Origin of the sequence: Nocardia higoensis NBRC 100133, from assembly GCF_000308595.1 — a bacterium.
Taxonomy (GTDB): domain Bacteria; phylum Actinomycetota; class Actinomycetes; order Mycobacteriales; family Mycobacteriaceae; genus Nocardia; species Nocardia higoensis.
On the sequence record NZ_BAGA01000185.1, the window covers coordinates 57,417 to 115,087 of the forward strand.

The following is a 57,671-nucleotide window of genomic DNA, read 5'->3' on the forward strand; positions in this document are numbered from 1 at the left end:
GCAGCACTCCCCGGGTGAAATCCCGTGCGACGGTGTGGCACTGGTATCAGCAGTTCGCTGAAAAGGGGGACCTGCGCCCCGCGGACTGGACCACGGTCGGGCAGGTCGAAGACGAGTTCGCCCGGGTGGAGGGTCGTTGGCTCATCGCGCGGCGCGTCGTGACGCCCATCGCGGGAGTGGTCGCCGCGGGCGCTTCACCACCGAGCCTGCCCGACGCCTGATCCACGCGGGTCGGCCGCAACGACTCCAAGGAGCGTGGGGGCCGTCGGCTGCGCGCCGGCGGCCTGTCTCCATCATCGCCGCTCGGCGGCGATATGCTCGGGGGCCGCGTAGGCCCGGAGGAAGGTGTCCACCGCGTTCTCGGCGATCAGGCGCACATCCGCTGCGGGAACATCGCGGGTTCCCATCCGCGACCGCGACTCCGCCGACGCTGTCAGCAGGCCCAGAAGTTGTTCGGCGGCGCGATCCGGATCGCAAGGCCGCAGTTGCCCGTCGAGCACCAATCGAGCCAGCCGATCCGCCATCGCCGGCCCCAATCGGTCCGCGGTGCGGCCGTGCACCACATCGATCAACTCCGGAAACTGTGCCACCTGTGCGTAGGTCAACCAGCGCAAGGCACGCGAGCGGTGCTCACAGCAGATCGACAGTATGTCGCGTGCTACCTCGTTCAATGTTGTCCGCAGGTCGGCGATCGGCGTGCGCAACCGGTCGACCACCGCCAGATTGGCGGCGAACACACTCTCGGCCGTCGCCGCCATCGCTTCACCGAAGACCTGCTGTTTATCCGCGAAGTGGTTGTAGACGGTTTGTTTGGACACCCCCGCTGTCTCCGCGATGTCCTGCACGCTCGCCCGGTCGTATCCCTGGCATGAAAACACCTCGAACGCCGCTTCGAGAATCGCTCGCCGTCTGTCGATCCTGCCCCGTGAGGCCTGTGCGTCACCCACCCCCGAACTGTACCCACCGCGCCATAGTGGCAGACCCGTGAGTCCAGTTGACTGATCGGTGCCGCGCGAGGGCGGTGGCTCTGTCGCTGTGTCTCTGGCGAGAGCAAAGTCGCGTTCGGGGAACGCAGAGGCAGCCCGCGCGCTGTGCCGGTGTCAGACGCCGTGGGTGCCGACGAGCTGGTTCCATCGTGCGCGACTCGGACCCCCGTGTGGTGGTGTGAAGTCCGGGTGCTCGGCGAGCCAGTCGGTGACGCGCTGCCGGATCTCCGGCGCGGCGCAGGCCTCCTCAGGCAGAGCCATCAGGTGGCGCACCCGGGCTCGGGCGCGCATCACCTGCGGATCGTCCAGCGCGCACCATGGGATCGCGGCGCGGATCGCGGCCGCCGCTTCGTTGATTCGGGACCGGCGGGTTCGGGATCGCCCGGACCCAAGGCGTGTCCGAGCCGATGCGCACCGGCCTTGTCGGCTGCGACCTGGTAATCGAACCACAGCCCGAGGGTGTCGGTGATCCACTGGTGGTGTTCGACGACGAGTTCGGCATCGGCCGGTCGATCGGCGCGCGGGCGGCCACCCAGGCCGCGGTGCGCAGTACGAACGGAATGCCCATCCCGAACGTGGGATTGGTGTGCAGGACGCTGTCACCCACGCCGAGTAGTCCGGTGACGATCGGCCCGCCCTGGTCGACCGGGGCGGTGCGGCGGTTGTCGAGCCCGGCCATCACCCGCACCGAGCCGACCGGATCATGCGGCAAGGCAGACCATTCGGCGCGACCGGGAACTCTCTGGTCACCGCCTCGAACACGGCGGCATCGCGCAAAGCCGTGCGGGTCGGATCGCCGGTCGACACCGACAGATAGACCGCGAACATACGGTTGTCGCTGGGAAATACACCGCCGATGGCGAAGGGTGTGGAGCCGCCCGGCGCCGTCGACTCCGGTCGTCGCGGTGCGTCCGGACGCAGTCGATACCACCGGCAGAAAAAGGCGATGCCGGTGCGGTGGCTGTCGACGACAGGGGTGCGGGCGCCGTGGCGAATCAGCCAGCCGGGTATCGGTGACTTACGGCCCGCCGCGTCGATGACCAGTTCGGCGGTGAGCACCCTGTCCGGGCAGTGGACGCCGGTGACGTGCGGGGTGTCCGCGCGTCGGTCGACCGTCAGCCCCGTCGCCTGCGCGCCTCGGCGGAACGTGACTGCGGGCTGAGGATGGAGGGCCTCGCCGAGCGTGCGCTCCAGGACGATGCGCCGCGCCTGGATCGTCACCAGGTCGTCGTCTCCGGGCCGCCGCGGCGGGTGCTGTGGGAAGCGGTCGAACTCGTGTCGCTCCTCAGCGCCCGATCGCAGCATTGCCGCGTACACATCCGGCGCCTCGGCGCGCAGCACCGAACGAATCGAGGGCGAGCAGGCTGTGCGGCTGCGTCGCCTGCGGAACACCGGGCCGACGCCAGTCGAAGAAGTCGGATTCGAGATCCGCACCGGCGCTGCGGCCGTCCTTCTCCAGAACGGCCACCTGATGTCCGCGTCTATCCAGAAACAGTGCGACCGCCGATCCCGCAATCTCGCCGCCCACGACAATGATCCGCGCCATGTCGCAACCCCAATCCGATCGATGCCCGTGGACCTTACGTGTGACAGCCGCGGATGGGCCCGCTATAGCTCACCTCGAGCGAAACGCGGGGGCTGTGCAGGCGATGAATTCGGGGACTGTCGGCCGTCACATCACTCGAACGATCCGGCCGGTCAACCGAGGGCTGGTTCGGCACCGGTGACGCCCGGCGATGGACCTGGTGTTCGTCGTCCTCGGCTCGGTCGGACTGCTCCGCACTACCGCACGCACAGCCGCGGTCACCGAGGTGCGGAAAAGCGATCCGTTCTCAGTACACCGTGAAGGTGGTGACGCTCGCCGCGTGCGGCAGGTCGGTGGTGAGGGTGAATTCCACCCGGCCCGGACCCGGGGCGAGGCGGAGGTTGGCGATCTGGGGCGCGAGCCACCAGAAGGGGAAGCCGTTGCCCGCGCCGAGGAAGGCCGAGCCCGATCCGCTTGCCCCGGTGTCGAGGTTGCGCCAGTGCACCGTGGGGGTGACCGAGCACCAGGGCGCGGGTACGCCGAGCACCTTCAACCAGCCTTTGAGCTGGAGATCGACCACACCGGGGACATCGCCGTCGGGATAGACATTGCCGACGGCCCACACATCACCCGCGCATCCGAGACCGTGGGCGGCCGTGGTGGCCAGGGGGAGTTCGATCGGCAGATAGTTGCTAGCCCAGGCGGGGGAAGCGGCTCCGATCGTCAGTGCGGCCGTGGCGGCCACGACAGCGGACATCCTGCGTAGGTGTGTGGTGTCCATGACCTGGCTATCGGCGTACATCTCCGTTCGTTACCGGGTGGCGCCGCGGCCGAGGATTCCGCCTGCGAGGTTTCACTAAATCTAAATTGTTCCCGAAGGTGGGCTTTGTTGTTCCCGGGGGAGTGCAGCCCCAGACTCGGGAGTGTTGATCGCAGGAGCGGTCCGTTCGTCGGGTGGTGGAAGGGAGCAGAGATGGCCGAGTCGTGTTGTCGCGGCTGCCTGCTCGCGACCGCTTGTCGCCACTGAATTCTTTCCCCGACTTTCCCTGTCAAACCGCTGTGCGCGTGCCGAACAGGCGCGCGCCGCCCCGCGGTGCTCCTGACGATCCGCCGCGTGGCCGGGTGCAGGGGCCACCGCGGGGCTTCGAGGAGTCCGCATGTCAGAACACAGATTCCGGCGGGTCGGCGTACTGCTGGCCACCGCCGCCGTCTTCGCCGCCGCCACCCTGAGCGGGTGCTCGGCCTCGGGCCATCAGGTCGGCGCGGGCGACGACGGCGGTACCCCGGTCGCCGGCGGCACCCTGAAGTTCGCGGTGCTCGACGCACCGGCGAACCTCGACCCGCATTCGGGCAGTTCCTATCCCGAATCGCTCATCACCAGCAATATCTCCGACAAACTGACCTACCAGAACCCGGAGACCGGCGAGATCGAGCCGTGGCTGGCGAAGAGCTGGGACATCAATCCCGAGCTCACCGAGTTCACCTTCCACCTGCGTGACGACGTGACCTTCAGCGACGGCACGAAGTTCACCGCCGACTCGGTGAAGGAGAATTTCGACCTGCTCGGGCGCGGCAACAAGGAACTGGGCATCGTCCCGGTGACCGCGTACTGGGTCGGCTATGTGGACACCACCGTCATCGACCCGGTAACGGCGAAGGTCACTTTCGATCGCCCGAACGCCGGTTTCCTGCAGGCGGTTTCGCTGTACTTCTCCGGCATTCTCGGGCACTCCACCCTGCAACTGCCCAAACTGGAACGCAGCCTGCCGCAGAATCTGGTGACCACGGGACCGTTCACCGTCACCGAGCACGTCTACCAGCAGCGCACGGTGTTGCAGAAGCGCCCGGACTACAACTGGGCGCCCGCCAGTCGCAAGCATCAGGGCGCGGCCTACCTCGACACCGTGGAGATCAGCGTCATCCCCGAGGCGGGTGTGCGCACGGGTGCGCTGCGCGCCGGTGAGGTCGACGCGATCCTGGACGTGAACAACACCGACGAGGCCCCGCTCACCGCCGAGGGCTACCGCCTCGTGCCGCAGCTGATTCCGGGCCGCGACATCTCCCTCGATCTGAAGACGGACCTGTTCCCGACCAACGAACTGGCCGTGCGTCGGGCGATCCTGCTGGGCTGGAACCGTCCGGCGCTGGAGAAGACGGTGCTGACCGACAGCTACGCGCTGTCCAGCTCGGTGGTCTCGCGCCGGGTACCCGGCTGGGTCGACTTCTCCGACAAGCTGGTCCAGAACCGCGAGGAGGCCGAACGCATCCTCGACGAGGCGGGCTGGCGCAAGGGCGAGGACGGCATCCGGGTCAAGGACGGCCGCAGGCTGGCGTTGCGACTGCTCGGCATCAACAACCTGGTCAACAACAAGCCCGCCTACGAGCTGATCCAGCAGGATCTGCGCAAGATCGGCATCGAGATCGAACTCAACGTCCTGCCCATCCCGGACTACCAGGCCGCCGCCACCCAGCAGCAGACCTGGAACATCCAGGTGGCCAACCAGAGTCGCGCCGACATCGCCGTGCTCGAACAGGTCTACTCGCCGCAGTACACGAACATGTCCAAGCTCGCCCCGGAGAACCCGGCCTACCAGCGCGCCATCGACGTGCTCAGCGCCGTGAGCAAGACCCTCGATCCGGCGAAGCGAGCGGCCGCGGCCGAAGAGGCGCAGCGCTTCCTGCTCGAGGAACAGGTGCTCACCGTGCCGGTCTACAACCCGGCCCAGGTGACCGCCGCCGCCCCGCGGGTGCACAACATCGGCTACGAGGCGCAGTCGCGCAACGTCTTCTACGACACCTGGATCGAGCCGAGGTAGCGCCGTGACCCGATATCTTGCGGTACTGCGTTATCTCGGCGCCAAGATCGCCCAGGCCCTGTTCGTGGTGTGGGGCGCTTACACCGTGACCTTCGTGCTGCTGTACGCGCTGCCCTACGACGCCGTCGATGTGCTCTTCGGCCCCGGTGAGGCCGAGATGATGAGCGAAGCGGACAAGGCGCGGGCCAGGGAGTATTACGCGATCAGTGGCGATCTGCTCGGGCAGTACCTGAACCGGCTGGGCCATGCGGCACAGGGCGACTTCGGTGCCTCGACCCGCACCGGGGAACCCGTGTGGCCGCTGGTGCTCTCGGTGCTCCCGCAGACCGCCGCCCTGGCCGGTCTGGCATTGCTGCTCGCACTCGTGCTGGCCTTCACGATCGCTTTCACCGCGGTCTGGACCCGCAGCGAGCGGCTGGCGAACCTGATCGCCTCGCTGCCCGCCGCCGGGGTGTCGGTGCCGGTGTTCCTGGTGGGCCTGGCGCTGTTGCAGGTGTTCTCGATCCAGCTCGGCTGGTTCCCGCCGATCGGCAACGGCGGTTTCGACACCATGATCCTGCCCGCGGTGACCTTGGCGATCCCGGTGTCGGCGCCGATCGCGCAATTGCTGGTGACCAATATGGACGAGGGCCTGCGCTCGGGGTATGTGACCGTCTCGATTGCCAAGGGCTCCACCAGGTTTCGCGTCCTTTCCCGGGAGGTGCTGGTCAATGCGGGGCTGCCCGCGCTGACCATCGCCGGAGTGACCTTCGGAAATCTGCTGGCGGGCACGGTGATCGTCGAGACGGTGTTCTCCCGCTCGGGACTGGGCAGGCTGACCGAGACCGCCGTGCGCACCCAGGACGTGCCGCTGGTGCAGGCCGTGGTGGTCTTCGCCGCGCTGGTGTTCGTGCTCGTGAACCTGGCGGTCGACCTCGTCTATCCGCTGCTGGATCCGCGCCTGCGTGCCCGGTTCGCCACCAACGGCGAGGGTGTCACGAAGAGCGGCTCCGGCGAGGAAGCGCGGGCCGGCGACGAAGGTCACGCCGCCACCAGCGGCGCCGTCCCGGCGGGTGGCGCGGCCCGGACCGACGCCCACCTCGGCTCGAAGGGCCGGGTCGCCGAGAAGGTCCTGGCCGCCACGAAGGGCGAGATCGGAACGACGGGGCGGATCGGCACGACCGAGGAGGTGACGGCATGACGGCCGTCGCGGTTCCCGCCCCTGGTTCGGTGCCTGCGCGAGTCGTCGGTGCGGTGCGCTCCACGGCCCGGGCCGCGGCCGCCGCGCCGAGTCTGGCGGCGGCCTGGCTGATCGTGGCGCTGGTGCTGGCCTGGGCGGTGGTCCCGTCCTGGTTCACCTCGTACGACCCGCTCGAGGGCGACACCGACCAGAGCTTCCTCGGGCCCAGCCTCGCGCACCCCTTCGGCACCGACCGGCTGGGCCGCGATCTGCTCGCCCGTGCGATTCACGGCACCGCGACCACGGTTTCGGCCACCTTGGTCGCGGTCGCGGTCGGCTTCGTGATCGGCGCGCTGATCGGCCTGCTCAGCGGCTTCGCCGGCGGGCGCATCGATTCCGTCGTGATGCGCTTCGTCGACATACTGCTGGCCATCCCCGGTCTGCTGCTGGCGATGACGGTGGTCACGGCGCTGGGCTACGGCACCATGAACATCGCTCTGGCCGTGGGTATTTCCGCGGTCGCCGCCTTCGCGCGAGTCATGCGCTCGGCGGTGCTCAAGGTGACCGAGGCCGACTACGTGGAAGCCGCCTACGGGTCCGGCGCGGGTTTCGGCCGCGTCGTGTTCCGGCACGTGCTGCCCAACTCGCTGTCCTCGGTGCTGTCGCTGGCCGCGCTGGAATGCGGTTCGGCGGTGCTCTCGGTGGCCGCGCTCGGCTTCCTCGGCTACGGCGCGCCGCCGCCGGCGCCGGAGTGGGGCCTGGCCGTCGCCGAAGGCCGCGATTATCTGGCCACCTACCCGTGGATCTCGATCATGCCCGGCCTGCTCATCGCGGTGGTGGTGCTGTCCACCAATCGCATCGGCCGATCGTTGGGAGACAAGTCATGAGTGCACCGGAGATCGTGAAGCCGGCGGACACCGAGCCGCTGCTGCGGATCGCCGATCTCGTCGTCGACTATGCCCCCTCGAGCCGGTCGGCGCCGGTGAGCGCGGTGAACGGGGTCTCGCTGACCGTGCGACCGGGTGAATTCGTCTCCGTCGTGGGCGAATCCGGATCGGGCAAGTCCACCACGGTGCATGCCGCGCTGCGGTTGCTGCCGGGCTATGCGAAAGTGCGGGCCCGGGTGCTCGAACTGCACGGCCGCGATGTCAGCGCCGGGCGCGAGAAGGATCTCACGCCGTTGCGCGGCCCCTTCGTCGGCTTCGTGCCCCAGGACCCGGCGACCTCGCTCAACCCGGTGAAACGGGTCGGGGCACAGGTGTCCGAGGCGATCCGGCTGCACCGGCCCGTCGTCGCCCGGCGGGCGCGCACGATCGCGCTGGACAAGCTCGAGCAGGCCGGCCTGCAGGACCCGGAGCGGGTGTACGCGTGCTACCCGCACGAACTCTCCGGCGGCATGAAACAACGCGTGCTGATCGCCATCGCGCTGGCCAACGATCCCGCGCTGCTGGTGGCCGACGAGCCGACCTCCGCGCTGGACGTGACCGTGCAGAAGCAGATCCTCGACCGGCTCGCGGTGCTGCGCACCGAACTGGGGCTGGGGATTCTGCTGGTGACCCATGATCTCGGGGTGGCCGCGGAGCGTTCGGACCGGCTGATCGTCATGCGCGGCGGCCGGGTGGTCGAGGAGGGCCCGGTGCGCGAAGTGCTGACCGCGCCACGGGACGAATACACCCGCGAACTGATCGCGGCGGCGCCCTCCGCCCACGAAGGCCGCCTCACCGCGAGCGCGAAGGCCTCGGCCGCCCGGGCCGAGGCGACCGTGCCGGGCGGCGGTAGCGCCGCGGGCGGCCCACTGTTGCGGGTGCGGGGAGTCGACGTCACCTACGGTAGCGTCCGCGCTGCCGTCGACGTGGCCTTCACCGTGACCGCCGGCACCACGCACGCCCTGGTCGGTGAGTCGGGAGCAGGCAAATCCACGGTGGCCAGGATCGTCGCGGGTCTCGGTCGCGCCGACTCCGGCGAGCTGATCTTCGACGGCGCCGCCGTGCCGACGGGCGGGCGGCGTGGACGTAGGTCCAAGGAACTGCGCCGTGGGATCCAGTTCGTGCACCAGAACCCGTACTCCGCGCTGGACCCGAGCTACACGGTGGAGCAGATCGTGGCCGAGCCGCTGCGGGCCTTCGGCATCGAACGCGATCGCAGCCGGGTCCGTGACCGGGTGGCCGAACTGCTCGACGCCGTCGCGCTCGACTCCGCTCACCTGCGCCGCAAACCGGCCGAGCTCTCCGGCGGCCAGCGGCAGCGGGTGGCGCTGGCCCGGGCGCTGGCGGCGGGCCCGCGGTTACTCGTCCTCGACGAAGCGGTCTCGGCGCTGGACGTCTCCGTCCAGGCTCAGATCCTGCAACTGCTCGTCGACCTGCAGGCCGCCCAGGGGCTCACCTACCTGTTCATCACCCACGACCTCGGGGTGGTGCGGCTGGTCGCCGACGATGTGACCGTGATGCGGGCCGGACAGGTGGTCGAGACCGGACGCGTGGCCGATATCTTCACCTCACCCGGCCATCGGTACACCCGGGAACTGCTGGACGCAGTTCCCGGTGCGCGTTGTTAACAGCGCGGTTGCCGCTCACCGATAACATGATGCGTTCGATTGACGGCGGTTCTCCGGCGAAATGGAGAAAATGTCCGGAATGTGATGTACGAATTGTTGCGCCGGTCGAACCCATGAGTCGAGTGAATATCACTCTACGCAAATACCGACCCACCTCGCGGTAGGGGTAGTGGACTCGAGGCACGAACGAACTCGAGACGTGGACGACGCGAATCGGTCGGTGCAGATCGGCGGGGGCTTGGAGGTGAACGATGGGCGATCCACGCTTGCGGCTCGGCCCGGCCCCGGCGGCGCAGGAAGATTCCTGGACCGATGCGCCCGCGGCGCAGCCGGTGCCGCTGTCCTCGGGGCAGCGAGCGCTGTGGATCGCGCAGCGACTGAGCCCCGGCGTTCCGATATGCGAGGCGCAATATATCGAATTTCGGGGCGACCTGGATGTCGATTTGCTGCGGCGGGTGTCGATTCGGGCGGGTCGTGAATTCCAGTCGGGGTATCTACGTCTGGTAGAGGTCGAGGGTGAGCCGTTTCAAGTGTTCGACCCCACGCTGGAATCGGAAGGTCCGGTCATCGATATGCGCGATGAACCGGACCCGATGGCAGCGGCCTTGCGATGGATGCGCCAGGAGTACACCGCGCCGCTGGACATGACCCGCGACCGATTGACCGCCTGGACCCTCGTGCAGGTGGGCGATCAGCATTTTCTGTGGTATTCCCGGATTCATCACGTCGCCCTGGACGGCTATGCCGCGATGACGATGGTGAACCGGGTGGCCGCGCTGTACACCGCGGCGGTGCAGGGCCGGACGGCGGACCAGTGCGAGGCCGCTGATCTGCGCACGCTGTACGAGATCGACCGCAGCTATCGGGAGTCGGAGCGGTTCGCCAACGACCAGGCGTATTGGGCCGACAGGCTCGCCGGTGTCCAGGAGATGTCGAACTCGGCCACGGCACCGGCGCCCGCGTCGGCGCACAGCGTGGCCGCGATCGGCGAACTGCCGGCGGGCACGGTGGACGGCATCCAGCGATTCGCGCGAGCGTCGGGCGCGAGCCCGGCCGCGGTGGTGATCGCGGCATACGGTTGTCACCTGGCCCGGATGACCGGCCGTGACCAGGCCATGATCAATGTCCCCGTCTCGGGGCGTACCACCGCGGTGCTCCGGCGGTCCGGGGGAGTGTTCGTCAACGTCGCGCCGATGCCGATCGACATCGACGAGCGCGACACGGCCGCGACGCTGGTGCGACGGGTGCAGTCGGACCTGATCGCCGCGCTGCGGCACCAGCGGTGCGGCCTGTCCGACATCCGCGCCGCCGCGGGGCACAGCGGGCAGCGGCGCTTCGCGGGCCCCATGGTGAACGTCATGTTCTTCTCCCAGGAGATCCGGCTCGGCTCGATCACCGGGGAGTTCCACATCCTCAGCTCCGGGCCGGTCGAAGACCTGCTGATCGACCTCTATCAGACCGGAGACCCGCCGCGGACCGTCCTGCACTTCATGGCCAATCCCGCGCTCTACACCGGCGGTGAACTGACGAGGCAGCACACCGCGTTCGCACAGTTCCTCGATGCGTTCACCGCGGTGTCGCCGGACACCGCACTCGGGCAGGTCCACCCGGAGAGCGTTCGTGCCGGCGCCCGCATCCGGCGCCGCCGGGAAAGCCTCGAGTTCTGGCGCGCCACGCTGGCAGAGCTGCCCGAGGAGTTGTCGCTGCCGGTCGATCGGCCGCGCCGGGGAGCGCGCTCGGATCGGTGGGGCACTCGGGTCTCGCAGCTGCGGGCGGGCCTGGTGGAGGGATTGGAACGGGTCGCGCGCGAATGCCGATGTTCGTTGTTCACGGTGGTTCACGGCGCGTTGGCGGTTCTGCTGGCCCGGTCGAGCGGCAGCGGTGACATCTGGGTCGGCACCCCGGCCACCCGGCACGACGATGCGCCGGTCGATCCTGCGCGGGAGACGCTCGCCGACACCGTGGTGTTGCGGACCGAGGTCGATCTCGCGGAGTCGTTCGCCGATTTCCTGGTGCGGGTCCGGCGCAGCGACCGGGATGCTTTCGATCACGCGGATGTTCCGCTCGACCAGCTGGTGGACCGGTTCGCCCCGCAGCGATCGCGGCATTCGTTGTGCCCGGTGATGGTGGAGTTCCAGAAGTCGTCGCCCGGGGATGCGGAGTCCTCCGGAGCGGATCTGCCGGCGACGGACCTGTCCGGGGACGCGACCGGGTGCGATCTGCGGGTCGTGGTGGCCGAGGGCGGCCGCACGGTGCGGTTCATCTATGCCACGGATCTGTTCGACGTCGCGACAATCGATTCCCTGGCGCGCCGGTGGATCCGGATTCTGGAGTCGGTGGTGGCCGATCCGTCGGTGACGGTGGGGGCGATCGATGTGCTCGACCCCGCCGAGCGGGTCGAACTGTCGACGCGCCGGGGTGGGCCGGGCGAAGCTCCGGTGACCTTGGCCGATCTGTTGAGCTCGGCGGTCGCGCGTGATCCCGAGCGGGTGGCGGTGGTGTCCGGGAACCGGCGGATGAGCTATCGCGAGCTGGACGAGGAGTCGAATCGGCTCGCCCGAGTGCTCGCCGGGCGCGGTATCGGCCCGGAAGATGTAGTGGCCGTGGCGATTCCGCGATCACCGGAGTCGGTCTCGGCGGTCTGGGCGGTGGCGAAATCCGGCGCCGCGTTCCTGCCGGTCGATCCGACACATCCCACCGCGCGAATCGCGCACATGGTGTCGGATTCCCGTGCCGCGATAGGGGTGACGGTGGAGTCCGCGCGTGACCGGCTACCCGATGACGTCGAGTGGTTGACGCTCGGTGCGGGAGCCGATCGCAGCTCCCGGCCGGTCACCGACTCCGAGCGCACCACGGTGTTGCGTCCGCAGCACCCGGCGTACCTGATCTACACCTCCGGCTCCACCGGCGTGCCCAAAGGCGTGACGGTGACACATGCCGGACTCGCGGCGCTGAGCGCCGAACAGCGCGAACGTTACGGCGTGACAGCGGATTCGCGGACGCTGCATCTCGCGTCGCCGAGCTTCGACGCCTCGATCTGGGAACTGCTGCTCGCGGTGGGCGCCTCCGCCACCATGGTGATCGCCCCGCCGGAAACCTATGGTGGTGCGGCGCTGGCCGAGCTGCTGCGCGCCGAGCGGGTCACCCACGCGGTGGCGACCCCCGCCGCGCTGACATCGGTGGATCCGGCCGGGCTCGACAGGCTGGAAGTCGTCGTCGCCGCGGGCGAGGCCTGTTCACCGGATCTGGTGCGCCGCTGGGCATCGGGCGGGCGCCGGTTCTTCGATGCCTACGGTCCGACCGAGGCCACCATCATGACGAACCAGAGCGATTCGTTGGCGCCGGGCGATCTGGTGACGATCGGTGGTCCGATTCGCGGGGTGGCGGAGTGGGTGCTGGATCAGCGGTTGCAGCCGGTGCCGGTGGGGGTGGCGGGGGAGTTGTATGTGGCCGGTGATGTGCTGGCGCGGGGGTATCACGGTCGTCCGGCGCTGACTGCCGAGCGTTTCGTGGCGTGTCCGTGGTTGCCGGGAGCTCGGATGTACCGGACCGGTGATGTGGTCCGGTGGACTGCGCAGGGGACGGTCGAGCATGTGGGTCGGTCGGATTTCCAGGTGAAGATTCGCGGTCAGCGGGTCGAGCTGGGGGAGATCGATGCGCGGCTGGCGGAGCACGAGTCGGTCGCTTTCGCGGTCACGGTCGGCCACCGCGGTGGTTCGGGGTCGGCGTCGTTGGTCTCGTATGTCGTTGCCGCGAGCGGATGTTCGATCGATACGGTGGCGCTGAGCGGGTATCTCTCGGAGCGGTTGCCCTCCTATATGGTGCCCGCCTCGATCATGGTGCTGGATCGTGTGCCGTTGACGCCGGTGGGCAAGCTGGATCGCAAGGCCTTGCCGGAGCCGGTGTTCGCCGATGCGAAGGCGTTCCGTGCGCCGGAGACGCCGATGGAGCGCACGATCGCCGAGGCGTTCGCCGAGGTGTTGGGCGTCGACGCTGTCGGTCTGGATGACTCCTTCTTCGCGCTCGGCGGCGACAGCCTCACCGCGACCAGGGTGGTCGCGCGACTCGGCGCCGCGTTCGACACCGAGATCCCGATGCAGTCGTTCTTCGAGACGCCCACGGTGGCCGCGCTCGCGACCCGCATCGAGCGCCATGCCGGCACCGGTCGGCAACGCCCACCGCTGGTAGCCGGGCCGCGGCCCGAGCTGGTGCCGCTGGCGCCCGCGCAACAACGGATGTGGTTCTTCAACCAGTACGACACCGCTTCCGGGGCATACAACATGCCGATCGCCCTTCGGCTCCGCGGTGAGTTGGACATCGACGCCCTGCGCTCGGCGATGGCCGACGTGCTCGCCCGACACGAGTCCCTGCGCACGCGGTACCCGGACCACGACGGCACGCTGATCCAGGTGATCGAGCCACCCGACCGGGTGGATCACGAGCTGAGCGTCGTGGATGCCAGGTCGGACGAGTTGCTCTCCGCCGTCACCGAATTCGCCGGTGCGGGCTTCGACGTGAGCAGCCGGGCGCCGGTGCGTGCCCGGTTGTTCCGCGCTGCCGACCTCGACGAGCCCGAATACGTGCTGGCCGTCGTGGTCCACCACATCGCCGCGGACGGCTTCTCGATGACCCCCTTGGCCCGCGACGTGATGACCGCCTACAGCGCGAGGATTCGTGGACAGGCCCCCTCGTGGGCACCGCTGCCGATCCAGTACGCCGACTACGCGCTGTGGCAGCGGGCCGCCCTCGGATCACCGGACGACCCGCACTCGCTGAGCGCCGAACAGATCCGGTATTGGACCGAAGCCCTGGACGGAGCTCCGGAGGAGTTGTCCCTGCCTTTCGATCGGCCGCGTCCGGTGGTGCGGTCGAATCGGAGTGGGAGTTGCGCGGCGGTGTCGGATGCGGGCCTGGTGGCAGGCTTGGAGCGGGTCGCGCGCGAGTGCGGTTCGTCGTTGTTCATGGTGGTCCACGGCGCGTTGGCGGTTCTGCTGGCGCGGTTGAGCGACACCGGGGACGTGTCGGTGGGAACGCCGGTCTCGGGTCGCGGTGACGCGGTCCTCGACGGCGTGGTGGGGATGTTCGTCAACACGGTGGTGTTGCGGACCGAGGTCGATTCGGGTGAGTCGTTCGCCGATTTCCTCGGGCGGGTGCGGCGAGTCGATCTGGATGCCTTCGGCCGTGCGGATGTCCCGTTCGAGCAGTTGGTGGATCGCCTGGCGCCGGTGCGGTCGCAGTCCCGGCATCCACTGTTCCAGGTCTTGCTGGTGTTCCAGGATCCGGCGGGTGTCGAGGTGGAGTTGCCCGGCCTGGATGTGTCGGTGCTGGATGTCCCCGAAGGTGTGGCGGGATTCGATCTGCGGGTGGTGGTCTCCGGCGCCCCCGGGGGTGGTCTGTTGTCGCGATTCACCTATGCGCGGGATCTGTTCGACGCCGTGACGGTCGAGGCCGTGGTGGGCCGGTGGGTTCGGATTCTGGAATCGGTGGTGGCCGATCCGTCGGTGGCGCTGGGAGCGATCGATGTGCTCGCCCCGGCGGAGCGGGCGGATCTGCTGACCCGCCGGGGAGCTCCCGGCGAAACTCCCTCGACGCTGGCCGACTTGTTGAGCTCGGCCGCGGCGCGTGATCCGGACGGGATCGCGGTCGTGTCCGGTGACCGGCGGGTGAGCTACCGCGAGCTGGACGAGGACTCGAATCGGCTGGCCCGGCTGCTCGTGGCTCGCGGTGCGGGACCGGAAGATGTGGTTGCGGTGGCGATTCCGCGTTCGCCGGAATCGGTGGCCGCGGTGTGTGCGGTGGCGAAGTCCGGTGCGGCCTTCCTGCCGGTCGATCCGGCCTATCCCGCCGAGCGCATCGCGCACATGCTGGCGGATTCCCGTGCTGTGCTGGGTGTGACAGTGGAGTCGGTCCGTGACCGATTGCCCGAGACCGTCTATTGGCTGACCGCCGAGGAGGCCGGTGCGGAATTCGGCACCGGGCCGGTCACCGATGCCGACCGGATACGCCCGCTGCGCATCGACGACATCGCCTATGTCATCTACACCTCCGGATCGGCCGGGCTCCCGAAAGGTGTCGCGGTCGGCCACCGCGGGCTCCGGAACTGCGCAGCCGAACACCGGGACGCCGAGCACATCGAATCCGCTTCTCGCGTCCTGCATCTGGCGTCGCCGAGCTTCGACGTGTCGGTGGGCGAGTTCCTCTCCGCACTGTGCAACGGCGCCACCCTGGTCATCGCCCCCAGCGATGTCTACGGCGGCGACGAACTCGCTGCCCTGCTCGAGCGCGAGGAAGTCGGCCACGTGTGCATCACGCCTTCGGCGCTGTCCACCATCGACCACACCCGGTGGCCGCTGCCGAATGTGCGGAGTCTGGTGGTGGGTGGCGAGAACTACGGCACCGATCTGATCGAACGCTGGAGCAGCGGGCGTCGGTTCTGCAATTCCTACGGTCCGACTGAGGCCACCATCATGACGAACCAGAGCCATCCGTTGACGCCGGATGATCTGGTGACGATCGGTGGTCCGATTCGCGGGGTGGCGGAGTGGGTGCTGGATCAGCGGTTGCAGCCGGTGCCGGTGGGGGTGGCGGGGGAGTTGTATGTGGCCGGTGATGTGCTGGCGCGGGGGTATCACGGTCGTCCGGCGCTGACTGCCGAGCGTTTCGTGGCGTGTCCGTGGCTGGCGGGAGCTCGGATGTATCGAACCGGGGATATGGCTCGGTGGACCGCGGACGGGGCCGTCGAGTACCTGGGCCGGTCGGATTTCCAGGTGAAGATCCGCGGTCAGCGGGTCGAGCTGGGGGAGATCGATGCGCGGCTGGCGGAGCACGATTCGGTCGCTTTCGCGGTCACGGTCGGCCACCGTGGTGGTTCGGGGTCGGTGTCTCTGGTGTCCTACGTCGTCGCGGAACCGGGTTGTTCGGCCGATCCCCTCGTGCTGAGCGAGTACCTGTCGGCTCGGCTGCCGTCGTCCATGGTGCCCGCGTCGATCATGGTGCTGGATCGTGTGCCGTTGACGCCGGTGGGCAAGCTGGATCGCAAGGCCTTGCCGGAGCCGGTGTTCGCCGATGCGAAGGCGTTCCGTGCGCCGGAGACGCCGATGGAGCGCACGATCGCCGAGGCGTTCGCCGATGTCCTCGGTGTCGAGCAGGTCGGCGCGGACGACTCGTTCTTCGCGCTCGGTGGCGACAGCATCATGTCGATCCAGTTGGTGACCAGGGCCAAAGCCTCCGGTGTGGTGTTCTCGGCGCGGGATGTGTTCGAGTGCAAGACGGTGGCGGGACTGGCTCGGGTCGCTGTGCGTGCCGACAGTTCGCCGTCGGCTTCGCTTCCGGCGGAGTTGCCCGGAGGGGGCGTGGGACCGATCCCGCTGACGCCCGTCCTGCGCGAATTCGTCGAGCGCGCGAACGGGGCGATCGAGCGCAACTCGCAAGCCGTGATGCTGGACCTCCCGGCGGGAACGACCCGGCAAGCACTCGCAGGCACGGTACAGGCGGTGCTCGATCGACACGACATGCTACGGACCCGGCTGCACCGGACGTCCGACGGTGACTGGACGTGGGAGGCGTTGCCGGTCGGGACGATCCGAGCCGACGACGTCGTACGCCGGGTGGCGACGACGCGACATCCGGGCGGTACCGAGTTCCGCGCGTCGGTGGCCGCGGAGATGGAAACGGCCGCCGACCGGCTCGACCCGGAGGCCGGGCTCGTGGTCCAGGCGGTCTGGTTCGATCCGGCGGACGCGGCCGAGCGCGGCCGGATCCTGCTGCTCGTCCATCGCTCGGCGATCGACGAGACCTCCTGGGGAATACTCGTTTCCGACCTCGCGGCCGCGTGGGCCCGAATCGAGTCCGGTGCGCCACCCGCCGCGGCCCCGGCCGGGACATCGATGCGCAGCTGGGCGCACGGACTACTCCGGGCGGCCCAGCTCCCGGAACGGGTGGCCGAGTTCGACATGTGGACGGCGATCGCCCACGGAGACGACCCGGTCATCGGGCGGCGGCGCCTCGACCCCGCGATCGACGTGGCTGCGACCGGCTGCCGGTTCGAGATAGACGTGCCCCCCGCCGACGCCGAGGCGTTGTCGACCGATGTGCCCGCGGCATTCCACGGCGATGTCCGCGACATCCTGCTGACCGCGCTGGCGGTGGCGGTGACGAAGTGGCGGCGTGTGCACACCCCCGACGGCGCGCGCACCGATCTGCTGGTCGGCCTTCGAGGGCACGGCCGCGCGGCAACCGTCGTCCCCGGGGCGGACATCGCCGAGACGGTCGGCTGGTTCTCCACGAGTTTCCCGCTGCGCCTGGACCTTTCCGGGATCGATCTCGACGATGCGGGTGCGGGCGGTCCCGCCCTCGGTGCGGCGGTCAAGTCCGTCAAGGAGCAGTTGCGCGCTGTCCCCGACCACGGGATCGGCTACGGCCTGCTGCGGTACCTCAACGACGACACCGGCCCCGCGCTCGGGAGCACGCCGGAGCCGCAGATTCGTTTCGGCTACACCGACCCGGTGTCCGTGGAACCCGCCGAAGGCGTCGCGGCCGGATGGATGCCGGTGCAGGGCGATCCGGGAGATGCCCGGTGCATCGACATCAGCAACCCCGGCATGCCCCTGCCCGCGGTGCTCGACATCGATGCCCGCGTCGTCGACGCCGGTGGGCCGCCACGGTTGCGTGCGATCTGGTCGTATCCGGCCGGTGTGCTCGACGCCGATGAGGTGCGCGAGATGGCGCGGTCGTGGCGCGAGGTGCTGACCGCGCTGGTGCGCGGTACCCGCCGTCCGGGCCTCGGCGGACGGACGCCCTCGGATCTGGATCTGGTCCGGCTGTCCCAGAACGAGATCGAACGACTCGAGGACCGGTATCCGGCCGCGAGTGACATCTGGCCGCTGACCCCGTTGCAGGAGGGGCTGCTGTTCCACGCGCTGGTGTCCGAGGACTCGGTGGACGCCTATGTGGTGCAGCTGGTCCTCGACCTGCGCGGGCAGGTCGATCCGGATCGGCTGCGTCGCGCCGGACAGACGCTGCTCGAGCGGCATGCGAATCTGCGTGCCGCGTTCGTCACCGATGTCGGCCCCGTGCAGGTGGTCGAGGAGGGTATCGAGGCGCCCTGGTCAAAGGCCGATCTCTCCGGGCTCGGCGAGGACGCACGCGATCGTGAGTGGGAGCTGCTGCTCGCCGCGGACCGTGCCTCGCGGTTCGACCCGGCTCGCGCGCCGCTGCTGCGCTGGATGCTCGTCACCCTGGAGGCCAGCCGGTACCGGCTGGTCCTGACCAACCATCATCTGCTGCTCGACGGCTGGTCGGCGCCGTTGCTGGTGCGGGAACTGCTGACGCTCTACGCCACCGACGGTGACGCCACCGTGCTGCCCGCTGTGCACCCCTATCGCGACTTCTTGCGCTGGATGGTGGAGCAGGACAGGGCGGCTTCGCTGGCGGCCTGGGCCCGCGCGTTCGACGGCGCCGAACAGCCCACCCAGGTGGCGCCGCCCGACCCCCGTCGCCGGTACACCCGGTCGCGTGAGGTGCACGGCGAGCTGACCGAGGACCGGACCGAGGCACTGCAGGAGTTCGCCAGGACCCGTGGAATCACGCTGAATACGGTGATCCAGACGGCATGGGCGACCGTGCTCGCCGCGTTGACCGCCCGCGACGACGTGACCTTCGGTGCCACGGTCTCCGGACGTCCGCCACAGGTCCCCGGCGTCGAAGAGATGATCGGACTGTTCATCGCCACCGTGCCGGTGCGTGTCCGTCTCGATATCACCGAAAGCCTCGGTCAGTTGCTCGACCGCGTCCAGGCCGAGCAGGCCGCGCTGCTCGGCCACCACCACGTGGGCCTGACCGATATCGAGCACGCGGCCGGGCCGGGGACGGTCTTCGACACGATGACCGTGTTCGAGTCCTATCCGGTCGATCGGGAAGCACTGGCCTCGCAGATCGATATCGCGGGTCTGCGGCTGGTCGATGTCACCGGCATCGATGCCGCGCACTACCCACTGGGCGTGGTCGCGCATGTCGACACCCGGCTGCGCCTGCGCATCACCTACCTGCCGGAACTCTTCGACCAGGACACGATGCAGACGATCCTGGGGAAGGTGCTGACCGTCATCGGTGTCGTGGCCGTCCAGCCGGATCTGCCCCTGGCCGCACTGAACCTGCTCTCGCCTGCCGAATACCGGGAACTGACCTCGGTGACAGGGGATCCGGCAGTGCCGGAACGCGTGCTGCCGGACTTGCTGGCGGCGACGGTGGCCGAGGATCCGGAAGCGGTGGCGGTCGCGTGCGAGGAGCGCCGGTGGACCTACGGCGAGCTCGACGCGGAGTCGAATCGGCTGGCGCGAGTGCTGATCGGTCGAGGCGTGGGGCCGGAGACGTGCGTGGCGGTGGGGATGGCCCGGTCGGTCGAGTCGGTTCTGGCGGTATGGGCGGTGACCAAGTCGGGGGCAGCGTTCGTCCCGGTGGACCCGCAGTATCCGGCCGACCGGGTCGGGCACATGCTCGCCGATTCCGCTGTCACGGTGGGAATCACCCTGTCGCAGTGGCGTGATCAGCTGCCCGGATCCGTGCGCTGGCTGGTTCTCGACGACCCGGCGCTCGAGGCCGAAATCGCGGGCTCGCCCGCGGGGCCGGTGACCGACGCGGAGCGGCTCACGCCGTTGCGCGTCGACCAGGCGGCGTACATCATCTACACCTCCGGCTCGACGGGGGTGCCCAAGGGCGTCGTGGTCACCCATCGCGGGCTGGCGAATCTCGTGACAGAACAGTGTGCGCGGTTCGGCGTCGGGCCCGGCACACGGGTGTCGCATGTGGCCTCACCGAGTTTCGACGCGGCGATCCTGGAATATCTGTGGGCGTTCGCCTCCGGCGCACAGCTGGTGATCGTGCCGCCCACGGTGTACGGCGGGGCCGAACTCGCCCGAATCCTGTCGCTGCAGAAGGTGACCCATGCCGCGCTGACGCCCGCGGCGCTGGGGACGCTCGATCCGGCCGGGCTCGACGACCTCGGGACCGTGGTCGTCGGTGGTGAGGCGCCGACGCCGGACCTGGTGTCGCGCTGGGCGCCGGGGCGGCGACTGTTCAACACCTACGGCCCCGCCGAGGCCACGATCCAGACCGATGCGGGCACACCGATGGTCGCGGGCGAAGCGGTGACGATCGGCGGGCCGATCCGCGGGGTCGGTGAGGTCGTCCTCGACCCGTGGTTGCGGCCGGTGCCGGTCGGGTTCGTGGGCGAGCTGTATCTGACGGGCCCGGGACTGGCCCGCGGCTATCGCAATCAGGGCGCATTGACGGCGTCGCGGTTCGTCGCGAACCCCTTCGCCGAACCCGGGCAGCGCATGTACCGGACCGGAGACATGGTGCGCTGGTCGCGGTCACCGGACGGGCGGCTGGCACTGGACTATGTCGGCCGCGCCGATCTGCAGGTCAAGGTTCGTGGCTTCCGCATCGAGCTCGGCGAGGTCGAGTCCGCGTTGCGGGCCTGCCCGGGCGTGCGGCACGCGGCCGCGAAGGTGCAGCGGGGCGACAGCACCGGTGACCGGTTGATCGGATACGTGGTGCCCGAGCCGGGCGCGGGCACCGATCCGGCCGCGGTTCTCGCGCACCTCGGGCAACGGCTGGCTCCGCAGATGGTGCCCGCGACCGTGGTGGTCCTCGAGGCGTTGCCGGTGACGCCGAACGGCAAGCTCGATCGCGCCGCGCTGCCCGAGCCCGATTTCAGTTCGGGCCGAACCGAGTTCCGCGCCCCGGCCACCGAGGTGGAGAAGGTACTGGCGGGACTGTTCGCCGAGGTACTCGGTCTGGACGAGGTGGGCGTGGATGATTCGTTCTTCGCGCTCGGTGGCGACAGCATCATGTCGATCCAGTTGGTGACCAGAGCCAAGGCCGCCGGTGTGGTGCTCTCGGCGCGGGAGGTGTTCGAGTGCAGGACGGTGGCCGGACTGGCTCGGGTCGCCGAGCGTGCGGAGAATTCCTCGGCGGCTTCGCTTCCGGCCGAGTTGCCCGGTGGGGGCGTGGGACCGATCCCGCTGACGCCGATCATGTGCTGGATGTTCGAGCGCGGCGATTTCGACCGCTTCTGCCAATGGGTGCTGCTGACGCTGCCCGTCGGCATCGACACCGCCGGTATCGCGGGCACCGTCCAAGCGGTGATCGATCACCACGACATGCTGCGAGCCCGGATTCATCCCGACCCCGCGCACCCCTCGGGGTGGGCATTGCAGGTGCAGCCGGTCGCGGCGTCGGCGGCCGCATCGATCCGGCGGGTGCCGGTCGATGTCGCCACGGACAGCCGTTCCTTCGCCACGATCGTCGAAGCCGAGGCGAACGCGGCCGCCGAGCGCCTCGACCCCGCCGCGGGGAGAATGCTGCAACTGGTCTGGTTCGACCGTGCCGGGCAGCCGGGCCGGTTGCTCGTCGTCGCACACCATCTGGTGGTCGACGGTGTGTCGTGGCGGATCCTCGTCCCCGACCTCGCCGCCGCGTGGGCCGAGGTGAGTGCCGGGCGCAGGCCGCGGCTCGCGCCCGTCGGCACCTCGATGCGTCGCTGGGCGCACGCGCTGCGTACGGCGGCGGCGGACATCGACGAGTACGAGTGGTGGCGGTCGATGCTCGGCGGCGACGATCCGCCGCTCGGCACCCGCCCGCTCGACCCGGCCGTGGACGTGCAGGCGAGCGCCGTGACCGCCGAGGTCACGCTGCCCGCCGAGGTGACCCGCGCGGTGCTCACCACGCTGCCACGGGCCTTCCACGGCAATGTCGACGACGCCATGATCGCCGGCCTCGCGCTGGCGCTGGTCCGCCGGCAGCGCGGGCACGGCCACGCCGTCACCGGGACGCTGCTCACGCTCGAGAGCCACGGCCGCCACGACGAGGTGCTTCCCGGTGCCGACCTCACCCGGACGGTGGGCTGGTTCACCACCACCTATCCGGTGCGGCTCGATCTGTCCGGGATCGATATCGACGAAGCGTTCGAGGGTGGCCCCGCCGCCGGTGCGGCCGTCAAATCGGTCAAGGAACAACTCCGCCGGATACCCCGCCACGGGATCGGTTACGGGCTGATGCGCTATCTCGCACCGGACGCCGCGCGCATCGCGAGCGCCCTGCCCGACCCGCAGGTGAGCTTCAACTACCTCGGCCGGTTCGACACGCTTCCCGCGTCGTTGCGTGATATCGGCTGGATGCCCGCGGGCGGCGACTTCGGCGCGGGCGGCGCGCAGAACCCCACCGCACCCGTGGCGGCCGCGCTGGGCATCAACGCGGTCGTGGTCGACACTCCGGATGGCCCCGTGCTCACCGCCGCCTGGGACTATCCGACCGGCGTGTTCACCTCCGCGGAGGTCGCCGAACTCATGGCGTCGTGGCGCGCCGCGATGAGCGCGCTGGCCACCCACGCCGGTCGGCCCGGCGCCGGTGGGCTGACCCCGTCCGACCTCGGCCTCGTCGACCTCGAGCAGGCCGCGATCGACCGGTTCGAGAACCGGTATCCGGGCCTGGAGGACATCTGGCCGCTCACGCCGTTGCAGGCGGGTCTGCTGTTCCATGCCGAGCTCGCCGCGGACAGCCGCGCCGCCGGCCCCGATGCCGAGCTCGATCCGTACACGGTGCAACTCGCTGTCGATCTCGGCGGTCGGGTCGACCCGGACCGGCTGCACCGGGCCGCACGGGCACTGGTCGGGCGGCACCAGAACCTGCGCACCGCGTTCGTGCGCGACACCGCCGGGAACCCGGTCCAGGTGGTGCGACGGCAGGTCGACGTGCCGTTCACCCGGGCCGACCTGACCGAACGGGACGACGCCGCGACCGCGCTCGAAGAACTCATGGACGCCGACCGCCGCGCCGGTTTCGACGTGACCGCCGCTCCGCTGCTCCGGCTGGTCCTGATCCGGACCGCGCCGGCGCGGCATCGGCTGCTGGTGAGCATGCACCACATCCTGATCGACGGGTGGTCCACTCCGCTGCTGATCCGCGAACTGCTGACGCTCTACGCGAGCGACAGCGATCCGGCATCCCTCGCCTCGGTGCGTCCCTACCGCGATTACCTGGCATGGCTCGGTGAACAGGACCAGGGGGCCGGGGAGACCGCGTGGGCGCGGGCGCTCGACGGCGTGACCGAGCCGACCCTGCTGGCGCCCGAAGCCCGCGGGCGCAGGCTCACCGCCGCCGCACAGGAGCTCGACTCGCCATTGAGCGAGGAGCGCACCGCGGCGCTGGTGGCGACGGCCCACCGGGCGGAGACCACCCTCAACACCCTCGTCCAGACGGCGTGGGGGATCGTGCTCGCCACCGAGACCGCCCGCGAGGACGTGGTCTTCGGCGCCACCGTCTCCGGACGGCCGCCGCAGATCAGCGGCATCGAGTCGATGATCGGGCTGTTCGTGAACACCGTGCCCGTCCGGATCCGGCTCGACCAGCGGGAGAGCCTCGACCAACTCGTGCGACGTGTCCAGGCCGAGCAGACCGCGTTGTTCGACCATCAGCACATCGGACTCAGCCGGATCGACGAGGTCGCCGGGCCGGGCGCGATGTTCGACACCGTGACCGTCTTCGAGTCCTACCCGGTGGACCGGGCCGGGCTGTCCGAGAACACCGACATCGCGGGCATGCGTGTCCTCGATGTGCGCGGGCGCGACGCCGCGCACTATCCGCTCGGCGTGATCGTGCACCAGGACACCCGGCTGCACCTGATCTTCAAGTACCTGCCCGATCTGTTCACCGCGCAGCGGATCGGCGCCATCTCCGAGCGGGTTCTGCGCGTCCTCGACGCCATGGCCGAGGACATCGAGCGTCCCCTCGGACAGCTGCGCCTGTTGTCTCCCGCGGAGCAGAGCACACTGGTGCCCGTTCGTGGCGCTCCCGGCGTTCCGACAGCGGTATTGCCTCAGGTGCTGACGGCAGCGATGACGCCGGAGACGGAAGCGCTGGCCTGCGGTGACGTGCGGTTGTCCTACCGGGAACTCGACGAGACCTCCAATCGGTGGGCGCGGGTGCTCATCGCCGCGGGGGCAGGCCCGGAAACGTTCGTGGCCGTTGCGTTGCCGCGCTCCGCCGAAGCCGTCATCGCCGTGTGGGCGGTCGCCAAGACCGGCGCCGCGTTCGTGCCGATCGACCCGGCCCATCCCCGGGAGCGGATCGCACGCATCCTCACCGACTCCGGCGCCGCTGTCGGAGTGACTCTCGGCAATCACCGTGACCGGTTGCCGGACACCGTCGGCTGGCTCGACGTCGACGCCCCCTCCTTCGTCGCCGCCGCGGAGTCGGCGGTACCGGACGCGATCACCGACGCCGACCGCACCGCCACACTGCGGCCGGAGCACCCGGCCTATCTGATCTACACCTCGGGCTCCACCGGGGTGCCCAAAGGCGTGGTGGTGACCCACACCGGCCTGGCGAACCTGGCCGCCGAGGCACGGGAACGGTTCGCGATCACACCGGCCGCCCGGGTGCTGGGCGCCGCTTCCCCGAGTTTCGACGTCTCGATACTCGAATTGCTCACGGCCGCCGCCGGTGGAGCGACGCTCGTGCCTGCTCCGGCGACCGTCGTCGGCGGCCCGGAACTGGCCGAAGTGATCGCCGCCGAACACCTCACCCATGCCGCCCTCACCCCCACAGTGCTCGGATCGCTGCGGCCGGAGACGGTGGACACCCTCACCACACTCGTCCTCGGCGGCGAAACTCTGCCGCCCGATCTGGCGAACAGGTGGATACCGGGGCGGACTGTTATCAATACCTACGGCGCGAGCGAATACACAATCATGAGCTGTGCGCGCGCGCCGCTGACCACAGCCACCGAGAGCCCGATCGGCATCGGCGGTCCGGTCCGTGGGTTCGCCGCCGTCGTCCTCGACGCCAGACTCCGTCCCGTCCCGGCGGGGGTGGTGGGCGAGCTCTACCTGTCCGGACCCGGCCTGGCCCGCTGCTACCACGGACAGCCCGCACTCACCGCGGCCCGGTTCGTGGCCGATCCCTACGGGCCCGCCGGTACACAGCTGTATCGCACCGGCGACCTGGTCGCCTGGAACGCCGACCGGACACTGCGCTACGCGGGCCGCAGCGACCTGCAGATCGAACTCGCGGGCAACCGCATCGAACCCGGTGACATCGAAACCGCACTACGCGGCCTGCCCGGCATCACCCACGCCGCCGTGACAGTGCACACCCGGCCCGACGGCGCCGCCCAGCTCGTCGGTTACGTCGTCCCCGCACCGGGCGCCACGCCCGACGCCACGGCGATGACCACCCGACTCGCCACCCTCTTGCCCACCCACATGATCCCCACCGCCTTGATCACCCTCGATCGAATCCCGCTGACCCGAACCGGGAAACTCGATTACCGGGCACTGCCCGCACCCGACGGGCACGACGCCGGCCACCGGCCACCGGCCACACCGCTCGAGCAGATCGTCTGCACTGCCTTCGGCCGCACGCTGGACATCGAACGAGTCGGCGTCGACGACGGCTTCTTCGCCCTCGGCGGCAACTCCCTGGCCGCCGCGCGTCTGGTGACGTTGCTGGCGGAGTCCACCGGCGCCACCGTGCCGATCCGGTGGATCTTCACCGCGCCCACCCCGCGAGCGCTCGCCGAGCGCATCGATGCCCGCCTGCGCGGCTCCGACGACGACCGGGACGACGAACACGACAGCGGGGTCTCCGTGCTGCTTCCGCTGCGTGCCGACGGGGACGCCGAACCACTGTTCTGCGTCCACCCGGCCATCGGACTGGCGTGGGGCTTCAGCGGACTTGTGCAGCACCTCGACCCCGACCGGCCCGTGTACGGGCTGCAGTCCCCGGCGCTGACCGAGCCCACCGCGCGGTTCGACACACTCGGGCAACTCGCCGCCCGCTACGTGCGGGAGATCAGGTCCGTCCAGCCGCACGGTCCCTATCACCTGCTGGGCTACTCACTGGGCGGCACGATCGCCCACGCCATCGCGGTCCAGCTCCGTCGCGACGGCGACACCGTCGCCACCCTGGCCATGATGGACACCCGCGTGGTCGCCGCCGACAGCGTTCTCGCTCCGGCGCCCTCCATCGCGGACATGCTCACCGAGTTCGGCGGAATCGCCGGGTCGCAAGCCGACGCCGACCTCACCTTCGAGGCCGCGGCCGAATTGCTGCACCGGCAAGGCGGGCTCTTCACCGTGCTGACCCCCGAGCATCTCGAGATCCTGCACCGGGACTACAGCCGGCTCATCGATCTCACCCGTGTCCACCGGCCCGAACTCCTCGACGGGGACCTGATCTATTTCAGAGCCGGTGCAGGCGATGCAGCCGACGGCCCTTCTCCGGCGCGGGCATGGGGAGAGCACATCACCGGCTCCATCGTCGAACACCTCGTTCCCGGCAGGCACGAACGGATGACCGATCCCGACGCTCTGCGCGCCATCGGACTCGTCCTCACCCGGCACTTCCGCTCCGCCCGGCTCCCGCACCCCGAACAGCCCGCTCCCGAATAGCCACACCTCAGCAAGGACCGCCAGATCATGACCAACGACCACGTCGTCGTCAGGACCCGCTCCGGCGTCGAGCCGACCAAACTGTTCACGACCGATACCCCACCGGCTGTCCCTGAGCATCCGTGCGCTGCCGAGCTGAGGCAGTGGACTCGGGAACACCTGTGCCGACCGCACCCCGACCTCGGCAGACCGGGGCCGGTATGCCCCTACATCAGCCACTCCATCGCACACGAATTCCTGTGGGCGGCCTACTTCGAAGGCCGCCGCATCGACGCCGAGCGCATCACGGCCATCGTCGACGACCTGTACGACCTGTTCCCCACCCTGCCGCCGACCACCCAGCCCGATGCGACGTTCAAGGCCGTCCTCGCGGTCTTCCCCGACCTCACCGAGTACACCGACCTGGACGTCGTGCAACGTGACCAGAAGACCCGGTTCGTGCGGGAAGGCCTGATGCTGGGCCAGTTCTATCCGGGGTGCACGATGGCAGGCCTGCGTAATCCGGCGTTTCCGGCACTGGACGCGCCCCTGCCGATGCTCGCGGTGCGGCACATGGCTGCCACCGACTTCCTGTTCCTCGACAGCCGCCACGAGTGGCTCGAGGCCTACCTCGCGATCTTCGCCCCCGCCATCCCCAAATTCATCGCGACCACCATGGCCGACAGGCTCCTGCAGACCCCGGACGCCCCGAACTGACGCAATCGCCGCACGTACCCGGCTCACGCCCGACCCGAGCTCGACGGCGCCGAGGCGGCCAACCGGTTCCTCCGCGATCACGGCCCGCTCGGCGGAGAAGTGGTCGCCGCCCACAGCCGCGTGCGACTGTCCGGCCGCACGGTGACGGGCCGCCTCGCCCTGGACCGTCAAGCCGGGCTGTACAGAATCGTCCTGATCGTAAGGATTTTCTCGAACGCCCCGGGCGCGCAAGATGAATGGGCCCCACCGATTCGTGCGTCAGCGAAACGAGGAATCCATGTACGACATCCGGCGCCTGATCCTGTTACGGGATCTGTCCGAACGCGCCACGTTGACGGCGGTATCGGAATTGCACGGGATCACCACTTCCGCGGTTTCCCAGCAATTGCGCATTCTCGAGGACGAGGTGGGTACGGTGTTGACCCGCAGGGAAGGGCGGGTGCTGCGCCTGACCTATGCCGGGCGGGTGCTGGTGGATCACACCTCGCGCATCGTGGCCGCGCTCGAAGAGGCCGAATCGGCGGTGGCCGCCACCGCGGAGAAGGTGACCGGGGTGCTCACCCTCGCCACATTCCGCACCGCGCAGAACCGGCTGGCGCTGCCCGCGGCCTCGCGGCTGATGAAGGAGTACCCGGGTCTGCGGGTACGGCTGGTGGATCTGATGCCGGTGGATTCGGTGCCCGCGGTACGGCGCCAGGAAGTGGATCTGGCGATCACCTATGCCTACTCGTTCGGTACCAGGGATCTCCCGCTCGGCCTGACCTCCGACTTCCTCTACGAGGACCCATTGGTCCTGCTCGCACCCCCTGGCCTGCGTGAACAGGCTCGTCGCCGCGGGCTGGCGGCGGTGCGCGACGCGGACTGGATCACCGCTCTCGACGGCGCGCCCTCGATCGCGTCGGTGATGTTCGCCTGCCGCGAGGCCGGTTTCGCCCCGCGCATCCAGCATCGCTGCGGCAGCTTCGCAGGTATGGCGGACATGGTCGCGCACGGGCTCGGGGTGGCGGTGGTGCCCGAGCTGTCGCTGTCCGACGAACACCGGTCGCTGGTGGCCTGCCCGGTCGTGGACGCCTCGCGCCGGATCGGAGTGACCTACCGCCAGTCCTCGGCCGAACGGCCCGCCATCGCGGCCGCCATCCGGACCCTGCGGTCGATGGTGCAGCCCCGCCTGCTCGCCTCGTGAGCCGGACCGTGGCCAGATCGCGAAATCGTCGGCGCTGTCGCCGGATTCGACGTCCGTGAGTCCAGAAAAACTGAACGATTGTCGTAGAACCGCTGTCTTGTGCGGTCCGGCAATCACTTCCGATACTGACCCGAGAAGTAATTCTCCGCCTGCCCCGGAATTCCCGGCGGCCCGAATCGACGGAAGCCGATGACACGCTTTCTGCATGTGAACATATCGCTGCTCACGCCCGGCCATTTCCGCGGCGCATGGCGGCTGCCGGACAATGATCCGCGCGCATTCATCGACGCCGCGAATTTCCGGCGCCTGACCAGGCTGGCCGAATCCGCCGCGCTGCACGCCGTTTTCGTCGGCGACAGCCCCGCGCTCGCCCCCGACATCGCCAACGCCCCCGGACTCGGTCACGACCCGGTGGTCATGCTGGCAGACGCCGCCGCGGGCACCTCGCACATCGGCGTGATCGCCACCGCATCAACCACTTTCGAGCATCCTTACGCTCTCGCCCGCAAGTTCCTGAGTCTGGATCACCTCACCGGCGGTCGCGCGGGCTGGAACGCGGTCACCACCCAGGCCGTCGCCGCGGCAGCCAATTTCGGATTGCCGGAACTGCCCGACAAGGAATTGCGCTACCGCCGCGCCGAGGAATTCGCCTCGGTGGTGACCGGGCTGTGGGACGGCTGGGAACCCGAGGCCCTGCTCGGTGACAAGTCGGGCCATTTCGCCGACACCTCCCGCATCCACAAGGTCGCGCACCAGGGCGAGTTCTTCTCGGTCGCCGGTCCGCTGCCGCTGCCTCGCTCGCCGCAGGGCAGGCCCCTGGTCGTGCAGGCGGGAGGCTCACCCGGCGGGCAGCGCTTGGCCGGGCGCCATGCCGACCTGGTGTTCACCACCGCGCAGACGCCGGAGCTGGCGAAGGCGCAGCGCGAGACCATCCGTTCGCACGCGACAGGTTTCGGCCGCGATCCGGAGTCGGTGCAGCTGTCCACCGGCTTGGTGGTGGTGATCGGCGGCACCGAAGAGGAGGCGCGCCGCCGCGAGACCGAACTGCGCAACACCATCCCGTCGCGTCCCGCGCTCGACCAGCTGGCCGGCCAGCTGGGCCTGGCGCCCGGCTCACTCGAGGCCGACACCGTACTCACCCCGGACAGCCTGTCCGGCGCGAACGGCCGCTCCGCCGGTTTCGGTGCGGGCGTGCTGGCCCTTCTCCGGCAGCGCCCGCACACCGCGCTGGAACTCGTGCACCGTTTCGCGGGCGGCGCGGGTCACCGCCTGGTGGTCGGCACCCCCGAACAGGTCGCCGACGGCATCGTCGACTGGTTCGCCGCCGACGTCACCGACGGGTTCACCATCATGCCCGGCGACACCAATCACGACTTCGCCGCCTTCGTCGAGCAGGTCGTTCCGATCCTGGTGCGGCGCGGCGTCTTCCGCGGCGAGTACATCCACGACACGCTGCGCGGCAACCTCGGCCTCACCCTGGAGCCGGCGGGAGTCCTCCGATGACCGCCGCCGCAGTCGAGCCGGGCCGCGGCTTCGCCTCGCCGCAGGAAGCCGGCACGCCCCGGCAGCCCGGCGCGGTGCAGGAGGCTCACGCCGTGCGCACGTCCGGCGCTGCGCCCGGGTCGGGCACGGCGCACGGTCTCGACGAAGCCGCCTTCACCGAAGTGCTCGCCCGGATCGCCGAGCGCGCCGCCGACGTCGACCGCGCAGGCAGATTTCCGACCGAAGCGTTCGAGGAGCTGCACGCGATCGGCGCCATCGGCCTGACCGTTCCGGTGGAGTTCGGCGGTCTGGGCCGCGGCATCGCCGAGGCGGTCGAGGTGATCGAACGGGTGGGTGCGGCCGACCCGTCGGTGGCGCTGATCCTGCAGTGGAGCTACGTCAATCACCTCGGCCTGCGCCATACCGACAGCCCCTGGCCCGCAGACCTGGCCGAACAGGTGCTGCGCGCGGCCGCCGCCGACGGCGCGCTCGTCAACGGCCTGGCCGTGGAGCGCGAGCTGGGCAGCCTCTCGAGGGGTGGGCTGCCCGCGACCACCGCGACCAGGCTGCCGTCGGGCGACTGGCGCATCGACGGCGAGAAGGCCTACGCGACGGGCATTTCCGGCCTGTCCTGGTTCACCGTCGTCACCAGCACCGACGAGCCGACCCCGCGCGTGGCGACCTTCCTGCTGGACGGCTCGACTCCCGGCTACCGGGTCCTGCCCACCTGGAACCACCTGGGCCTGCGCGGCTCCGACACGCAGTCGGTGGTCTTCGAGGGTGCGGTCGTCCCGAATGCCCGGCTGATCGACATCAGGGATCCGGCGGCGGGCCGCGCCCGCCGCAACGACCGCCAGGTACTGCCGGTGCTGCTGGCCGCGGTCTACAACGGCGTGGCCATCTCGGCGCGTGACTGGCTGGTGCGCTACCTGCACACCCGCGTGCCGACGGCGCTCGGCGCCTCGCTGGCCACGGTCCCGCGTTTCCACGACCGGGTCGGCGAGATCGAGGCGTGGGTGCAGACCAGCCGGGCACTGGCCCGCCAGGCCGCCGCCGCGCTGATCGACGCCGGCGACGGTCCGGCCGGTCCGCTGCCCGGCCTGGCCAAGCACGTGGCAACCACCAACGCGATCCGGGTCACCGAGTCGGCGCTCGACCTCACCGGCAACCCCGGTCTGGAACGCGCCAACCCGCTGGAACGGCACCACCGCGACGCTCTGGTCGGCCGAATCCACTTCCCGCAGAGCGATTTCCTGCTCGCCGATCTGGGTCGCGCCGCTCTCGCCCGCGGCCGCGACGCCCTCGAGGAATCCGCATGAGTCACCGCGAAGTCCATCTCAACGTCAATATCCTCAATGCCGGTGTGTTCGGCGGATCGTGGCGCTTCCCCGGCACCGATCCGACCGCCTCGCTCGGCCTGGACCACTACCTGAACATCGCCCGTAAGGCCGAGGAAGCCACCTTCGACGCGATCTTCCTCGCCGACGGCCCCGCCATCCGCGACGACCTGCGCTACCGCTCCTTCAACAGCCTGGAGCCCTCGGTGGTGCTGGCCGCGGTGGCCGCCGCCACCAGCAAGGTGGGCCTGATCGCCACGCTCTCGTCGAGCTACAACGATCCCTACGATGTCGCGCGCCGCTTCGCCTCGCTGGATCTGCTCAGCGGCGGGCGCACCGGCTGGAACGTGGTCACCACCGCAGGAACCGACGCCGCGCGCAATTTCGGCCTCGACGCCGAACCCGCGCACGCCTACCGCTACCAGCGGGCCGCCGAGTTCGTCGAGGCGGTGCGCACGCTGTGGAACAGCTGGGAGCCGGACGCTTTCGTCGGTGACAAGGCCACCCACCGCTTCGCCGACGTGAGCCGCATCCACGACGCCGACTTCCACGGCGAGCACGTGCGGGTGGCCGGTGCGCTCAACGTGCCGCGCAGCCCGCAGGGAGAACCCGTGGTCGTGCAGGCAGGCGCCTCCAAGGACGGTCGCGAGCTGGCCGCGCGCATCGGTGAGGTCATCTTCACCGCCGCGCAGACCGAAGAGGAAGCCGCCGACTACTACCGGGACGTGAAGTCGCGTGCCGCCGCGTTCGGGCGCCGGCCCGAGCACATCGCGATCCTGCCCGGCCTGTCCACGGTGATCGGCTCGACCGAAGCCGAGGCGAAGAAGCGGCGCGAACTGCTCGCCGAACTCGTCCCGCCGGAGTACGCGTTGAACCGGCTGGCGGGCCAGCTCGGCGTCGGCGTCGAGGATCTGGTCCTCGACGGCCCGCTGCCCTGGCATCTGCTGGCCGACCCCGACGAAGCCGGTGGCTCGCAGACCTTCTACAAGATCGCCCTCGGCCTGGCCAAACGGGAGAACCTGACCACCCGTCAGCTCATGCACCGGCTCGGCGGCGGCGCGGGACATCGCATCGTCACCGGCACGCCCGAGCAGATCGCCGACGCGATCATCGACTGGGTCGACAAGGGCCTGGCCGACGGCTTCAACCTCATGCCCGACGTATTGCCCGGCGGCTTCGACGATTTCGTCGACGGCGTGGTGCCGATCCTGCGGGAGCGCGGCGTCTTCCGCACCGAGTACAGCGGCAGCACGCTGCGTGAGCATCTGGGCCTGCCGGTCCCCGAATACCGCCGTCCCGTCCCCACTGCCCAGCGCGCGGAAGGAGCGGCATGATGGCCCGCACCCTGCGATTCTTCGTCAATATCGGCGGCGCCGGATACCACCCGGCGGCCTGGCTGGAGCCGGAACTGCCCGCCGACGCCTTCATCCGGCTGGACCACTACGCGGCCGCCGCGGCGGTGGCCGAACGCGGCGCCCTCGACGGCCTGCTGTTCCCGGATATCCCGGTGCAGCAGCCCGGCATCGCGCGCGGCCCCTCGGCCACGCTCGACCCGGTCCTGCTGGCGGGCGCGCTGGCAGTGCGTACCGAGCGCATCGGCCTGGTGCCGACCGCGAGCACCACCGTGAACCGGCCCTACAACCTGGCCCGGCGCATCCTCTCGCTCGACCACGCCACCGGCGGGCGGGCGGGCTGGAACGCGGTCACCACCTTCGAGCCGAAGGCGGCGGCCAACTTCGGCATCACCGAACTACCCGAGCGCGACGAACGCTACCGCCGCGCCGCGGAGTACCTGAAGGTCGTCACCGGACTGTGGGACAGCTGGGAGGACGGCGCGGTGCTCGGCGATCAGGTCGCGGGCCATTTCGCCGACCCCGACAAGGTGCACTCCCTCGAGCACGAGGGCGAGTTCTATTCCGTCGCAGGCCCGTTGAACGTGGTCCGCTCGCCGCAGGGCAGGCCGGTGCTGGTGCAGGCGGGCGCGTCCCCGCAGGGCCGGGCCTTCGCCGCCGCGCACGCCGAGGTGATCTACACCAGCCAGCTCAGCCTGTCGGCGGCCCGCGAATTCGGCGCGGAGGTCCGCGCCGCCGCGGCCGCCCAAGGCCGCGACCCCGAATCGCTGCGCATCCTGCCCGGCCTGGTGCCGATCATCGGCTCCACCGAGGCCGAGGCGCACGCGAAGTTCGATCGCCTGCAGGAACGCCTGCACCCCGACAGCGAACCGGTGCGCGCCCTGGCCCGCTGGCTCGGCTACCCCGACGCCGAACTCGCCCTGGACGCCCCGCTGCCCGCCCGATACGCCGAACTGCCCGCCGACCGGGTCGGCCCGCAGGGCTTCTTCTACTCGCTGACCCGCTACGCCTACGAAACCGGCCACACCGTCCGGAAGTTGCTCACCGAAGTGCTCGGCGGGCATCGCGTGGTGATCGGCACCCCGAAGTCGCTGGCCGACCACATCGAACTGTGGTTCCGCAACGCCGGCATCGACGGCTTCACCATCATCCCGGCCGTCCTGCCCGCCTCGCTCACCGACTTCGTCGACGAGGTGGTGCCGGAGCTGCGCAAGCGCGGCCTGTTCCGGCACGGATACGAAAGTGCCACTCTGCGTCATCATCTCGGCCTCCCCGAGCCGGCGAACATCTTCGCCCGGCCGGCCGTCTCTCCCCTCGGAAGGTGACCCCACCGTCATGACCCACCGTTATCTCGGCCGCACCGGCGTGCTGGTCAGCCCACTCACGCTGGGCGCCATGAACTTCGGCGCCTGGGCCAACAACGACCACGACGAGGCCGCGCGGATCATCCATCGTGCACTGGACGCGGGCATCAATGTCGTCGACACCGCCGACGTGTACTCCCAGGGCGAGAACGAGGAGATCGTCGGCAAGGCGCTGCTCGGCCGCCGTGACGAGGTCGTGCTCGCCAGCAAGTTCCACGGTCAGATCGGCACCGACCCCAACACCCGCGGCAACTCGCGCCGCTGGATCGTGCGCGCCGTCGAGGACAGCCTGCGCCGCCTGCAGACCGACCACCTCGACCTCTACCAGGTGCACCGGCCCGACCCGTCGGTCCCGCTCGAGGAGACCCTGCGCGCGCTCGACGACCTGGTCGCCGCGGGCAAGATCCGCTACTACGGCACCACCACCTTCGAGCCGCACCAGCTCGTCGAAGCGCAGTGGGTCGCCGAGGACCGCAACCTGCAGCGCCCGGTGAGCGAGCAGCCGCCGTACTCGATCCTGGCTCGCGGCGCGGAAAAGGCGACGCTGCCGATCGCGCAGAAATACGGCCTCGGTGTGCTCACCTGGAGCCCGCTGGCAGGCGGCTGGCTGTCCGGCCGCTACCGGGCGGGGGAGAGCGCGCCCGAGTCGACCCGCCTGCGGCGCCAGCCGCACCGCCACGACCCCGAACTCGCGGCCAACCAGCGCAAGCGCGCCGCCGCCGAGGAATTGGCCAAGATCGCCGACGACGCCGGGCTGAGCCTGGTCCACCTGTCGCTGGCCTTCGTGTTGCAGCATCCGGCGGTCAGCAGCGTCATCATCGGCCCGCGCACCCTCGAGCATCTCGAGAGCCAGCTGGGCGCGGTCGACGTGCGCCTGGACGCCGACCTGCTCGACCGCATCGACGCCGTGGTCGCCCCCGGCGTCACCATCTCGCCCGCCGACGAGGGCTACCTGCCGCCCTCGCTCACCGACGCCGCCACCCGCCGCCGCACCGTCACCGGAGTAACCCGATGAGCCTGTCCGACCTTCGCACCCTCGGCCGTACCGGGGTGCGGATCAGCCCGTACGTCCTGGGCACGATGAACTTCGGTTCCCGTGGCGGGACCACCCACGAGGAATCCATCGCCCTGATCCACCGCGCGCTCGACGCCGGAATCAACGCGATCGACACCGCCGACACCTACTCGCGCGGCGAGTCCGAGACCATCGTCGGCAAGGCCCTGGTCGGCCGCCGCGACGATGTGATCCTGGCCAGCAAGTTCCACAATGCCGTCGACGACGACCCGACCCACCGCGGCAACTCGCGCCGCTGGATCGTGCGCGCCGTCGAGGACAGCCTGCGCCGCCTGCAGACCGACCACCTGGACCTGTACCAGGTGCACCGCCCCGAGCGGGTCACCGATCTGGACGAAACCATCGGCGCGCTGGACGATCTGGTGACCGCCGGCAAGATCCGCTACTACGGCACCTCGGTGTACTCGCCCGGCGAGCTGATCGAAGCGCAGTGGATCGCCGACCGCCGCAAACTCAATCGTCCCGCTACCGAACAGGTCCCGTACTCGCTGCTGGTGCGCGGCATCGAACGCGAGACCCTGCCCATCGCGGGCAGATACGGCATCGGCGTGATCTCCTACGGCCCGCTGGCCGCGGGCTGGCTGTCGGGCAAGTACCGCATCGGCGCCGAACAGCCGACCTCGCACCGCGCCGATCTCATCCCCGGCCGCTTCGACGTCGACAACCCGGCCAATGCCGAGAAGCTCGCCGCCGCCGACGCCCTCGCGCAGCTCGCCGAGGACGCCGGCCTGACCCTGGTGCAACTGGCGATCGGCTTCGTGCTCAGTCACCCGAACATCAGTGCCACCATCGTCGGCCCACGCACCGAGGAGCACCTCGACGCCTACCTCGGCGCCGCCGACGCGGTCCTCGACGACGACGTGCTCGACCGGATCGACAAGATCGTCGCCCCGGGCAAGATCTTCCACGAGCGCGACACCGGCACCATCGCCCCTGCCCTGGGTGATCCCGCACTCCGGAGGACCGTGGCGTGAGCCGACGATTCCGTGGCCTGCTGTCGACCGCCGCCGTAGCGCTGGCCGCCGCGACCCTCGTCGCGTGCGGCTCCGGCCCCTCGACCCCGGGCGAGCCCGCGGGCGACCCGGTCTACGGCGGGACGCTCACCTTCTACGATCCCGTCCAGTACACGGCCTGGCTGCCGACCGCCTCGCTGTGGTCCAACAGTCAGGTCGCCAACAACCTCGCCGACCGGCTGACCTGGCAGGACCCGAAGACCGGGGAGATCGTGCCCTGGCTGGCGACCTCCTGGGAGATCAGCGACGACAAGCTGAGCTACACCTTCCACCTGCGCGAGGGCGTCACCTTCAGCAACGGCGACCCGCTCGACGCCGAGGTGGTCAAGGCCAACTACGACCAGCACGGCTTCGGCGACGCCGCGCTCGGCATCCCGAAGGACAGCTTCTTCGCCGACTACGCGGGCACCGAGGTCGTCGACCCGCTGACCGTGCGCGTGCGGTTCACCAAGCCGAACGCCGGTTTCCTGCAGGTCGTCTCGTTCTACCGGACCGGATCGATCCTGGCGCGTCCCTACCTGGCGCTGGATCTGAATGCCCAAGGTCAGGCGCAGAACTGGATCGCCTCGGGTCCGTTCGTCGTCGAATCCGTCCAGGGCACAACGGGTATCACCCTGCAGCGGCGCGAGGACTACGACTGGGCGCCGGCGACCGCGGCCCATCAGGGCAAGGCCTATCTCGAGCGGATCGTGTTCACCACGGTCCCGGAGGCGGGCAGCCGAGTCGGCGCGCTGCAGTCCGGTCAGGCGCACATCGCCCGCAATATCGCCCCCTACGACGAGGAGACAGTCGTCGCGGGCGGCGGGCGCATCGAGGCGTTCCCGGTGCAGGGCCAGACCAACAAGCTGACCTTCCAACTGGATTCGACGGCGCCGGTGCACGACAAGAACGTGCGCCTGGCCCTGCAGGCGGCGACGAACCGCGAGGAGATCAACGCGACGGTGCTCTCGCCGAGCTACCCGATTCCCACCAGCATCCTGGTCCAGGGCACGCCCTCGCGCGGTGACGCCTCGTCCTATCTGACCTACGACCCGGACAAGGCGAACAGGCTGCTCGACGAGGCGGGCTGGGCGAAGGGCGGCGACGGCTACCGCGCCAAGGACGGCAAGCGCCTGAGCTTCCAGATCTGGATCGCCCCCTACTACCAGGTGTCCCAGCCTGTGCTGGAACTGCTGCAATCGCAGTGGAAGAAGGTCGGCGTCGAACTGGTCATCAATGCCGCCTCGCAGACCGAGTACGAGTCCATCCGCGCCGCGCGTGGCGACGACTGGGCGCTGGCCCAGGGCCAGACCTCGCGCGCGGAACCGGACGTGCTTCGCGCCGCCTTCGACAGCACCGCCACCGACGAGATCAAGAACCCGACGCCGGACGCGAAGCTCGACGAACTGGTGCGGGCCCAGGCCTACACCTTCGATCCGGCCGAGCGGGCCGCGGCGGTCCAGGCCATCGAGGATCACCTGTTCGCCAACGCCTACGTCATCCCGCTCTACGACGAGACCCAGGTCTTCGGCCTCGCGCCGACCGTGCACGGTTTCAGCACCGAATCCACCGCACGCGCCTGGCTCCACGACACCTGGATCACGGAGTAGGTCATGGGCGGCTACATCGTGAAGCGGGTGCTGCAGGCGGCCGGAGTGCTGCTGGCCGCCTACACCCTGTCGTTCGTGCTGCTCAGCGCCCTGCCGGGGGACGCGGTGAACAACCGCATCCAGAACCCGGACGCGCAGATCCCGCCGGAAGCCGGGCGGCGGATGCTCGAGTTCTACGGCCTGGACCGGCCGATCCACGAGCAGTTCCTGCACGGTCTGGCCGGTGTCTTCCGCGGCGAGCTCGGCTACTCGCTCACCACCGGCACGCCGGTGACCGACATGATCGGCGCCGTACTCCCCGCCACCCTGGCCTTGACCGGCCTGGGCCTGGTCATCGGCACCCTGCTCGCGGCCGCGCTCGCGATCGCCGCGAACTACCTGCCGTGGTCGCCGCTGCGCACCCTCGTCGGGACGACGCCCGCATTGCTGGCCTCGGTGCCGACCTTCGTGGTCGGTATCCTCGCCCTGCAGTTCCTGTCGTTCGAGTTCGGGCTCATCCCCTCGGTGGACGACGGAACGTTCGCGGCGCTCGTGGCCCCGGCCGCCACCCTGGGCCTGCTGATCGCCGCGCCGATGTCGCAGGTGTTCGCCACCTCGATCCGCTCGACCCGGCAGCAGCCCTTCGTGCACGTGCTGCACGCCAAGGGCGCCGGGCACGGCTACGTCTTCCGCAAGGACGTGCTGCGCAACTCCTCGCTGCCGGTGCTCACCCTGCTCGGCCTGACGCTGGGCGAGCTCATCGCGGGCTCGGTCGTCACCGAATCCGTCTTCGCCCGCGACGGCATCGGCCAGCTCACCGTCGGCGCGGTCGAGACCCAGGACCTGCCGGTGGTGCAGGGCGTGGTGCTGGTGTCGGCGGCGGCGTATGTGCTGGTCAATCTGGCGGTGGATCTGGTCTACCCGCTGATCGATCCGCGCGTGGTCGCCGACGGGAAGAGCCTGCGGGTCACCGGTTCTCGCGCCGATCGTCGCGCGGTCCGGCAGCGGGTTTCCGTCGTCGTCGCGGCGGTCCGTGATCGAGTGGGGCGGCAGACGCCGGTGCAGCGACCCGTCGCCGCGCCGGCCGCGCCGACGCTCGTGTCGGCGGACGACGCCTCGGCCGGTAGCGCCCGGAACTCGCGGCTGTCGAAGTCGATCGGGCGGGCGGCTCGCCCGCCCGCGCCGCAACTGCCCGCAGAGGTGGCGATGCCATGACCACGCTCGTGAAGAACGACGGTGTGTCGTCGCCGGGCCCGGCTCCCAGCCGGAACACGCGCTCGACCGCTGCCGCCGCGCTGCGCTGGGCGGGTGCGAACTGGTCACTGTCGCTGGCGGTAGGCGTCGTCGGCCTCGTCCTCCTGTGGGCGCTGCTCCCTGGCCTGTTCACCTCCTACGACCCGTTGCTGCCCGACCCCGCGGCGAAACTGTCGGCCCCCTCGGCCGAACACTGGTTCGGCACCGACCAACTCGGCCGCGACCTCTACGCGCGCATCGTCTACGGCGCCCGCGCCTCGCTGGCCGGATCGGCGGTCGCCGTCGTGGTCGGCGTGGTGGTGGGCACCCTGCTCGGCGCCGTCGCCGGCTGGTTCGCCGGCTTCACCGACGGCGTCGTCATGCGCGCCATCGACGTGGTGCTGGCGATCCCGGGCTTCCTGCTCGCCATCACCATCGTGGTGCTGCTCGGCTTCGGCATCTTCCAGGCGGCCGTCGCGGTCGGCCTGACCTCCGCGGCCACCTTCGCCCGGCTGATCCGTTCGGAAGTACTCAAAGCACGCACCAGCAACTACGTCGAAGCCGCGATCACCAGTGGCGCGTCGACATTCGACATCTTGCGCAGGCACGTGATCCCCAATTCGATCGCCCCGACGGTCTCGCTGATCACCGTGCAGTTCGGCATCGCGATCATCTGGATCGCCTCGCTGAGCTTCCTGGGCCTCGGCGCGCAGCCACCGGACCCGGAATGGGGCCGGCTGGTCTCCGACGGCCGCAACTACATCGCCACTCGCGGCTGGCTCACCCTCTGGCCCGGCCTGACCATCGTCGCGGTGGTGCTGGCGACCAACCACATCTCCCACCACCTCACGAAGAGGCAGAGCTCATGACCGCATCCCGCGCCGCCGGGGAAAAGGTCGTCGCGGCAACCGATCCGGTGCTCTCGGTGCGTGGACTGACCGTCGGCTACCGCTCGCGCCGCACGCTCACCCCCGTGGTCCACGAGGTGTCCTTCGAGGTGCCGCGCGGCCGGGTACTCGCCCTGGTCGGCGAATCCGGTTCGGGTAAGACGACCACCGCCCACGCGGTGCTCGGCCTGCTGCCCGCCAACGGCGAAGTCCTCGGCGGCGAGATCTCCTTCGCCGGACAGGATCTCACCGAACTGTCGGCAAAGGCCTGGCGCCGGGTCAGGGGCAGGGCGATCGCCCTCATCCCACAGGACCCGACCGTCTCGCTGGACCCGGTCCGCCGGGTGGGCCACCAGGTCGAGGACGTGTTGCTCCTGCACACCGACCTCGACGCCGAAGCCCGCCGCCGGCGCGTGTACGAGTTGTTCGAACTCGTCGGCTTCACCGACGTGGAACGCCGCTATCGCCAATACCCGCACGAACTCTCCGGCGGTATGCGCCAGCGCGTGCTGATCGCCTCGGCCGTCGCGGCCGAGCCCGAACTGATCATCGCCGACGAGCCGACTTCCGCACTGGACGCCACCGTGCAGAAACAGGTGCTCGACCTGCTCGACGACATCCGTGCCCGCAGCGGCACCGCCACCGTCCTGGTCACCCACGACCTCGGCGTCGCCTCCGACCGCTCCGATCTGCTCGGCGTCATGCGCGAGGGCAGACTGGTCGAGGTCGGACCCACCAGGGAAGTCCTCGCCGATCCGCAGCACGAGTACACCCGCCGCCTGCTCGACGCGGTGCCCGCACGCCTCGGCCGGATCAACCCGCGCCCGACCGTTCGGCCGGCGCGAGCCGCCGGTTCCGCGATCGCCGGTGCGGCATCCGTGCCGCCCGTCGCGGCCATCGAAGTCACCGACCTGCGTAAGGTCTACGGCGACGTGCCCGCCGTCGACGGCATCTCCTTCCAGGTCCGCCGGGGCGAAACCTTCGCCGTGGTGGGCGAATCCGGCAGTGGCAAGTCCACCACCGCCCGGGTGATCACCGGCCTCACCGGGGCCACGTCGGGCACCGTACACCTGCTCGGCACCGATATCACCCGGCTCTCCCGCAAGGAATATCAGCCGCTGCGCCGGGAAGTGCAGATCGTCTACCAGAACCCCTACTCCTCCTTCGACCCCCGTTTCGACGTCTACGACGTGGTCGAAGAGCCGTTGCGCGCCTTCGAGCCCCGCAAGCGCGGCAGGCGCCCGCACGAGGATCGGGTGGTGGCCGCGCTCGAAGCCGCCGCGCTCCCAGCGGATTTCGTGCGCCGCCACCCCGGGGAACTGTCCGGCGGCCAGCGCCAGCGCGTGGCGATCGCCCGCGCCCTGGTGGTCGAGCCGAAGGTTCTCGTCCTCGACGAGCCGATCTCCGCACTCGACGTCTCGGTCGCCGCCCGCATCCTCGAACTGCTGCGCACCCTGCAGGAGGAGCGCGGCCTCACCTATCTGTTCATCTCCCACGACCTCGCCGTGGTCAGGGCGATCTCCGATCGGGTCGCGGTCATGCGGCACGGCCGGATCGTCGAACAAGGCGAGGTGGAGCGGGTCTTCTCCGATCCCGCCGACGACTACACCGTCCGGCTCGTACACGCCATCGCCGGGCGCGACCTCACCACAGGAGGAGTGTCATGACGACTTCGACGCAACCGGTGTCACTGGACGAGGCGGTGGCGAGATTCCGCGAACTGTTCGCGGAATTCGCCGAAGGAGTGGGGGAGCGCGACCTCACCGGCGAGCACCCCTACGAGCTGATCCAGCAGCTCGCCGACGCCGGCTTCGGAAAACTCCGCGTGCCGGTCGAATTCGGCGGCTACGGCGTCGACCTGCCGACCCTGTTCGACCTGCTCGCCGAAGCGGGCCGCGCCGACTCCAACGTTCCGCAGATCTGGCGCGGGCATTTCACCACCGTCGAAATCCTGCGCAATGAAGTCGACCCGGAGGTCCGTGAGCACTGGCTGCGCCGGATCGCCGCGGGCGCGGTGTTCGGCAACGCGCAGTCGGAGCCGTCCGCGGTGGTCGCCGAAGCAGCGGGGGATAATTCGGGCTGGGGCGTGACCACCACCAAGGTGCACACCGGCGAGTCCGGGCAGCGGCTGGTCTCGGGCACCAAGTTCTATTCGACCGGCTCCCGTTTCGCCGACTTCATCCGCGCGGCCGTGGCCGACGATTCCGGCGCGCGTGCGTTCGCGGTGGTTCCCGCCCGCCATCCCGGCGTCACCCACGTCGACGACTGGGATGGCGTCGGGCAGCGCCAGACCGGCAGCGGCACAACCCTCTTCGAGGACGTGCCTGTCGAGGAACTCGGCGACATCGGCCGATTCAAGGAATCCCTGCGCGGTCTCGACTCCTTCGTGCAGATCGTGCACCTGGCCAACCTCACGGGCATCGCCGGCAGCATCCTCGACGAGACGATCGCACTGGTCCGCGCCCGCACCAGGACCAGCCTGCACGCGCTCACCCAGAAGGCCGCCGAAGATCCCGAGGTGCTCGGCGTCATCGGTCTCCTGCGGGCGCGGCTGCTCACCGCCGAAACACTGCTCGACCATGCCGCCCGCAGCCTCGAGGCCGCGCACGCCTCGGGCGAGGAAGCCGACTTCACCCGCGCTTACCTCGACACGTCCGCCGCCCAGGTCGCGGTGATCGAAGCGGTCCTCGACGCGGCTTCCCGCGCCTTCGACGCCCTGGGCTCCTCGGCGGCGCGCAACAGCGTGCACCTGGACCGGCACTGGCGCAACGCCCGCACCCTGGCCTCCCACAATCCCGTGATCTACAAACCGCGCGTGCTGGGCGACTTCCTGGTCAACGAGGTCGCCCCGGTGCCCGGCTACTACCGCAACCGCCCTTCGGCCGCCGAGGACTCCGCGCCGCTGTCCGCAACCGCCGAGCAGGCGGCGGCCGGCGCGCGGGCTGTGAGCGCAGACGATCATGTCGTGACAGGGGACCCGGCCGCAGGCGACGGCCGTGTCGTGAGCGAGGGACGCGCGCGATGAGCAACCCGGTGACAGAAGCGGGCCCGGTCGGCCACGATGCCGAGATCTCGGCATCCGGTGACCCGGCCGGCGAGCTCGGCATCCGGACCACGGAGTCCGCAAGCGGCTCTGCCGTGCCCGACGCCCTGACAGTGGCGGGCATCCGGGCGGCGATCGCGCCGATCCTGCGCAGGCTCGCCGACACGGCGCATGAGCGGGAGACCCGGCGCGACTATGCCTTCGACGATGTCCGTGCCCTCGCCGACGCGGGGATCGTGCTCACGGGCATCCCGGTGCGCGAGGGCGGCGCGGGCGGATCGGTCCGCGACGTCTTCGATCTGATCATCGAGGTCGCCCGCGCCGATTCCAGTGTGGCGCAAGCGCTCCGATCCAGCTTCCTGCTCGCCGACCAGGTGGTCTCCCGCCCGGACCTGCCCAACCGCGCGGCCTCGCTGCAGCGCATCCGCGACCGAGCCCTGTTCGCCGGCACCGCCAACGAGCGCAACGGCGGCCCCAGCGGCGAGGTCACCGCGACCGCCCGCCGCGACGGCGAGGACTGGATCGTCGACGGCGACAAGTATTACTCCACCGGCGGCCTCTACGCCTCCTGGTTCTCCACCCAGGCCCGCACCGAGGACGGCGAAGTCATCCGCTTCACCGTCCCCACCGACCGCGAGGGCGTGGAACGTCTCGACGACTTCGACGCCGTGGGCCAGCGCCTCACCGCCAGCGGCACGACTCGGCTACGCGGGGTCCGGGTCGCCGCCGACGAGGTCAACGTGATCGGCGAAGCCGAGCTCGACAACCCCTTCACCGGCGCCGTCGCCCAGCTCTACCTGGCCGCCGTGCAGGCGGGCCTGGCCGCGCGCGCTCTGGACGACGCCGTCTGGTTCGTCCGGGAGAAGGCCCGCCCGATCAAGCACAGCACCGCCGACAAGAGCGTCGACGACCCGTATGTGCGCGAGACCGTCGGCCGGATCGCCGCCAAGGCCCAGGCCGCCAGGTCCGTGGTGCTGCTCGCGGCCGAGGCGATCGAGGGCGTGCGCGGCCGGACCGGTGACGACGCCAGGCAGGCGGGCGCGGCGGCCTCGGTGCAGGTCGCCCAAGCAGGCGTGATAGCCATCGAGTCCGCGCTCGAGGCGACCGAGCTGCTGTTCGATGTGGGCGGCGGCTCCATCACCGACCGCACCCTCGGCTTCGACCGGCACTGGCGCAACTCCCGCACCGCCGCCAATCACAATCCGCGCCAATGGAAACAGGCCGTCGCGGGCGCCTACCACCTGACCGGCGAGGAGCCCCCGACCACCGGCCTGTTCTGATCCCAGTTCTCCCTGCCGCGCAAACGGGACGTGCATCCGGGCGCACAGGGCACCGTTACCCTCGAATCGGAGTCCTGTCCCGGGCAGGGCGACGTGGAAGGAGGCCTGGTGGCCAAACTGTTCCCGCGCATCGACGAGTCGCTTCGTGAGTTCATCGGACAACAGGCGATGTTCTTCGTCGCGACCGCGCCGTCGTCAGGGGGCAGGGTGAACCTGTCCCCGAAGGGATATCGCGACACCTTCGCGGTACTCGATGATCACACCGTGGCCTACTTGGACCTGTTCGGTAGTGGCGTGGAAACCATCGCACATCTGCGCGACAACGGCCGGATCACCGTCATGTTCTGCTCGTTCACCCGCAACTCGCGGATTCTGCGCCTCTACGGTACCGGGCGCATGGTTCGACCGGACGACGCGGAGTTCACCACTGTCCGTGAGCATTTCGGAAGCGATCATCCCGGCGTACGCGCAGCCGTGGTGATCGAGGTCGACCGTATCGCGGATTCGTGCGGCTACTCGGTGCCGTACTTCGAACTCGTCGGCGAGCGCCCGGTGCTCGACGCCCACCACGCCAGGGTGCCCGACGACAAGTACGCGAGCCGGATCGTGGGCGACAACGGGCACAGCATCGACGGCCTGCCCGCGCTGGACCCCGGACATCCGACGCCCGGATCGATCAGCAGCTGATTCGCTGGTGTCCACCGGTCGGTGTCGGCTCGGTAGCGCCAGGTCGATCAGAGCAAGCGGTAGCGGCTGGTCGGCACCACATCGATGTCGCGGTCCGCGCCGAAGGTGGCGACGCTTCGCATCATCAGGCCCACCCGGCGGCCGAGTTCGGCGTCGTCACCGCCGCTGCCGTAGAAGGCGTGCATGTCGTGCAGGGCCTCGATCGGGAAGTGCTCTTCCACGACAAGGTCGTCAGGCGCAGCATCGCGTCGGCGACGTGCGAATCACTGACATCGAGGACGGCTTCGGTCGCTCGCCACCACCCTTCGCTGGTGATCGGCCGGAGAGTCGTGGACGACTGCTTCGTGTACCGGACGGCTACGCCGGGGACAGAATCGGCCTGATCCGAAGAATTCACCCGATCACCGCGGCCGGGCAGGATGTTCCTCATGAGCTATGGCCCGTTCGAACAGACCTACGCCGCCGCGCAGGACCGCTACGAGAAGATCCCCTACCGTCGCACCGGCAAGTCCGGTCTCGACCTGCCCGCCTTCTCGTTCGGCCTGTGGCAGAAGTTCGGTACCGACTACCCGTACGAGACGCAGCGCGAGATCATCCTGCACGCGTTCGACCTGGGCATCACCCACTTCGACAACGCCGACCGCTACGGCCCGCCGCACCGCGCCGCCCAACACAACTTCGGCCGCGTCCTCGCCAAGGACCTCGCCCCGTACCGCGACGAGCTGATCCTGTCCACCAAGGCGGGCAATCCCATCGGCCCCAGCCCCTACCTCAAGGGTGGCTCCCGCAAGTCGATCCTCACCTCGCTCGACCACAGCCTGCGTGACCTCGGCACCGACTACGTCGACATCTTCTACCACCACAGCCCCGACCTCTCGACTCCGCTCGAGGAGTCCGTCGGCGCCCTGGTGAGCGCCGTGCAGCAGGGCAAGGCCCTCTACGTCGGCATCTCCAACTACGACACCGAGCGCACCCACCAGGCCGCCGAACTGCTCCGCGCCGCCGGCGTCCCGCTGCTCATCCACCAGGCCCGATACTCGATCTACGACCGCCGCCCGGAACAGAACGGCCTGCTCGAGACCGCCACCGACGACGGCTTCGGCGTGATCGTCTACTCCCCGCTGGCCCAGGGCCTGCTCACCAACAAGTACCTGGAGACCATCCCGGAAGGCGCCCGCGCCCAGAACAGCACCTTCCTGTCGCCGAGCCAGATCGACGACACCTACCGTCAGCGCACCGCCGAGCTGAACAAGATCGCCGAGGCGCGCGGCCAGTCGCTGGCCCAGCTGGCGCTGCAGTGGGTGCTGCGCCGTCCCGAGGTCACCTCGGCGCTGATCGGCGCGAGCTCCACCGCCCAGCTCGACCACAACCTCCAGGCCCTGAACTTCCCCGAGTTCACCGCCGACGAGCTGGCCCTGATCGAGGAGCACGGCGTGCACGGCACGGGCCTGAACCTCTGATCCAGTCCAGCACCTGACAACGGGCCGGAACCGACCATCGGTTCCGGCCCGAGCGGGCTCGGCGCCCTTCCCGCCCCTGACCGTCAACCCTGATCGCAGGGGGCGGCCGTCGATCAAGCCCGCAGCGGGCCGATCCACCGCGGCACCCGGCTGCGGTACTGCTCGTACTGCTCGCCGAATCGCTCGCTGAGTGCCTTCTCCTCGGCCGGGATCTGGATGCGATCGATCAGTGCCACGAAACCGGCGGCGGGCAACAACGCCCAGGCCGAACGCAGCAGCACCGCGTGCGCGGTCAGCGCGCTGGCCAGGCTCAAATACATCGGGTTCCGTGTGAGCCGGTTGGGCCCGTCGGTGACCAGGGTGGTCACCTTGTCGAAGGTGGCCGGGTTGATCGTGGTGCCCTCGTCGGCGAAGCGGCTGACCGTCCAGGCGATCAGGGTCGCCGATGCGGCGGTGAACGGCGCCGCGGCCAGGCCCGACCATGGGGTCGGCTGCCGGCCACGGGCCTGCAGGTACTGGATCCCCGCGGCCCCTGCGGCGATGACCAGTGGCGGGATTCGGCTCATTGGTCTCCTCCTGATCGCGTGGCTGACTCCAGGCTACGACTCCGACGTGAACCCGAACCGCCCCGGACCAGCCCGGCGATCGGGCAGCGTTCCGGCGACCGCAGCCGCCGGCAACCCCATCGCCGACTACGCCCAGGTCGATCATCCGCTGGGCTGAAAGCGCCGCTTCGCATCGTCGCTGTGCGAGATCGATCACCGAGTCTCGGGGACGAACGCGGCGACCGCCCGCAAGGCGACATCCACCCAGCTGTGCAGTTCCTCCCGGCGGACGCCGGCGGCCGCGTTGACCGCCAGACCCTGGCTGACGGTCGTGAGGTATCCGGCCAAGGCGGCCGGATCGGTCTGCGGCGTGAAGTAGCCCTCCGCCACCGCGCGCGCCAGTCGATTCGTCAACTCGGACAACATATTTCCCCGATAGTCGGCCAAGAACTCGGAGATGCCGCTGTTGGCGTCGGAGCAAGCGAGGCCACCCTGAATGGACAGACAGCCGAGCGGATGCCCCGCGTCGGTGAGGGCGTCGACGGAGGCGTGCAGGTAGTTCGCGATCATGTCGAACCCGCCGGGCTGTGCCAGCACGTCCGCCGCATAGGCGACATAGGTCTCCCGGTAACGCACGACCGCCCGGCGGAACAACTCTTCCTTGCTGCCGTACACGGCGTAGAGGCTCGGCTTGTTGATGCCCATGGCGCGGGTGAGCTCGGCCATCGAGGCGCCCTCGTAGCCGTGCTCCCAGAAGACATGGATCGCGCGGTCGAGCGCCTCGTCCTCGTCGAAGCCGCGCGGGCGCCCGCGTTCGCGCTGTTTCTCGCCGTTCACGGGGCCAGTCTACCGAACGGTACAAAAATTTGACATGCGGCCGCAGCGGGGTGCAGGCTGGGAGTCGCAACCGATCGGTACAAAAAGGAGTTCATCATGGGACAGCTCGACGGCAAGACCGCTCTCGTCACCGGCGCGACCTCGGGTATCGGCCTGGCGACGGCCGAAGCATTCGCCCAGGAAGGGGCACACGTCTTCCTCACCGGACGACGCAAGGAACTGCTCGACGAGATCGTCGAACGCATCGGCGCCGACCGCGCGACCGGCATCCGGGCCGATGTCACCGACCCCGACGACCTCGACCGGGTCGTCACCACCATCGGCGACACCGGCTCACGTCTGGACATCCTGTTCGCCAACGCCGGCATCGCCGAGTTCGCACCCCTCGGCGAGATCACCCGCGAGCACTTCACGAGCACCATCGACACCAATATCGGCGGAGTCGTGTTCACCGTCCAGAAGGCACTACCGCTGCTGGGTAACGGATCGTCGGTGATCCTCTGCGGCTCGAACGTGGGCATCAAAGCCTCCCCGGCCATGAGCATCTACGCCGCGACCAAGGCCGCTGTTCGCTCGCTCGGCCGCAGCTGGGCAGCGGAACTGACCGACCGGGGCATCCGCGTCAACACGATCGCACCCGGCCCCACGGAGACCCCCGGCCTGCTCGGATTGAGCCCCGACACCGAGCAGTTGCGCGCGAACCTGATCGCGACCGTGCCGATGAATCGCCTTGCGCGGCCCCAGGAAACGGCCGGTGTCGCGGTATTCCTCGCCTCCGACAGCAGCAGTTTCATGACCGGCTCGGAGGTGTACGTCGACGGCGGAGCCAGCCAATTCTGAGATGACCGCCACGGCGGGCAGGCGACGCTCCTTCGGCTGGGGCTTGCGCCGTGGCAGTCGCCGGTGTCCTCTCCGGCCACGCCGGTCGGAGCTGTTCGGAGCAACCGGCTTCGGGCGAGCCCTTACCGTGCTGCGCTCCGCACCGCGGCCGGTTCGCATCGAACGGGGAAGTTCACCGATCGGGCGATGAAGCACTTCTCGTGGGCCCGGTGGTGCAACCGGTCGAGCGTGCCGGGGGCGACATCGCCTCGGACGGTCACCTCGGGCCGCAGGACGACCTCGGTGAATTCGCCCGCACCGTCGGGATGTTCGGTCATCCGGCCGATCGCGTGGTCGAGGTATCCGGTGACCACCACGCCGGCGTTCGCGGCCAGAGCGAGGAACCACAGCATGTGGCATTGGGCGAGCGCCGACACGAGGAGTTGCTCGGGGTTCCACCGGGTCGGGTCGCCGCGAAACGCGGGATCGGACGACCCCGCGAGGATCGTGTCGGCGGCGGAGCGGACGGTGTGGTCGCGCGAGTACGCCTCGAACTGTTCGGTACTGCCGGACCATTCGACAGCGACGGTGTACGAGTGCTCGTGTGGCAACGCGCCTCCAAAGGTTGGACCCCGTGTGTAACGCACCCTACGTCGGCTCCGCGAGACTGCCGAACGTCGTGAGGTCAGGGGTATCGAATGCAGGGGACCCACCTCATCGCGCGTCGATCCGTCGCAGACAGTCGGCGACATCCACACCCGAAACGAACGCAGTCATCCGCTCGCCGGACACCGGAAGATAGCTTCGATACTCCGCTACGGCGAACACATACGCCCATGCTCGCAATCGGTTCTCGTCGAGCAGCGGGTGACCGTTCAATTGCTCCAGCCGCGCCTCGATGGAGTCCGGGCCGTCCTGGATGGCCACCCACAGCCCGGCCTCGGCGTTGATATCGCCCATCGCGCCGAGAGGGTCGATCGTGTACCAGTGGCCCGGCCCCGCGAGGATGTTCTTGGCTTGGAGATCCGCGTGGAGAATGTGCCGCCGCGTCGTGGTGCGCAGCAGCCGATCCAGGACTTCTTCGGCGGCGGCAAGGCGTCGTACGGCGTCGAACGCCGCCATGGCCTCGGCGTAACGCGGATCGGCGAAACGATCTCGCGCCCAGCCGATTCGCGTTCCAGTGACCACGGGAAGATCCGCTAGCCCGGTGGGCTCGGGTAGGTCGGCTGCGTTGAGCCTGAGCAGAAGCTCACCGAACTTCGCGGAGTCGTCGGGCCCGCCGGTCGGCCAGACGATGTCGCCGGGCACGATTCGGGTCATCAGGAAGACGCCGGACTCGCCGTCGTGTTCCAGGATGTCGGGTGCACCGTCGGCGGCCGACCAGCGCCCGAGCAGGCCGACTTCCGTCGCGCCGGAGGCTTGGTCCACCGGGAGTTTCAAGACGGCGGCGGTGCCGTCATGGGTGGTGGCGTAGACGCAGCACGACATCGCGCCACTGTCGGCGACACGGCCGAGTTCGAGTTTCCACTCACGGGCGTAGTGGGCGATGCGGTCGGGGAGTGCGTCCAGCCACAGGCGGCCGTCCTGCTCTCCCCGGAGGAAAAGGATGGCTTTCTCGAGACGCTCGGGTATGACGGGCACGGTCATCGGGCGAGAACCTCCTCGAGCGTGCCGGCAAGAGCTTCCAGGTGGCGCCGAGAGAATCTCCACGCGCTGGGTGGTTCATGTGGGTTCCGCTGCGGGGAGCGCCGCACCTGGCAAGCCTCCGTGACTCGGCGTGGATGTATCCAGCTCCAAGGTTGTGGGCGTCAGCGACAATTCTCCGGGCTACTCTTGTCGTTCTTTCGTGTCATTCGAACGCCATTGGTGTGGCCACTTTCGTCGTTGGCGGAACTGATGTCGAATGGACCGAAATTGCATGGCTGGAACGAAGATTATTGTGTCCGGGCTTCCCAGGGACATGCCGTGGCCGTCAGATTCGTCAACCGAGCTATTCGGAGCCGTGCTCGCTGTCGACCGTCAAGCGCGAGCGAGTCATCGCCTACCAGCCGAAGGTGGAGAATGCGCGTTGGCCGTTCATGTGCTGCATGGCTTCTCGGCAATAGTCGATCATGTGCTCGGGCGGCGCATCGAGCCCGAACCAATGCAGTTCGACGCACTTTTCGGGCTCGCGGTTCGTCGGCTCGCCCTGCCAGCTCGTCACGGTGAAGAAGAAGGCGACGCGGCCACCTGACGACGAGTTGTGCATGATGTGACTGAAGTGCACGTCTTCGGGCATGATCGTGATGCCGATCTCCTCGTCGGCTTCACGGATGAGGGCGGCGACAACGGATTCGCCGGCCTCCAAGTGCCCCGAGGGCAGGTGCCATGCGCCGTCCTCATAGCCGGTGTTCTGGCGCCGACCATAGAGCACCTTTCCATCGCGGTGAAGAACGAGATGCACGTCGCCAGTTATCTTGTGCCGCTGCGACTTGTCCTGTGTGGCGATATCGCTGGTCGTCATGCTGGGGCGGACGTCCTTTCCATCCAGTACTGCTGGTGAGCTCGGCTATTACGCGTCTTTCCTACGAGGTGCCTCCAGTGCCGAACCCCTGGTCGTCGTCGGGCTATATGTCGGACGCATAGTCGAGGCAGGCCTATCGGCATAGCGTCATCGAGCCCGAAAAGACCATGGTTGAAGACGGTTACGCCGTCGCTTGGTCACCGGCGTTCGAGCCACTCGGCGAGCGGCCCGCCTGCCGAGTCGGGGGTCCTCGAGGGAACACACGACTCGAGGACTCGGTTCCCGTCCGGCAGTGTGTAGCGGCACCGACAGCGGGACACCATCGAATCGATGTTCGGCCGGCGCGCAGAGACGACCTGCAAATCAGGCTGCTGCCAGCGGTACCCGGTCGACCTCGCGCCATTCGTACTTCCGCCTGTCGCGGTTGAGCTCGATCAGTGACACTGCCGATATCCCCTCGGTGATCTGTATGCCGCTCAGAGTGTTTCGTGCGAGCAATTCGCTCAGTTCGGGTATCGACGCGACTCCTGTCGAATAGGCCAGGCTCAAGTGGGGGTCGAAGCGATCACTACGTTCTGGGATCCTGTCCTCCCCCCAGACCTCACCGATAGCGTGTTGCAGGTCATGACGGATCTGCTGGAAGCCGTCCGAGTCGGTCACCGGCATTCCGATTGTTTCCTCGTCGACGACGGCTGGGCCGATCACCGCGTCGAAGGCACTACGTCCGGAGAGGCGGGCGGTGGTGGCGGTAATGATCCGGTCGATATCGGTAGCTGATACCTCGTCGGTGAAGCCGATACCTTGAATGGTGATGTGCAGTCCCGAACGTTCGACGGGCGCCATGGTCGGGATCTGGGCGAGTACCGGCGCGAACAGTTGTACCAGGTCTGCAATGGCGGAGTCGTGTTCGAACGTGATGTGCCAGGTGTAGAACGAGCGGCCGACCTTCCAACCTGGCCGCCACCACCAGTGGTCCCATGTTGTCTCTGCCGTCATAGCCCGGAGCCTCCATTCGTTTCCGCGGCGAGCGCCGCCAAGTCTGCGACTTCAGCGAATTCAGTGGCAATTTCGCGCATTTCTGTTGCCTCTGCCGCGTGTGTCCCGCTGTCGTTGGCGAGTTGGGCGATCTCGTCGACGCGCTGGATGAGAGGGCCCATGCGATGCTCGGCCGGGGTAGTTTCGACTACATCGCGCAGCGCAGCAATGGCCATGTCGAAATCTCCGAGCGTGATGTATCCCTTGATCTGCTGGGTCTGGACCATACGCTCGGAACCGAGGTTGCGAAGTTCGGGCGGGTTGACGCGGAAGCGGACGAGCGCTTCGGTGGCGAACTCGACACACTGTTGTGCCTGGCCGTTGACCAGGGCGGCGTCTGCCCAGTACCCGCCTGCTCGTTCGATCGAGCATGACAGCGGTCCCGCGTACTGGTCGGATGGTGGTTCGTCGATGAACTGGTCGGCGATCTCACGCGCCGCGCGCAGTGCCGATGTCGACTCCGAGACGCGCCCGATGTGTGCCAAGTCGATCGCTCTGGCACTGGCCAACAGCAGCCCGGCCGAGCCGGTGCCGGCATACGCGAGACCTGCCGTTGCGGCGGCGTTGGCGGCGTTGTAGTCGCCCTGGCATGCGGCTGCCGTGTTCTGCGCCGCGCGAACCCAGCCGCGCAGTTCGTTGTCCTGGGTGTTCTCGGCCAATGCCCATGCGGTGCGCAGGTGTCGGCTGGCGATATCCGGACGGCCCAGATCTATCGTGATCCATCCGAGCAATGTCATCGACCACCCGGCAATGGCGTACAAGGCTGTGCTCTGGTGGGGACGTTGACGCCCTTGAAGGAGTTCGATTGCCCGATTGCGGGTCTCCACGACTCGGCGAAAAAGCGGCAGTGTAGGGGATTTGAGGTATTGGTGGGTGACCCACCGGAGATTGTCACGCAGATCCTCGAGCGTCAGCGGGCCAACGTTGCTCGCCTCGGCCCACGCAAGTAACGCCGCCGATTCATCCGCTGCCGACAGCAGATAATCGCTCTCGCCTCCGCCGTCGGTGGATCGCGGAGGTACGTTCGTCGGTATCGGTTGTCCCACAACTGACCAGAAGCGCTGCTGCGCATCGGCGGGCGCGTTCTCCAGTACCTCGTGCAGCAGTCGTTTGCTCGAGGCGTGTGGCTTCGAGGTCTTTCCCGATTCCCATAGCGACAGCGTCCGATTGGTGATGCCGACCATCCTCGCGAACTCGAGGGGGCTGCGTCGAAGCGCTTCACGCAGGGCGCGGATAGCCAGCGGGGTCCACTCGATCTCCACCATCGTTGCCAGCCTACGACTGCCGTCTTCCTCGTGAGCTCCCTATAGCGGTGGATTACCAGCTTTTACGACTTTCGATGGTGTTTGCGCGCTGTTTCGACGCCTCCTGTAGGCGCGACGCTCGTTCGAGCCCCGCCGTCGGGTCGAGATCGTGTGTAGCGGTGACCCGACGGCGGGTGCCTGCCAACTGATCACATACAGGGAGGACCTCCGTGGTGCTCGGAGTACTTACGCCACCTACAGCAGAATCCAGCATTACCTGTGGGTTCCGCTCTGGTCGCCTCTCGACCAGAGCTGGGACTGGTGTCTCAGTGCTGCGCTGGCGGCCGGTCGTACGCCTCGATCGCGGCCTTGGCGGTGGATCGGTCCTGCAAGACCAGCTCCCACGGCCCGGAGTTGATGTCGAAGGACTTCCCGAACCCGATCCACTTACCCGCCATTCGGGTACCCGCGAGGTCGACGAGCAGTTGGATCGCGCCGTGGTACTTCGCGCCCCGGTAGTAGCCATCCTGGGCCGTGCGCTCGGTCCAGGTGCCCGTCGCCACATTGCCGTCGATCGTGAGGTCCATCTCCATGCTCGACACCGCCGACCCCGGCAGGCTCCGCACCGTCAGCGCGTCGTCGTGCTGGAGGACGACGACGTGGTGAACCGCGGTGAACGTGGAGTCCCGGCCGCTCGAGTAGTACTCGTATCGCGAGAGCCAGATGCCGGAGTAGTTGCCGGGGTTCGGTCCGCCGCTGCCGACCGGCCTCGAGTCGTGCGAGAGCCGGCCGATGGCGGATTCGACCATGTGCCCGTTCTCGTCGTCGCTGGAAAGGGATCGGCCCGGCTCGACCGAACCGAATCCCAGTGTCTCGATGGGCAATCCCATCACCTTCTCCAGTGCGCGTACGTGCGAGGCCCTGGGGCTGAGGGTGGTCCCTGCTTCCCACCGCTGGACGAGCCGCTTCGTCGCGCTGAGGCAACCGGCCTCGCGTAGTGCTCGGGCCAGATCGTCTTGGCTCATACGGCGTGCATTGCGTGCCGCGCGGAGTGCCGTGTTCGGTGTGGTCCCCATGAGGTCAGGCTAGGTCAATGACGCCGGAATGTCGCCCCCAATAGGTCGTCTTTGACGCCCGTTTCGTCGTCGCGCGGCCATGGCAGGTCAGGCGACGCTCAATGCGGCCCCACTGCCGGGTCGATGGTCCCCGAAGGACGCGTGGTTCGTGGTCCGGGGCCCTCATCGGCCGCGCGCTACATCCCCGGCAGTGGGTGCCAACCAAACAACGCGCGTGCGAGCGCCCGGATTCGATTCGGAGATCAGCTTTGCTTACAACACAGTCCAGAGCTTCCGTCCGGTTTTCTGCCGGACACGGCTCACCGCTGGACGCGGACAACGGATCTCGCGTCCCGATCTACACAGATGACTTCGCCGCGGACCCGCATCGCGCCTATGCCCAGATGCGTGAACGGTTCGGGTCCCTGGTGCCGGTCGAACTCGCCCCCGGCATCCCGGCGACGCTGGTGATCGGCTACCGGACGGCGTTGAAGATCCTGCACGACCCGGAGCATTTCCCGGCAGATCCCCGTGACTGGCAGCGCGACATCCCACCGCAGTGCCCGGTGCTGCCGATGATGCAGTGGCGACCGAACGCGTTGCGCTCCAGCGGTATCGAGCATGCCCGCTACCGTCCCGCCACGGTCGCGGCGCTCGATCGGGTGAATCTGCACGCCACTCATGATGTGGTCGAACAGGTCGCGGGGGAGTGCGTCAACCGGTTCTGCGATCGTGGTCGGGCGGATCTGATCGATGATTTCGCCGCGCCGCTGGTCTTCGACGTGATCAGTGAGCTGCTCGGATGTGATCCGGACATCGGCAGGCAGACCGCCGCGGGCATCGCGATGATGTTCGACACGACCGACGCCGCGGAGGGAAACCGGCTGTTGGTGGAGGCGTTGGCCGAACTGGTCGCCCGCAAGCGCGCCCGACCTGGCAGGGACATCACGTCCTGGCTGCTTGCCCACCCGGCCGGCCTCGACGACGAAGAAGTCGTCCACCAGCTGGTCACCATCCATGCCGCGACCAGTGAGCCGCTGACCAATCTGATCGCCAACACCTTGCTGCTGATGATGACCCGCCCGGATTTCGGGAGCGAGGTCTCCGGTGGTGCGGTCTCGACCCGTGACGCGCTCGAACACGTCCTGTTCTACGACCCGCCGCTCGCGAACTTCTGCATGAGTTACCCGCGTCAGCCGCAGCTCATCGACAACGCCGTGTGGGTGCCCGCGCATCAGCCGGTCGTGATCAGCCTGGCCGCCTGCAACAACGATCCCGCCGTCGTCGGCGGCGATATCCGCCACAACGGGTCGCATCTCGCGCTCGGCGCGGGCCCGCACATGTGCCCCGCCGCGCGGCTGACCCACCTCATCGCCCAGGACGCCATCGACCAGTTCCTCGACGCGCTGCCCGAGATCGAATTGGCAGTACCTCGCGAACGATTGCGGTGGCGGCCGGGCCCGTTCCATCGGGCGTTGGCGGCGCTGCCCGTCGTCTTCGCCCCTGTTCCGCCGCTGACCGTGCCGACCCGCTGAACGTAAGGCAGATCCCGATGACCGATCTTCATCCCACCCCCGCGCCCATCGTCCTCGATGCCACCGGCGCCGACATCCTCGGTGAGGCCGCCCGGCTCCGTGAGCGAGGTCCGCTGGTCCGGGTGGTGCTGCCCGGCGGGATACCCGCCTGGGCGATCACCGATGCCAACGTGCTGAAGGAATTGTTCTGCGACCGGCGGGTCTCCAAGGACGCTCATCGGCATTGGCCGGACTTCATCGCCGGAACGGTCCCGCCGGACTGGCCGCTCATCTCCTGGGTGTCGGTGCGCAACATGTTCACCGCCTATGGCGAAGACCATCAGCGGCTGCGCAAACTCGTCGCGCCCGCGTTCACGGTCCGGCGCACCGCGGCGTTGCGGCCGCAGATCGTTCGGATCACCACGGACTTGCTCGACGGGCTCGCCGGCCGCCCCGCCGGGGCGGTGGTCGATCTGCGGGAGGAATACGCGACACAGGTGCCGTTGCGGGTGATCACCGCGCTGATGGGCGTCCCGACGGATCTGCAACCACGGCTGCGGGCCTGCGTCGACGACATCTTCTGCACCGTCGCCCGACGCCATCCGCAGGAGACGCTCACCGAGATGGTGGAGATCCTGACGATGCTCGTCGCCCGCCGCCGCGCCGAACTCGGCGACGATGTCACCAGCATGCTCATCGAGCACCGCGACGGAGGGGACCGGCTCGGCGAAGAAGAACTGGTGCACACCCTGCTGCTGATGATCAGCGCCGGCTACGAGACCACGGTGAACCTGCTCGACCAGGCCGTCTACCAGCTGCTGACCGTGCCGGGGCTGCTGGCTCGGCTGCGCGCGGGGGCCTTCGGCTGGTCGGCGCTCATCGAGGAGACGCTGCGCTACGCACCGCCCGTCCCGAACCTTCCGCTGCGGTACGCGGTCGAAGACATCGACATCGCGGGTCAGCGGATCAAAGCGGGTGACGCGCTGCTCGCGTGCTTCGCCGCGGCCAATCGCGACCCGCACCTGCACGACCCCAACCCCGACGACTTCGATCCGCGCAGGGCGAGCCGGGAACACCTGTCCTTCGGTTACGGTCCGCACTTCTGCCTCGGCGCTCCGCTGGCGCGGCTGGAAGCGGCCGTGGCGTTGCCCGCCCTGTTCCGCCGGTTCCCCGACATGGCGTTGGCGTGCCCGGCTGGTGCGGTGGAGACGTTGGGCAGCTTGGTTTCCCACGGTCACCGGCGCCTACCGGTGCGGCCGGCCGGGTGGGGCGGCGATGTCACAGAGGACTCCGGTCGGTGAGCGAGCCGGTGCGGGATGCGGCGGTGCGGCAGGGGCGGGGACTGCCGTGACCACCGACAATCCGCTTCCACCGAGTGTTCCCCGGGTCAATGGTGTCGTCATTCCGATAGACCGGGCGCCGAGCATCCGCAGGCGCGAGGCGACCGCCGACGAGCTGCGTCACGACAACCCGCACTGGCCTGTGCGATCACCCGGCGACGCCGCGAACGCGCTGCTCATCCACGGCGACTGCCCCTGGCACTGCTCGACCCGAGTCGCCGCACTCATCGTCTGCCACAACGACTATCAGTACTTCCGCGACCGTGGCCACGGTCGCACTGAAGGTGAGACATGGACATTGCCCTCGGATTGTTGAACCTCGGCATCAGTGAATCCCACGCGGCCGATCGGGCGACCCTCGTCGAGTTGGCCGGCCGACACGATTGCCGCATCGCCGAGGTGCTCCTCATCGATGAGGAGACCTATATGCCGACCACCTTGATCGCCCACACGGCCCACACGGTCCGGGCTGTCGCGATCCTCGCGCCGAGCCTGGCGCACTTCGGTTCCGCCGCCGAGGCGCTGACGCTGGCATGCAACCTGGTCGTGCCGCAGGCCGTGATCCCCCGGGTACCCGGGTGGACACCGTACTCGTGACCCGATCCGCACGGCTCGGCCTCGCGCACCCG

Annotated in this window: 40 protein-coding genes and 1 pseudogene (1 of these 41 only partly in view); 26 read left to right on the plus strand and 15 right to left on the minus strand. The window is 69.1% G+C overall.

What is annotated here, in order from left to right:
• Nucleotides 1-221, plus strand: the final stretch of a protein-coding gene (locus ON26_RS31185; RefSeq protein ID WP_051028047.1) for a nuclear transport factor 2 family protein. Its footprint begins 271 nt before the window's first position; only the last 221 of its 492 coding nucleotides appear in the window; its start codon lies off the left edge, out of view; its stop codon occupies nucleotides 219-221.
• A gap of 72 nt (nucleotides 222-293) precedes the next feature.
• Here ON26_RS31185 and ON26_RS31190 read toward each other — a convergent pair whose 3' ends face one another.
• The 6 genes from ON26_RS31190 to ON26_RS31200 all read right to left on the minus strand — a co-directional run bounded on the left by ON26_RS31190 (nucleotide 294) and on the right by ON26_RS31200 (nucleotide 3,313).
• Nucleotides 294-947 carry a TetR/AcrR family transcriptional regulator gene (locus tag ON26_RS31190; RefSeq protein WP_040801975.1) on the minus strand — a complete coding sequence of 218 codons (654 nt, stop codon included), beginning with the start codon at nucleotides 945-947 and terminating at the stop codon, nucleotides 294-296.
• A gap of 153 nt (nucleotides 948-1,100) precedes the next feature.
• Complete coding sequence (locus tag ON26_RS34365; RefSeq protein WP_218000665.1) at nucleotides 1,101-1,247, minus strand: hypothetical protein; 147 nt, start codon at nucleotides 1,245-1,247, stop codon at nucleotides 1,101-1,103.
• Nucleotides 1,234-1,665, minus strand: coding sequence for a hypothetical protein (locus ON26_RS34370; RefSeq protein ID WP_218000666.1), 432 nt, complete (start codon nucleotides 1,663-1,665; stop codon nucleotides 1,234-1,236). The genes ON26_RS34365 and ON26_RS34370 overlap by 14 nt, the downstream gene beginning before the upstream one ends.
• Complete coding sequence (locus ON26_RS34375; protein WP_218000667.1) at nucleotides 1,665-2,327, minus strand: NAD(P)/FAD-dependent oxidoreductase; 663 nt, start codon at nucleotides 2,325-2,327, stop codon at nucleotides 1,665-1,667. Before ON26_RS34375 ends, ON26_RS34370 begins: the two co-directional genes overlap by 1 nt.
• A complete protein-coding gene (locus tag ON26_RS35175; RefSeq protein WP_218000668.1) occupies nucleotides 2,272-2,532 on the minus strand; it encodes an NAD(P)-binding protein in 261 nt (86 codons plus the stop codon). Before ON26_RS35175 ends, ON26_RS34375 begins: the two co-directional genes overlap by 56 nt.
• Nucleotides 2,533-2,818: 286 nt before the next feature.
• On the minus strand, nucleotides 2,819-3,313 hold the full coding sequence (locus ON26_RS31200) for a hypothetical protein (RefSeq protein ID WP_157172103.1): 495 nt from the start codon (nucleotides 3,311-3,313) through the stop codon (nucleotides 2,819-2,821).
• A 355-nt stretch (nucleotides 3,314-3,668) separates the two neighbouring features.
• Between ON26_RS31200 and ON26_RS31205 the strand changes: the two genes are divergently transcribed.
• The 20 genes from ON26_RS31205 to ON26_RS31300 all read left to right on the plus strand — a co-directional run bounded on the left by ON26_RS31205 (nucleotide 3,669) and on the right by ON26_RS31300 (nucleotide 44,690).
• The gene (locus ON26_RS31205; RefSeq protein ID WP_051028051.1) at nucleotides 3,669-5,327 is read left to right on the plus strand and encodes an ABC transporter substrate-binding protein; all 1,659 of its coding nucleotides are present in this window, start codon (nucleotides 3,669-3,671) and stop codon (nucleotides 5,325-5,327) included.
• A gap of 4 nt (nucleotides 5,328-5,331) precedes the next feature.
• Nucleotides 5,332-6,507 carry an ABC transporter permease gene (locus tag ON26_RS31210; RefSeq protein WP_083884512.1) on the plus strand — a complete coding sequence of 392 codons (1,176 nt, stop codon included), beginning with the start codon at nucleotides 5,332-5,334 and terminating at the stop codon, nucleotides 6,505-6,507.
• Nucleotides 6,504-7,373 carry an ABC transporter permease gene (locus ON26_RS31215; RefSeq protein WP_040801977.1) on the plus strand — a complete coding sequence of 290 codons (870 nt, stop codon included), beginning with the start codon at nucleotides 6,504-6,506 and terminating at the stop codon, nucleotides 7,371-7,373. Before ON26_RS31210 ends, ON26_RS31215 begins: the two co-directional genes overlap by 4 nt.
• A complete protein-coding gene (locus tag ON26_RS31220; RefSeq protein ID WP_051028053.1) occupies nucleotides 7,370-9,040 on the plus strand; it encodes a dipeptide ABC transporter ATP-binding protein in 1,671 nt (556 codons plus the stop codon). The genes ON26_RS31215 and ON26_RS31220 overlap by 4 nt, the downstream gene beginning before the upstream one ends.
• Nucleotides 9,041-9,291: 251 nt before the next feature.
• Nucleotides 9,292-26,490 carry a non-ribosomal peptide synthetase gene (locus tag ON26_RS31990; protein WP_051028054.1) on the plus strand — a complete coding sequence of 5,733 codons (17,199 nt, stop codon included), beginning with the start codon at nucleotides 9,292-9,294 and terminating at the stop codon, nucleotides 26,488-26,490.
• Between the two features lie 27 nt (nucleotides 26,491-26,517).
• Complete coding sequence (locus tag ON26_RS31230; RefSeq protein ID WP_051028056.1) at nucleotides 26,518-27,186, plus strand: DUF6875 domain-containing protein; 669 nt, start codon at nucleotides 26,518-26,520, stop codon at nucleotides 27,184-27,186.
• 277 nt (nucleotides 27,187-27,463) lie between these two features.
• The gene (locus ON26_RS31235) at nucleotides 27,464-28,369 is read left to right on the plus strand and encodes a LysR substrate-binding domain-containing protein (protein ID WP_040801980.1); all 906 of its coding nucleotides are present in this window, start codon (nucleotides 27,464-27,466) and stop codon (nucleotides 28,367-28,369) included.
• Nucleotides 28,370-28,558: 189 nt separating this feature from the next.
• Nucleotides 28,559-29,872 carry an NtaA/DmoA family FMN-dependent monooxygenase gene (locus ON26_RS31240; protein WP_040801983.1) on the plus strand — a complete coding sequence of 438 codons (1,314 nt, stop codon included), beginning with the start codon at nucleotides 28,559-28,561 and terminating at the stop codon, nucleotides 29,870-29,872.
• Complete coding sequence (locus ON26_RS31245; protein ID WP_051028058.1) at nucleotides 29,869-31,170, plus strand: acyl-CoA dehydrogenase family protein; 1,302 nt, start codon at nucleotides 29,869-29,871, stop codon at nucleotides 31,168-31,170. Before ON26_RS31240 ends, ON26_RS31245 begins: the two co-directional genes overlap by 4 nt.
• On the plus strand, nucleotides 31,167-32,522 hold the full coding sequence (locus tag ON26_RS31250) for an LLM class flavin-dependent oxidoreductase (RefSeq protein WP_051028059.1): 1,356 nt from the start codon (nucleotides 31,167-31,169) through the stop codon (nucleotides 32,520-32,522). The genes ON26_RS31245 and ON26_RS31250 overlap by 4 nt, the downstream gene beginning before the upstream one ends.
• On the plus strand, nucleotides 32,519-33,865 hold the full coding sequence (locus ON26_RS31255) for an NtaA/DmoA family FMN-dependent monooxygenase (protein WP_040801987.1): 1,347 nt from the start codon (nucleotides 32,519-32,521) through the stop codon (nucleotides 33,863-33,865). Before ON26_RS31250 ends, ON26_RS31255 begins: the two co-directional genes overlap by 4 nt.
• Before the next feature lie 10 nt (nucleotides 33,866-33,875).
• On the plus strand, nucleotides 33,876-34,919 hold the full coding sequence (locus ON26_RS31260) for an aldo/keto reductase (protein ID WP_040801990.1): 1,044 nt from the start codon (nucleotides 33,876-33,878) through the stop codon (nucleotides 34,917-34,919).
• A complete protein-coding gene (locus tag ON26_RS31265; protein ID WP_040801992.1) occupies nucleotides 34,916-35,953 on the plus strand; it encodes an aldo/keto reductase in 1,038 nt (345 codons plus the stop codon). Before ON26_RS31260 ends, ON26_RS31265 begins: the two co-directional genes overlap by 4 nt.
• Complete coding sequence (locus ON26_RS31270; protein WP_040801994.1) at nucleotides 35,950-37,581, plus strand: ABC transporter substrate-binding protein; 1,632 nt, start codon at nucleotides 35,950-35,952, stop codon at nucleotides 37,579-37,581. Before ON26_RS31265 ends, ON26_RS31270 begins: the two co-directional genes overlap by 4 nt.
• A gap of 3 nt (nucleotides 37,582-37,584) precedes the next feature.
• A complete protein-coding gene (locus tag ON26_RS31275; RefSeq protein ID WP_083884513.1) occupies nucleotides 37,585-38,775 on the plus strand; it encodes an ABC transporter permease in 1,191 nt (396 codons plus the stop codon).
• Nucleotides 38,772-39,662 (plus strand): ABC transporter permease, encoded by an 891-nt coding sequence (locus tag ON26_RS31280; RefSeq protein WP_040801996.1) that lies wholly within the window; start codon nucleotides 38,772-38,774, stop codon nucleotides 39,660-39,662. The genes ON26_RS31275 and ON26_RS31280 overlap by 4 nt, the downstream gene beginning before the upstream one ends.
• Nucleotides 39,659-41,347: a dipeptide ABC transporter ATP-binding protein gene (locus ON26_RS31285; RefSeq protein WP_040801998.1), complete on the plus strand. Its 1,689-nt coding sequence runs from the start codon at nucleotides 39,659-39,661 to the stop codon at nucleotides 41,345-41,347. The genes ON26_RS31280 and ON26_RS31285 overlap by 4 nt, the downstream gene beginning before the upstream one ends.
• Complete coding sequence (locus ON26_RS31290) at nucleotides 41,344-42,705, plus strand: acyl-CoA dehydrogenase family protein (RefSeq protein ID WP_083884514.1); 1,362 nt, start codon at nucleotides 41,344-41,346, stop codon at nucleotides 42,703-42,705. The genes ON26_RS31285 and ON26_RS31290 overlap by 4 nt, the downstream gene beginning before the upstream one ends.
• Entirely contained in the window at nucleotides 42,702-44,003 is a 1,302-nt protein-coding gene (locus ON26_RS31295; protein ID WP_083884515.1) for an acyl-CoA dehydrogenase family protein, read from the plus strand. Before ON26_RS31290 ends, ON26_RS31295 begins: the two co-directional genes overlap by 4 nt.
• 108 nt (nucleotides 44,004-44,111) lie before the next feature.
• Nucleotides 44,112-44,690 carry a pyridoxamine 5'-phosphate oxidase family protein gene (locus ON26_RS31300; protein WP_040802090.1) on the plus strand — a complete coding sequence of 193 codons (579 nt, stop codon included), beginning with the start codon at nucleotides 44,112-44,114 and terminating at the stop codon, nucleotides 44,688-44,690.
• A 47-nt stretch (nucleotides 44,691-44,737) separates the two neighbouring features.
• On the opposite strand, the pseudogene ON26_RS33790 reads toward ON26_RS31300, so the two are convergent.
• Nucleotides 44,738-44,917, minus strand: a pseudogene (locus ON26_RS33790) (hypothetical protein); the annotation flags it as partial.
• Between the two features lie 201 nt (nucleotides 44,918-45,118).
• Here ON26_RS33790 and ON26_RS31305 point away from each other — a divergent pair.
• Nucleotides 45,119-46,150: an aldo/keto reductase gene (locus ON26_RS31305; protein ID WP_040802092.1), complete on the plus strand. Its 1,032-nt coding sequence runs from the start codon at nucleotides 45,119-45,121 to the stop codon at nucleotides 46,148-46,150.
• A gap of 113 nt (nucleotides 46,151-46,263) precedes the next feature.
• On the opposite strand, the gene ON26_RS31310 is transcribed toward ON26_RS31305, so the two are convergent.
• Entirely contained in the window at nucleotides 46,264-46,716 is a 453-nt protein-coding gene (locus ON26_RS31310; protein WP_040802000.1) for a methyltransferase family protein, read from the minus strand.
• Nucleotides 46,717-46,908: 192 nt separating this feature from the next.
• Entirely contained in the window at nucleotides 46,909-47,532 is a 624-nt protein-coding gene (locus tag ON26_RS31315) for a TetR/AcrR family transcriptional regulator (protein WP_040802002.1), read from the minus strand.
• A 96-nt stretch (nucleotides 47,533-47,628) separates the two neighbouring features.
• Here ON26_RS31315 and ON26_RS31320 point away from each other — a divergent pair, with 96 nt between their 5' ends.
• The gene (locus tag ON26_RS31320) at nucleotides 47,629-48,372 is read left to right on the plus strand and encodes an SDR family NAD(P)-dependent oxidoreductase (RefSeq protein ID WP_040802005.1); all 744 of its coding nucleotides are present in this window, start codon (nucleotides 47,629-47,631) and stop codon (nucleotides 48,370-48,372) included.
• Between the two features lie 122 nt (nucleotides 48,373-48,494).
• On the opposite strand, the gene ON26_RS31325 is transcribed toward ON26_RS31320, so the two are convergent.
• The 6 genes from ON26_RS31325 to ON26_RS31350 form a co-directional block, all read right to left on the minus strand.
• Nucleotides 48,495-48,962 (minus strand): OsmC family protein, encoded by a 468-nt coding sequence (locus ON26_RS31325; RefSeq protein WP_040802007.1) that lies wholly within the window; start codon nucleotides 48,960-48,962, stop codon nucleotides 48,495-48,497.
• Between the two features lie 103 nt (nucleotides 48,963-49,065).
• A complete protein-coding gene (locus tag ON26_RS31330) occupies nucleotides 49,066-49,998 on the minus strand; it encodes an aminoglycoside phosphotransferase family protein (RefSeq protein ID WP_040802009.1) in 933 nt (310 codons plus the stop codon).
• Between the two features lie 394 nt (nucleotides 49,999-50,392).
• Nucleotides 50,393-50,854: an NUDIX hydrolase gene (locus tag ON26_RS31335; protein WP_040802011.1), complete on the minus strand. Its 462-nt coding sequence runs from the start codon at nucleotides 50,852-50,854 to the stop codon at nucleotides 50,393-50,395.
• A gap of 363 nt (nucleotides 50,855-51,217) precedes the next feature.
• Nucleotides 51,218-51,850 (minus strand): 2'-5' RNA ligase family protein, encoded by a 633-nt coding sequence (locus tag ON26_RS31340; protein WP_040802013.1) that lies wholly within the window; start codon nucleotides 51,848-51,850, stop codon nucleotides 51,218-51,220.
• The gene (locus ON26_RS33795; RefSeq protein ID WP_157172105.1) at nucleotides 51,847-53,154 is read right to left on the minus strand and encodes a helix-turn-helix domain-containing protein; all 1,308 of its coding nucleotides are present in this window, start codon (nucleotides 53,152-53,154) and stop codon (nucleotides 51,847-51,849) included. Before ON26_RS33795 ends, ON26_RS31340 begins: the two co-directional genes overlap by 4 nt.
• Nucleotides 53,155-53,459: 305 nt before the next feature.
• The gene (locus ON26_RS31350; protein WP_218000669.1) at nucleotides 53,460-54,158 is read right to left on the minus strand and encodes a helix-turn-helix domain-containing protein; all 699 of its coding nucleotides are present in this window, start codon (nucleotides 54,156-54,158) and stop codon (nucleotides 53,460-53,462) included.
• Nucleotides 54,159-54,592: 434 nt separating this feature from the next.
• Between ON26_RS31350 and ON26_RS31355 the strand changes: the two genes are divergently transcribed.
• The 3 genes from ON26_RS31355 (at nucleotide 54,593) to ON26_RS31365 (ending at nucleotide 57,639) form a co-directional block, all read left to right on the plus strand.
• Complete coding sequence (locus ON26_RS31355; protein ID WP_306307267.1) at nucleotides 54,593-55,723, plus strand: cytochrome P450; 1,131 nt, start codon at nucleotides 54,593-54,595, stop codon at nucleotides 55,721-55,723.
• Nucleotides 55,724-55,740: 17 nt separating this feature from the next.
• Complete coding sequence (locus ON26_RS31360) at nucleotides 55,741-57,003, plus strand: cytochrome P450 family protein (RefSeq protein ID WP_051028064.1); 1,263 nt, start codon at nucleotides 55,741-55,743, stop codon at nucleotides 57,001-57,003.
• Between the two features lie 330 nt (nucleotides 57,004-57,333).
• Nucleotides 57,334-57,639, plus strand: a complete 306-nt coding sequence (locus tag ON26_RS31365; RefSeq protein ID WP_040802016.1) for a hypothetical protein — start codon at nucleotides 57,334-57,336, stop codon at nucleotides 57,637-57,639.
• Nucleotides 57,640-57,671 lie beyond the last annotated feature (32 nt).

What these genes read in the sequence shown, in the direction of transcription:
- ON26_RS34365 (WP_218000665.1), bottom strand. Translation starts at nt 1,247, where the DNA reads ATGGCTCTGCCTGAGGAGGCCTGCGCCGCGCCGGAGATCCGGCAGCGC.
- ON26_RS34370 (WP_218000666.1), bottom strand. Translation starts at nt 1,665, where the DNA reads ATGGCCGGGCTCGACAACCGCCGCACCGCCCCGGTCGACCAGGGCGGG.
- ON26_RS35175 (WP_218000668.1), bottom strand. Translation starts at nt 2,532, where the DNA reads ATGGCGCGGATCATTGTCGTGGGCGGCGAGATTGCGGGATCGGCGGTC.
- ON26_RS31200 (WP_157172103.1), bottom strand. Translation starts at nt 3,313, where the DNA reads ATGTACGCCGATAGCCAGGTCATGGACACCACACACCTACGCAGGATG.
- ON26_RS31205 (WP_051028051.1), top strand. Translation starts at nt 3,669, where the DNA reads ATGTCAGAACACAGATTCCGGCGGGTCGGCGTACTGCTGGCCACCGCC.
- ON26_RS31215 (WP_040801977.1), top strand. Translation starts at nt 6,504, where the DNA reads ATGACGGCCGTCGCGGTTCCCGCCCCTGGTTCGGTGCCTGCGCGAGTC.
- ON26_RS31220 (WP_051028053.1), top strand. Translation starts at nt 7,370, where the DNA reads ATGAGTGCACCGGAGATCGTGAAGCCGGCGGACACCGAGCCGCTGCTG.
- ON26_RS31990 (WP_051028054.1), top strand. Translation starts at nt 9,292, where the DNA reads ATGGGCGATCCACGCTTGCGGCTCGGCCCGGCCCCGGCGGCGCAGGAA.
- ON26_RS31230 (WP_051028056.1), top strand. Translation starts at nt 26,518, where the DNA reads ATGACCAACGACCACGTCGTCGTCAGGACCCGCTCCGGCGTCGAGCCG.
- ON26_RS31235 (WP_040801980.1), top strand. Translation starts at nt 27,464, where the DNA reads ATGTACGACATCCGGCGCCTGATCCTGTTACGGGATCTGTCCGAACGC.
- ON26_RS31240 (WP_040801983.1), top strand. Translation starts at nt 28,559, where the DNA reads ATGACACGCTTTCTGCATGTGAACATATCGCTGCTCACGCCCGGCCAT.
- ON26_RS31245 (WP_051028058.1), top strand. Translation starts at nt 29,869, where the DNA reads ATGACCGCCGCCGCAGTCGAGCCGGGCCGCGGCTTCGCCTCGCCGCAG.
- ON26_RS31250 (WP_051028059.1), top strand. Translation starts at nt 31,167, where the DNA reads ATGAGTCACCGCGAAGTCCATCTCAACGTCAATATCCTCAATGCCGGT.
- ON26_RS31255 (WP_040801987.1), top strand. Translation starts at nt 32,519, where the DNA reads ATGATGGCCCGCACCCTGCGATTCTTCGTCAATATCGGCGGCGCCGGA.
- ON26_RS31260 (WP_040801990.1), top strand. Translation starts at nt 33,876, where the DNA reads ATGACCCACCGTTATCTCGGCCGCACCGGCGTGCTGGTCAGCCCACTC.
- ON26_RS31265 (WP_040801992.1), top strand. Translation starts at nt 34,916, where the DNA reads ATGAGCCTGTCCGACCTTCGCACCCTCGGCCGTACCGGGGTGCGGATC.
- ON26_RS31275 (WP_083884513.1), top strand. Translation starts at nt 37,585, where the DNA reads ATGGGCGGCTACATCGTGAAGCGGGTGCTGCAGGCGGCCGGAGTGCTG.
- ON26_RS31280 (WP_040801996.1), top strand. Translation starts at nt 38,772, where the DNA reads ATGACCACGCTCGTGAAGAACGACGGTGTGTCGTCGCCGGGCCCGGCT.
- ON26_RS31285 (WP_040801998.1), top strand. Translation starts at nt 39,659, where the DNA reads ATGACCGCATCCCGCGCCGCCGGGGAAAAGGTCGTCGCGGCAACCGAT.
- ON26_RS31290 (WP_083884514.1), top strand. Translation starts at nt 41,344, where the DNA reads ATGACGACTTCGACGCAACCGGTGTCACTGGACGAGGCGGTGGCGAGA.
- ON26_RS31295 (WP_083884515.1), top strand. Translation starts at nt 42,702, where the DNA reads ATGAGCAACCCGGTGACAGAAGCGGGCCCGGTCGGCCACGATGCCGAG.
- ON26_RS31305 (WP_040802092.1), top strand. Translation starts at nt 45,119, where the DNA reads ATGAGCTATGGCCCGTTCGAACAGACCTACGCCGCCGCGCAGGACCGC.
- ON26_RS31310 (WP_040802000.1), bottom strand. Translation starts at nt 46,716, where the DNA reads ATGAGCCGAATCCCGCCACTGGTCATCGCCGCAGGGGCCGCGGGGATC.
- ON26_RS31320 (WP_040802005.1), top strand. Translation starts at nt 47,629, where the DNA reads ATGGGACAGCTCGACGGCAAGACCGCTCTCGTCACCGGCGCGACCTCG.
- ON26_RS31330 (WP_040802009.1), bottom strand. Translation starts at nt 49,998, where the DNA reads ATGACCGTGCCCGTCATACCCGAGCGTCTCGAGAAAGCCATCCTTTTC.
- ON26_RS31335 (WP_040802011.1), bottom strand. Translation starts at nt 50,854, where the DNA reads ATGACGACCAGCGATATCGCCACACAGGACAAGTCGCAGCGGCACAAG.
- ON26_RS31340 (WP_040802013.1), bottom strand. Translation starts at nt 51,850, where the DNA reads ATGACGGCAGAGACAACATGGGACCACTGGTGGTGGCGGCCAGGTTGG.
- ON26_RS33795 (WP_157172105.1), bottom strand. Translation starts at nt 53,154, where the DNA reads ATGGTGGAGATCGAGTGGACCCCGCTGGCTATCCGCGCCCTGCGTGAA.
- ON26_RS31350 (WP_218000669.1), bottom strand. Translation starts at nt 54,158, where the DNA reads ATGAGCCAAGACGATCTGGCCCGAGCACTACGCGAGGCCGGTTGCCTC.
- ON26_RS31355 (WP_306307267.1), top strand. Translation starts at nt 54,593, where the DNA reads ATGCGTGAACGGTTCGGGTCCCTGGTGCCGGTCGAACTCGCCCCCGGC.
- ON26_RS31360 (WP_051028064.1), top strand. Translation starts at nt 55,741, where the DNA reads ATGACCGATCTTCATCCCACCCCCGCGCCCATCGTCCTCGATGCCACC.
- ON26_RS31365 (WP_040802016.1), top strand. Translation starts at nt 57,334, where the DNA reads ATGGACATTGCCCTCGGATTGTTGAACCTCGGCATCAGTGAATCCCAC.